At 56.2% G+C, this 57,671-nt stretch carries 46 protein-coding genes and 1 tRNA gene (2 of these 47 cut by a window edge); 30 read left to right on the plus strand and 17 right to left on the minus strand.

Annotation, left to right across the window (positions count from 1 at the left end):
* The 6 genes in view from MUN82_RS00225 to MUN82_RS00250 are tightly spaced (at most 57 nt apart) and all read left to right on the plus strand, a layout consistent with a single transcriptional unit that may run on beyond the window.
* A protein-coding gene (locus MUN82_RS00225) for an efflux RND transporter periplasmic adaptor subunit (RefSeq protein ID WP_245093807.1) crosses the window boundary here: on the plus strand, positions 1–91 show its end. It extends 1,052 nt beyond the left edge of the window; the window shows 91 of its 1,143 coding nt (coding positions 1,053–1,143); its start codon lies off the left edge, out of view; it ends in the stop codon at positions 89–91.
* 20 nt (positions 92–111) lie between these two features.
* Complete coding sequence (locus tag MUN82_RS00230; RefSeq protein ID WP_245093809.1) at positions 112–3,297, plus strand: efflux RND transporter permease subunit; 3,186 nt, start codon at positions 112–114, stop codon at positions 3,295–3,297.
* A gap of 57 nt (positions 3,298–3,354) precedes the next feature.
* Positions 3,355–4,773: an efflux transporter outer membrane subunit gene (locus MUN82_RS00235; RefSeq protein WP_245093811.1), complete on the plus strand. Its 1,419-nt coding sequence runs from the start codon at positions 3,355–3,357 to the stop codon at positions 4,771–4,773.
* A gap of 24 nt (positions 4,774–4,797) precedes the next feature.
* Complete coding sequence (locus MUN82_RS00240; RefSeq protein ID WP_245093813.1) at positions 4,798–5,130, plus strand: DMT family transporter; 333 nt, start codon at positions 4,798–4,800, stop codon at positions 5,128–5,130.
* A gap of 13 nt (positions 5,131–5,143) precedes the next feature.
* Positions 5,144–5,815 carry a response regulator transcription factor gene (locus tag MUN82_RS00245; protein ID WP_245093815.1) on the plus strand — a complete coding sequence of 224 codons (672 nt, stop codon included), beginning with the start codon at positions 5,144–5,146 and terminating at the stop codon, positions 5,813–5,815.
* A gap of 5 nt (positions 5,816–5,820) precedes the next feature.
* Positions 5,821–7,140 carry a sensor histidine kinase gene (locus MUN82_RS00250; protein WP_245093817.1) on the plus strand — a complete coding sequence of 440 codons (1,320 nt, stop codon included), beginning with the start codon at positions 5,821–5,823 and terminating at the stop codon, positions 7,138–7,140.
* A gap of 260 nt (positions 7,141–7,400) precedes the next feature.
* Here MUN82_RS00250 and MUN82_RS00255 read toward each other — a convergent pair.
* From MUN82_RS00255 to MUN82_RS00265, 3 genes are all read right to left on the minus strand, one after another.
* A tRNA-Arg gene (locus MUN82_RS00255) sits at positions 7,401–7,474 on the minus strand.
* A gap of 113 nt (positions 7,475–7,587) precedes the next feature.
* Positions 7,588–8,310, minus strand: coding sequence for a TVP38/TMEM64 family protein (locus tag MUN82_RS00260; protein ID WP_245093819.1), 723 nt, complete (start codon positions 8,308–8,310; stop codon positions 7,588–7,590).
* A 67-nt stretch (positions 8,311–8,377) separates the two neighbouring features.
* A complete protein-coding gene (locus MUN82_RS00265) occupies positions 8,378–9,352 on the minus strand; it encodes a DUF2167 domain-containing protein (RefSeq protein ID WP_245093821.1) in 975 nt (324 codons plus the stop codon).
* Positions 9,353–9,529: 177 nt separating this feature from the next.
* On the opposite strand from MUN82_RS00265, the gene MUN82_RS00270 reads away from it, so the two are divergent.
* The 5 genes from MUN82_RS00270 (at position 9,530) to MUN82_RS00290 (ending at position 17,103) form a co-directional block, all read left to right on the plus strand.
* A complete protein-coding gene (locus tag MUN82_RS00270; RefSeq protein WP_245093823.1) occupies positions 9,530–10,669 on the plus strand; it encodes a cystathionine gamma-synthase in 1,140 nt (379 codons plus the stop codon).
* Between the two features lie 211 nt (positions 10,670–10,880).
* The gene (locus tag MUN82_RS00275) at positions 10,881–11,885 is read left to right on the plus strand and encodes an MBL fold metallo-hydrolase (protein ID WP_245093824.1); all 1,005 of its coding nucleotides are present in this window, start codon (positions 10,881–10,883) and stop codon (positions 11,883–11,885) included.
* A 143-nt stretch (positions 11,886–12,028) separates the two neighbouring features.
* Positions 12,029–13,252 (plus strand): putative hexosyltransferase, encoded by a 1,224-nt coding sequence (locus tag MUN82_RS00280; RefSeq protein WP_245093825.1) that lies wholly within the window; start codon positions 12,029–12,031, stop codon positions 13,250–13,252.
* A gap of 82 nt (positions 13,253–13,334) precedes the next feature.
* A complete protein-coding gene (locus MUN82_RS00285; protein WP_245093826.1) occupies positions 13,335–14,042 on the plus strand; it encodes an SGNH/GDSL hydrolase family protein in 708 nt (235 codons plus the stop codon).
* A gap of 250 nt (positions 14,043–14,292) precedes the next feature.
* Positions 14,293–17,103: a TonB-dependent receptor gene (locus MUN82_RS00290; RefSeq protein WP_245093827.1), complete on the plus strand. Its 2,811-nt coding sequence runs from the start codon at positions 14,293–14,295 to the stop codon at positions 17,101–17,103.
* Positions 17,104–17,197: 94 nt separating this feature from the next.
* On the opposite strand, the gene MUN82_RS00295 is transcribed toward MUN82_RS00290, so the two are convergent.
* Entirely contained in the window at positions 17,198–17,707 is a 510-nt protein-coding gene (locus tag MUN82_RS00295; protein ID WP_245093828.1) for a T9SS type A sorting domain-containing protein, read from the minus strand.
* 1,071 nt (positions 17,708–18,778) lie between these two features.
* Complete coding sequence (locus MUN82_RS00300; protein ID WP_245093829.1) at positions 18,779–19,795, minus strand: OmpA family protein; 1,017 nt, start codon at positions 19,793–19,795, stop codon at positions 18,779–18,781.
* A gap of 302 nt (positions 19,796–20,097) precedes the next feature.
* On the opposite strand from MUN82_RS00300, the gene accD reads away from it, so the two are divergent.
* The 5 genes from accD to MUN82_RS00325 all read left to right on the plus strand — a co-directional run bounded on the left by accD (position 20,098) and on the right by MUN82_RS00325 (position 24,274).
* Complete coding sequence (accD, locus tag MUN82_RS00305; RefSeq protein ID WP_245093830.1) at positions 20,098–20,985, plus strand: acetyl-CoA carboxylase, carboxyltransferase subunit beta; 888 nt, start codon at positions 20,098–20,100, stop codon at positions 20,983–20,985.
* 217 nt (positions 20,986–21,202) lie between these two features.
* Positions 21,203–21,934 carry a YiaD family glycine zipper/OmpA-like lipoprotein gene (locus tag MUN82_RS00310; RefSeq protein WP_245093831.1) on the plus strand — a complete coding sequence of 244 codons (732 nt, stop codon included), beginning with the start codon at positions 21,203–21,205 and terminating at the stop codon, positions 21,932–21,934.
* Between the two features lie 169 nt (positions 21,935–22,103).
* Positions 22,104–22,340 (plus strand): YMGG-like glycine zipper-containing protein, encoded by a 237-nt coding sequence (locus tag MUN82_RS00315; RefSeq protein WP_511184981.1) that lies wholly within the window; start codon positions 22,104–22,106, stop codon positions 22,338–22,340.
* Positions 22,341–22,694: 354 nt separating this feature from the next.
* On the plus strand, positions 22,695–23,399 hold the full coding sequence (locus MUN82_RS00320; RefSeq protein ID WP_245093833.1) for a YiaD family glycine zipper/OmpA-like lipoprotein: 705 nt from the start codon (positions 22,695–22,697) through the stop codon (positions 23,397–23,399).
* 116 nt (positions 23,400–23,515) lie between these two features.
* Positions 23,516–24,274: an endonuclease III domain-containing protein gene (locus MUN82_RS00325; protein WP_245093835.1), complete on the plus strand. Its 759-nt coding sequence runs from the start codon at positions 23,516–23,518 to the stop codon at positions 24,272–24,274.
* A 35-nt stretch (positions 24,275–24,309) separates the two neighbouring features.
* On the opposite strand, the gene MUN82_RS00330 is transcribed toward MUN82_RS00325, so the two are convergent.
* Entirely contained in the window at positions 24,310–24,798 is a 489-nt protein-coding gene (locus tag MUN82_RS00330) for a hypothetical protein (protein ID WP_245093836.1), read from the minus strand.
* A 102-nt stretch (positions 24,799–24,900) separates the two neighbouring features.
* Here MUN82_RS00330 and MUN82_RS00335 point away from each other — a divergent pair, with 102 nt between their 5' ends.
* Positions 24,901–25,884, plus strand: coding sequence for a radical SAM protein (locus MUN82_RS00335; RefSeq protein WP_245093837.1), 984 nt, complete (start codon positions 24,901–24,903; stop codon positions 25,882–25,884).
* 194 nt (positions 25,885–26,078) lie between these two features.
* Entirely contained in the window at positions 26,079–26,591 is a 513-nt protein-coding gene (locus MUN82_RS00340) for a gamma carbonic anhydrase family protein (RefSeq protein ID WP_245093838.1), read from the plus strand.
* A 14-nt stretch (positions 26,592–26,605) separates the two neighbouring features.
* On the opposite strand, the gene MUN82_RS00345 is transcribed toward MUN82_RS00340, so the two are convergent.
* Positions 26,606–27,934 (minus strand): hemolysin family protein, encoded by a 1,329-nt coding sequence (locus MUN82_RS00345; RefSeq protein ID WP_262922832.1) that lies wholly within the window; start codon positions 27,932–27,934, stop codon positions 26,606–26,608.
* Between the two features lie 242 nt (positions 27,935–28,176).
* Here MUN82_RS00345 and MUN82_RS00350 point away from each other — a divergent pair, with 242 nt between their 5' ends.
* From MUN82_RS00350 to MUN82_RS00360, 3 genes are all read left to right on the plus strand, one after another.
* On the plus strand, positions 28,177–30,399 hold the full coding sequence (locus MUN82_RS00350; protein ID WP_245093840.1) for a protein-disulfide reductase DsbD family protein: 2,223 nt from the start codon (positions 28,177–28,179) through the stop codon (positions 30,397–30,399).
* 119 nt (positions 30,400–30,518) lie between these two features.
* Positions 30,519–31,628 (plus strand): isoaspartyl peptidase/L-asparaginase family protein, encoded by a 1,110-nt coding sequence (locus MUN82_RS00355; RefSeq protein ID WP_245093841.1) that lies wholly within the window; start codon positions 30,519–30,521, stop codon positions 31,626–31,628.
* A gap of 540 nt (positions 31,629–32,168) precedes the next feature.
* A complete protein-coding gene (locus MUN82_RS00360) occupies positions 32,169–32,633 on the plus strand; it encodes an Lrp/AsnC ligand binding domain-containing protein (RefSeq protein ID WP_185281168.1) in 465 nt (154 codons plus the stop codon).
* 75 nt (positions 32,634–32,708) lie between these two features.
* On the opposite strand, the gene trxA is transcribed toward MUN82_RS00360, so the two are convergent.
* From trxA to dnaE, 3 genes are all read right to left on the minus strand, one after another.
* Positions 32,709–33,041, minus strand: coding sequence for a thioredoxin (gene trxA / locus MUN82_RS00365; protein ID WP_185281167.1), 333 nt, complete (start codon positions 33,039–33,041; stop codon positions 32,709–32,711).
* A gap of 140 nt (positions 33,042–33,181) precedes the next feature.
* Positions 33,182–34,462 carry a chloride channel protein gene (locus MUN82_RS00370; RefSeq protein WP_245093842.1) on the minus strand — a complete coding sequence of 427 codons (1,281 nt, stop codon included), beginning with the start codon at positions 34,460–34,462 and terminating at the stop codon, positions 33,182–33,184.
* Positions 34,463–34,559: 97 nt separating this feature from the next.
* Complete coding sequence (gene dnaE, locus MUN82_RS00375; RefSeq protein ID WP_245093843.1) at positions 34,560–38,246, minus strand: DNA polymerase III subunit alpha; 3,687 nt, start codon at positions 38,244–38,246, stop codon at positions 34,560–34,562.
* Between the two features lie 374 nt (positions 38,247–38,620).
* Between dnaE and MUN82_RS00380 the strand changes: the two genes are divergently transcribed.
* On the plus strand, positions 38,621–39,682 hold the full coding sequence (locus MUN82_RS00380) for a fatty acid desaturase family protein (protein WP_245093844.1): 1,062 nt from the start codon (positions 38,621–38,623) through the stop codon (positions 39,680–39,682).
* 91 nt (positions 39,683–39,773) lie between these two features.
* Here MUN82_RS00380 and MUN82_RS00385 read toward each other — a convergent pair whose 3' ends face one another.
* The gene (locus MUN82_RS00385) at positions 39,774–41,885 is read right to left on the minus strand and encodes a LysM peptidoglycan-binding domain-containing protein (protein ID WP_245093846.1); all 2,112 of its coding nucleotides are present in this window, start codon (positions 41,883–41,885) and stop codon (positions 39,774–39,776) included.
* 158 nt (positions 41,886–42,043) lie between these two features.
* Positions 42,044–44,878, minus strand: a complete 2,835-nt coding sequence (locus MUN82_RS00390) for a TonB-dependent receptor (RefSeq protein WP_245093848.1) — start codon at positions 44,876–44,878, stop codon at positions 42,044–42,046.
* A 317-nt stretch (positions 44,879–45,195) separates the two neighbouring features.
* Between MUN82_RS00390 and MUN82_RS00395 the strand changes: the two genes are divergently transcribed.
* The 6 genes from MUN82_RS00395 (at position 45,196) to MUN82_RS00420 (ending at position 51,558) form a co-directional block, all read left to right on the plus strand.
* Positions 45,196–46,116, plus strand: coding sequence for a M28 family peptidase (locus MUN82_RS00395; protein ID WP_245093850.1), 921 nt, complete (start codon positions 45,196–45,198; stop codon positions 46,114–46,116).
* A gap of 411 nt (positions 46,117–46,527) precedes the next feature.
* Entirely contained in the window at positions 46,528–47,610 is a 1,083-nt protein-coding gene (locus MUN82_RS00400) for a DegT/DnrJ/EryC1/StrS family aminotransferase (protein WP_245093852.1), read from the plus strand.
* 85 nt (positions 47,611–47,695) lie between these two features.
* A complete protein-coding gene (locus MUN82_RS00405) occupies positions 47,696–49,159 on the plus strand; it encodes a lipopolysaccharide biosynthesis protein (RefSeq protein ID WP_245093854.1) in 1,464 nt (487 codons plus the stop codon).
* 65 nt (positions 49,160–49,224) lie between these two features.
* Positions 49,225–49,935, plus strand: coding sequence for a WbqC family protein (locus MUN82_RS00410; RefSeq protein WP_245093856.1), 711 nt, complete (start codon positions 49,225–49,227; stop codon positions 49,933–49,935).
* Positions 49,932–50,585, plus strand: a complete 654-nt coding sequence (locus tag MUN82_RS00415) for an LbetaH domain-containing protein (protein ID WP_245093858.1) — start codon at positions 49,932–49,934, stop codon at positions 50,583–50,585. Before MUN82_RS00410 ends, MUN82_RS00415 begins: the two co-directional genes overlap by 4 nt.
* Complete coding sequence (locus tag MUN82_RS00420) at positions 50,575–51,558, plus strand: glycosyltransferase family 2 protein (protein ID WP_245093860.1); 984 nt, start codon at positions 50,575–50,577, stop codon at positions 51,556–51,558. The genes MUN82_RS00415 and MUN82_RS00420 overlap by 11 nt, the downstream gene beginning before the upstream one ends.
* 13 nt (positions 51,559–51,571) lie before the next feature.
* On the opposite strand, the gene MUN82_RS00425 is transcribed toward MUN82_RS00420, so the two are convergent.
* Genes MUN82_RS00425 through MUN82_RS00435 form a run of 3 tightly spaced genes read right to left on the minus strand, consistent with a single transcriptional unit; the run spans position 51,572 to position 53,475 of the window.
* Positions 51,572–52,210, minus strand: coding sequence for an O-methyltransferase (locus MUN82_RS00425; protein WP_245093862.1), 639 nt, complete (start codon positions 52,208–52,210; stop codon positions 51,572–51,574).
* Positions 52,207–52,980 carry a DUF4184 family protein gene (locus MUN82_RS00430; protein WP_245093864.1) on the minus strand — a complete coding sequence of 258 codons (774 nt, stop codon included), beginning with the start codon at positions 52,978–52,980 and terminating at the stop codon, positions 52,207–52,209. The genes MUN82_RS00425 and MUN82_RS00430 overlap by 4 nt, the downstream gene beginning before the upstream one ends.
* Before the next feature lie 54 nt (positions 52,981–53,034).
* On the minus strand, positions 53,035–53,475 hold the full coding sequence (locus MUN82_RS00435; RefSeq protein WP_245093866.1) for a YDG/SRA domain-containing protein: 441 nt from the start codon (positions 53,473–53,475) through the stop codon (positions 53,035–53,037).
* 109 nt (positions 53,476–53,584) lie between these two features.
* Between MUN82_RS00435 and MUN82_RS00440 the strand changes: the two genes are divergently transcribed.
* Entirely contained in the window at positions 53,585–54,220 is a 636-nt protein-coding gene (locus MUN82_RS00440) for a hypothetical protein (RefSeq protein ID WP_245093868.1), read from the plus strand.
* A 143-nt stretch (positions 54,221–54,363) separates the two neighbouring features.
* Here MUN82_RS00440 and MUN82_RS00445 read toward each other — a convergent pair whose 3' ends face one another.
* Entirely contained in the window at positions 54,364–55,596 is a 1,233-nt protein-coding gene (locus MUN82_RS00445) for a M16 family metallopeptidase (RefSeq protein WP_245093870.1), read from the minus strand.
* A gap of 166 nt (positions 55,597–55,762) precedes the next feature.
* Positions 55,763–56,827: a glycosyltransferase family 9 protein gene (locus MUN82_RS00450; protein WP_245093872.1), complete on the minus strand. Its 1,065-nt coding sequence runs from the start codon at positions 56,825–56,827 to the stop codon at positions 55,763–55,765.
* Positions 56,828–56,936: 109 nt separating this feature from the next.
* On the opposite strand from MUN82_RS00450, the gene MUN82_RS00455 reads away from it, so the two are divergent.
* Positions 56,937–57,671: the 5' portion of a glycosyltransferase family 9 protein gene (locus MUN82_RS00455; RefSeq protein ID WP_245093874.1), read on the plus strand. The gene runs 273 nt beyond the window's last position; the window shows 735 of its 1,008 coding nt (coding positions 1–735); its start codon is at positions 56,937–56,939; the stop codon falls past the right edge of the window.

A 57,671-nucleotide genomic window follows, 5' to 3' on the forward strand; every position in this document is an offset into this window, starting at 1 on the left:
CCTAGTGCAGGGCGTCGAGCGCGGCCAGCGCATTGTCACCAACGGCCTCGACCAGTTGCAGGACGGCGTCGTCGTCGCGCCAACGAAGTAACCCCGCACAGCTTCTTTGTTATGATCAAGAAATTCATTGACCGGCCCGTATTGGCCACAGTCATTTCCATTCTACTTGTGTTGCTGGGCGGCATTTCACTCACGCGGCTGCCGCTGACGCAGTTCCCTGAAATTGCCCCACCCAGTGTAATGGTAACGGCCGTGTACCCCGGTGCCAATGCCCAGACGGTGGCCCGCACCGTAGCCTCGGCCCTGGAGGAAGCCATCAACGGGGTCGAAAACATGACCTACCAGACCTCTGCGTCTGGCAACGACGGCTCGGCCGCGGTGACGGTGTACTTCAAGCTCGGCACGGACCCTGACCAGGCCACCGTGAACGTGCAGAACCGCGTGGCCCAGGTGACCAGCAAGCTCCCGGCGGAGGTAGTGCAAATTGGTGTGACCACGACCAAGCAGCAGAACAGTACCATCATGTACGTGGACCTCTACAGCGAGAACCCGGCCTACGATGAGACCTTTCTGCAGAACTACGCCAAAATCAACCTACTACCCGACCTAAAGCGGGTAACGGGCGTGGGCAACGTGCAACTGTTCGGTGACAAAGACTACTCGATGCGCGTGTGGCTGAACCCGCGCCAACTGGCCGCCTACCAACTCACGCCCGCAGAGGCGATGACGGCCATTCAGGACCAGAGCCTCGACGCAGCCCCCGGCAAGTTTGGGGAAGGCAGCCAGGAAGCCATGGAGTTTGTAGTGAACTACAGAGGCAAATTCAATCGTCCCGAGCAATACGACGACATCATCATCCGGGCCAGCGCCGACGGCTCGGTGCTGCGCCTCAAGGACGTGGCGCGGGTAGAGCTAGGCTCCTACACCTACGCCGGCGACTCGCGCCGAAATGGGAAGCCAAACGTGTCGTTTGGCATCATCCAGACGGCAGGCTCCAATGCCAACGACATTCAGACGGAAGTCAATAAGCTGCTGGAAGTCAAAGCCAAAACATTCCCCAAGGGCGTCAAATACGGTGTGCCCTTCAGTACCAAGCGCCAGCTCGACGAGTCGATCAACCAGGTGAAAACCACGCTACTTGAAGCTTTCGTGCTGGTATTCGTAGTGGTGCTGCTATTTCTACAAGACTGGCGCTCCACGCTGGTGCCGGCCATTGCCGTACCGGTGGCTCTGACCGGTACGTTCCTGTTCATGCAGCTGTTCGGCTTCTCGATCAACCTACTCACGCTCTTTGCGCTGGTGCTGGCTATCGGCATTGTGGTTGACGACGCCATTGTAGTCGTGGAAGCGGTGCACGCCAAGATGAGCGAGTCGCATTTGCCCCCGCGCGAAGCCACCACTTCGGTGATGGGCGAGATTACGGGGGCCATTCTTAGTATCACGCTCGTGATGGCAGCCGTGTTTGTGCCGGTAGGCTTTATTGAAGGCCCCACGGGCGTATTCTACCAGCAGTTTGCCTTTACCTTGGCCATTGCCATTGTGCTGTCGGCCGTGAATGCGCTGACGTTGAGCCCGGCCTTGTGCGCGCTACTGCTCAAAGACACCCACGGTGCTACGGCCGACGGTCGGCCGCTGAACTGGCGTGAACGGTTTGCCGCCGCCTTCAACGCCGGGTTCGACTCACTAACCGCTCGCTACGTGCGCAGTTTGCGAGTACTGGTGCGCCACAAATGGCTGAGCGTATCGGGCCTGGCCGTTGTCACGGCGGTGACGGTGTGGCTGGTGCAGGTGACTCCACGCGGCTTTATTCCTGACGAGGACAACAGCTTCGCCATGTTCGCCCTGAACATGCCCGCCGGGGCCTCGTTGCCCCGCACTAACGCCGCCCTGGTGAAAGCCAACCGGATTCTAGAGAAGGACCCGGCCATAGCTAGCGTCAGCTCCATGTCGGGGTTCGACATCCTGAGCTCGTCGGCCTCGTCCAGCGCGGCGCTGGGCCTGCTGCAGCTCAAGCCCACGGCCGAGCGCGGACCTGTGCAAGCTGTAGACGAGGTACTGGCCAACCTCAACGCCCAACTCAGTACCGTGACCGACGGTACGTTCTTCGTCTTCGCCAACCCCACGGTACCGGGTTTTGGTACGGTAGGTGGGTTGGAACTGGTGCTGCAAGACCGCTCGAACGGCTCGCTGCAGCGCTTCAGTGAAGTAGCCAACGCTTTCTCGGCGACGCTGATGCAACGGCCCGAAATTGGGTACGCCTCCGTGAGCTTTCGCGCCGACTACCCGCAGCTAGAACTCTTGGTCGATGCCGTGAAAGCCAAGCAGCTAGGCGTGAGTGTGCGTGAGTTGCTGGGCACCATGCAGACCTACTACGGCAGCGCCCAGGCCTCGGACTTCAACCGCTTTGGCAAGTACTACCGCGTCATTGTGCAGGCTGACGTGCCCGACCGGGCCAATGTGGCGTCGCTCGACGGGGTATATGTGAAAAACGAAGCGGGCCGTATAGTGCCCGTGACCTCGCTGCTCCAACTCAAGCGCGTGTACGGCCCACAAACGGTGGCTCACTTCAACCTCTTCAATGCCATCACGGTCAATATTCAGCCCAAGCCTGGCATCAGCTCCGGCGATGCCATCCGGGCAGTAGAGGAAGTCACCGCGCAGCAGCTGCCCACCGGGTTCACCTATGAATGGACGGGCATGACGCGCGAGCAAATTGCCTCGGGCAACCAAGCCGTCGTCATCTTCGGCATGTGTCTGGTGTTTGTGTACCTGCTGCTGGCGGCTCAGTACGAGAGCTACATCCTGCCGCTGGCCGTACTGCTCTCCATTCCCACTGGTATTCTAGGCGTGTTCGTGGCCGTGCTCCTGGCCGGGCTGGAAAATAACATCTACGTGCAGGTGGGTATGATTATGCTGATCGGGCTGCTCGCCAAGAATGCCATCCTCATCGTAGAATTTGCCCTGCAGCGGCGGCGGGCGGGTATGCCGTTGCTTGCGGCTGCGCTGGAAGCTGCTCAGTTGCGCCTACGGCCTATCCTGATGACATCGCTGGCCTTCGTGGCGGGCCTAGTTCCGCTGATGCGGGCCACGGGGCCGTCAGCTATTGGCAACCGCTCCATCAGCGTGGGTGCGGCTGGTGGCATGGTGACCGGGGTTGTGCTGGGCGTATTCATCATCCCAGTGTTGTTCGTGCTATTCCAGGCCTTGCAGGAGAAACTCAGCGGCAAGATCAGGCCGGCTGCGCCCCGTGCAGACGAAACCTTGATGGAAGTTCCCGCGCCAGTTCTAGCCCAGTAATTTTTTGCTTTTACGCAGTGCCTGGGCTCCGGCGCGGGTGCTGCTTGTCCTTCTTGTATGACTTCCTACCGTCTTTTGATTGGGGTGCTTTTGCTGCTAGCCAGCGCTTGCCGCGTGGGGCAGAACTACACCCGGCCGGCCCTGCCTCTCTCGGCGCAGTACCGCACCGCTTCCGCCCCCGTTACCACCACTGATAGTACTACCTTAGGCGACGCGACGTGGCGTAATGTATTCCGCGACCCAGCGCTGCAACAGCTTATCGACAGTGCTCTCGTGCACAACCTTGACCTGCAAGTGGCCTTGCGCAACCTGGAAAGCGCCGACCAGCAATTGCGCCAAGCCCGCCACGCATACGTGCCCACGGTGGCGCTACAGGCAGGTGCCACATCCAACACGGCCTCGCGCAATAGCCTGAACGGCATCAGTTCCGAGCAGTTTGTGGGCACGCGCACCGTGAAAGACTTCACCGCCGGCCTTTCGGCCAGTTGGGAGCTGGATGTATGGGGACGCCTGCGTCGGCTGCAGGAAGCCGCCCGCGCCAACTACCTGCAAACCGACGAAGCCCGCAAAGCGGTGCAGACGCAGTTGGTGTCGCAAGTGGCGCAAGGCTACTACGAATTGTTGCGGCTGGATGCCCAGCTAACTATTGCCCACCGCAACGAAGCGCTGAACGACAGCACCCTGCGCCTGATTCGTCTGCAGTGGAACGCCGGCCTGGTGACCACGCTAGCCGTGCAGCAGGCCGAAGTGCAGCGCCAGACCGCTGCGCTACTGGTGCCGCAACTGGAGCAGGGCATCATGGAGCAGGAGAATGCCCTGCGCGTGCTCACGGGGCAAGAGCCGGCGGTTGTCGCCCGGGCCACCACCGATGCTCCGCTGCAACCAGACGGACCGCTGGCCGTCGGGGTTCCGGTTAACTTGCTGAGCCGCCGCCCCGATGTGCGCAGCCGAGAGCTGGCCTTGGTAGCCGCCAACGCCCGCACCGGCGCGGCCCGGGCTAACCTGTACCCGGCCTTGACCCTGACGGCCGGCACAGGACTCAACGCATTTCAGTTATCCAACTGGCTAACCCTACCCGGTGGCGTGTTCACCAACATCGGAGCCGGCGCGGTACAGCCCTTGCTGCAACAACGGCAACTGCGTACTCAACTGGAGCTAACCCGCTTGGACCAGGAGCGCGCCGCCCTAGAGTTTCGGCAAGCCGTTCTGTCGGCGGCCGGGGAGGTATCCACGGCGCTGGTACGCGTCGAGAAAACCCAGCAACAGGTCGTCATTGCGACGGCCCGCGTGGATACCCTCAATCAAGCCATCCGTGACGCCAACTTGCTATATCGCAGCAACCTGGCCAACTACCTGGAAGTCCTCACGGCGCAGAGCAATGCGCTGCAAAGCCAGTTGGCGCTGGTAGACATCCGGCGGCAACAGTCGGGGGCACTTGTGGAGCTCTACCGGTCGCTGGGCGGCGGCTGGCGCTAATGTAATTTCCGTTACTTGCTGTTTATGAAAAATTGGGTAATTCTATTGGTGGCTATCCTAGCCGAAACCGTTGCCACGTCGGCCCTCAAAGCATCCGAAGGCTTCACGCGGCTCGGACCTAGTGCGTTGACCGTTGTGGGCTACGCACTGGCTTTTTATTGCCTTAGCCTAACCTTGCGGAGCATTCCTATAGGGGTGGCCTACGCAGTTTGGTCGGCCGTCGGTATCATTCTCATCACCCTAGTGGGGGTAGTAGTCTATAAGCAGGTGCCGGATGCCATGACGCTGCTAGGCTTGGCACTCATCATTGCCGGCGTACTCGTGCTGAACCTGCTGGGTAAGACGTCTGTCCATTAAACCGCCTAGCGCCATGAAAATCCTGTTAGTGGAAGATGAACACCTGTTGTCGACCAGTATGCGGACCGCACTGGAAGACGAGGGGTTCGGCTGCGAAACGGCGTTAACGTTCCGAGAGGCCGAAAACAAACTCGTCACCAAGCTCTTCGACCTGGTTGTCTTGGATTTGAATCTGCCCGGCGGGCTAGGCTTCGATTTGTTTGAATACATCAAGGCGATGGAAACCCGGCCGGGCGTGCTCATCATTTCCGTGCGCGACAGCCTCACCGACAAGCTACGTGGCCTCAACCTGGGCGCCGATGACTACCTAGTGAAGCCCTTTCACCTTGATGAGCTGCTGGCGCGGGTACGCAGCATTTTGCGCCGACGCCACCCCGAGGAGCCCAGCGAACTGATCCTAGGTAACCTTAGCTACCAGCTGGACGCGCAGCAGGCATCCGTGGACGGGGAGCCGCTCAAACTCACCCCCAGCCAATTGCGTCTGCTCTACTACCTACTGCTCAACCGCAAGCGGGTCGTGTCGAAGGAGTCGTTGTCGGACTACGTGCTACAGGAGAACGTGGACATGGTAGACTCGCTGGACTATCTCTACACGCACATCAAAAACGTGCGACATAAGCTCAAGCAAGCCGGCTGCCAGGTAGGCATCGAAACGGTCTATGGCCTTGGCTACACCTTGCAATAGTTCTGATGGCGACCAAACACTACAGCAAGCGGTTTCTGGCGGGAATACAGCGGGTATACCTACTGGTAGTGCCACTGATGCTGCTGTGTATCATGTTTGCGAATAACTACCTCTACGACAGCTATTATGAAATCGTCATTGCCCGGCCATTTCGGCAGCGGGTGGCCCAACTGCAATACCAATGGCGCCAGCAGGGACGCGTGCCCCAAGTTCCCGACGTGCGCTACCGTGCCCTACCCCCGGGCACGGCACCCTACGCTTACTTCACCGATTGGTATGCTGATCCTGACGTGGAGCAGCGCACCACGGTGGGCATCATCAGCTATACGGCCACGATGGCCCGGGGGGCTGAACGCATCGAAGTAACGGTTAGCCGCTCGGAAGAGAATGGTGGTGCACCGGGGGCTGGAATGGTGCTGTTTTCCGTAGGTGCTTCGCTGGTCCTCTTTCTGCTACTAAGCTGGCTGCTATTTCAGTTCAGTATCAAGCGGCTGTCTTATAACCTATGGCTGCCGTTCTACCAGAATCTGCGTCGTATCAATGGCTTTAGTCTGCGCGATCGGCAGCGCCTGGCACTGATGCCCAGTGAAATTCGCGAGTTCGGGTTTTTCAACGCCGCCATCACCCACTTCACCGACAAGATTCAGCAGTCGTATAACGAGCTGCGCGAATTCACGGAGAACACAGCCCACGAGCTGCAAACGCCCCTGGCCGTGCTGCTGGCCAAGACAGAGCTGGTGCTCAAACGCAATCAATTAGCCGAAGCCGACCGGCAGGAACTGGTGGAAATCAAGAAAACCGTCCAACGCCTGTCCTCGCTGCAGAAAGCCTTGAACCTGCTTTCCCGGGTACGGACGCTGCAGTACGGCGGCCGGCTGGCCGTGGAGACCATAGACGTACTAGAGCATCTGCGGGAGCGGTTAGTAAGCTACGCCGAACTGCTGGACTACAAAGATGTGCGGGTTGACTGGCATGTGTCCCAGCCCTGGTACTTGCACACCAACCGGGAGTTGCTGGGCATCTTGCTCGACAATCTGGTCCGCAACGCCATTCAACACAACGTGCCTGGCGGCTTCATCCGAATCGAGTGTGCGGCGACCGGCGTGGTCATATGCAATGCGGGGCTGTCGCCCGCATCAGCAGAAACGGACCTGTTCCAGCGCTATCATACCCGTTCCACCGACGACGGACGGTTGGGGCTGGGCTTGGCGTTGGTCGAAGCGACTTGCGACGTGTTGCAGTTGCAATGCACCTACTACTACCAGGAGGGCACGCACGCTTTCACGCTAGGCAACAACAAACCAGCAACTTCGACCCGAGCGTAAGCCGAACCTTATCCGAACGGAGAGTCGACTCAGCCGCATCTCGTTGAAGGCAGAGGGCAAAATGGAGACGTTGAACTACTTGCAGAAGCCTCGGCCTCAGGCGTGCAGTTCAAGAGCTTCATGGAGCCAGTGATGGATGTATTTGGGCTAATGTGAGAGTTGAAAAAAGGATGATGGCCTCGACTACCAACTGTTACCCGCAATTCTGAACAAGCAGCAAAACAAAAAAGGCCCTCAGAGCTATCTGAGGGCCTTTTGAGTGGTCGCGTAGGGAGTCGAACCCCAAACCTCCTGATTCGTAGTCAGGTGCTCTATCCAGTTGAGCTACGCGACCGTTTTTCCGTTACGGTGTGCAAAGATAACGGCAGAATTTCCCGGAAAACAAGCTTCTGCGCATTTTAACGATAAAAAAAGACAAGAAAATCTGCAAGCAACTGATTTTCAGATTTAATAATTTTCTTGCTTTTCTATCTGCTTGTTGAGGGCGCGCTGCACGGCCCGGTTGAAAACGTAGTAGAGCCCCAGCGCAGCCACGGCCAGCAGTACCAGTACCAGAACTTTACCAGTGGTGCCCGTGTCGGGGCTATGCAGCAGCGACAGCGCATCCTGGGCCTGCGTGCCTATCCAGTAAAAGAACAGACTCCGCGGCAGCATCCCCAGCACGCTGGCGCCCAGGAAACGGGTGCGGTCTACGCCTAGAATAGCCAGTACAAAGGTCATAAGGGCGAAGGGTAGGATAGGAGCTAGGCGCACCAGCAAAATCAACTGCCAGCTCTGGTGGCGCAGCTCCTGCATAATGGCTTCGGCTTTTGGGAAAGAGTGCACGAAGCGGAGCAGCTTGCCTTGGTCGAGGCGGGTGGCCAGCTCGTATCCTAGCAGGGCCGCCAGCGCATAGGCGATAATGGTGCCCGGCAACCCCGCCCAGCCCAGGAAAAAACCCGTGAGCAACACCGCCACCGTGGAGTGCACCAGCGAGAAGGCCAGCACCAACACCATTATTCCAAAATACAGCAGCATTTGGGGTAGGGTAAGGTCGCGCAGCAGATTCTGGTGCTCGTACAGTAGGTAGGTAACAGTAGAGCTGCCCACAAGGGGTAGCACTACCAGCAGAAACATAGACAGGAGCGAGGACGCGTTGGTGCGAAATAAGGCTTTAAGGGTAGCAAGCATAGGCAAAGAAAAACAGGCTGGCAAAACTACCAGCCTGTTTGCTCTTACGGATTTGCGGTGCGAGCCGCTACGCTTCTGGTTCCGAAGGCGGCGTTTCGTCTGTCTCAAGGGCCAGTTGCTCGTCGTTGTTTTTGGCGCCGAAAAAGCGGCGGATAGCCGTCCAGGCGCCGGCCAGCAAGCCCAGCGCTATCTTCCAAAACTTGAGCAGGGTGATAAGGATGACCTTGCCAAACTTCAGAATCACGGCAAAGAAGCCTACCTTGGCCAGCACCTTGCCCGCCACCAGGCCGCCAATAGTGTAGGCCGCTACCTCGTCGATGCCGGGGTTGAAATCGGCGTAGCGCAGGCCTTTGGCAAAGGCTACCCCATCAATAACCGTAGGAATGGTACCCCGGATTTCGGCTAGCTGCGCAGGCGTGCCCACGGCGTTGAGCACCAGCACGCCCTTGCGGCCCAGCAGGCGTAGATTGTAGTTAAGCGTATGCTCTGGCTCGTCGCCAAACTGCAGCTCTTTGGCCCAGTGCAGGGCATTTTTGTTTTTGTCGTAAAAGGGTGTGGCGGCCCAGCCCAGCAGTTGCACGGTTTCGTAGCCGGCCTCGGTGCGCTCCTCGTTTTCTTCGGCTACGTCGTCCTGCATTTCTTCCAGCAGGTCCTTGTAATTGATTTTGTCGGCATCATCGTCCTTCACGTAGCCCATGGGCTCGTAGCGGATGATAAAGGCCCAGCTTTTCTCGTCCAGCGGGCCGTAGGCAGCGGGCACCAGCATGCCCAGCGACTCCTGCTTGGGGTTGCCCCACCAGTCGGTGAGCACGTGGCGGCTCTGGGCCGAGTCGAGGTAGCGAAAACCCTGCGGCACCGTCAGCTTGCCTACCCCACCGGGCAGCGTGATACGGCCTTGCTGGTAGTGCAGCGTGGCCTGTAGTGAGTCGATAACGAATTTGCGGCGGGCAGCCTCGGCCTCGGGCGGCGCGTCGGCCGCGGCGGCCGCGGCGGCCGTCCAGCCGGTGCATAGGGTAAGCAATACCAGTAAAAGTTTTTTCATAAATGATAAAAATGAGGGAAGAATGAAATTGAATTTTGCCAACAAGATAACTGTTTGCTAGTTCTCTACTAACGAAAAAGATGGACGTTGCCGGAAGGCCCTGGCAAGTGCCTGCGTCCTTTTACCTTTGAGCGCCCCCTTGCGGGGCATTTGCTTTTATTACTCCACCCACGCACTATGAAATTCGGAACCAAAGCCATTCATGCCGGCGTGCACCCCGACCCGGCCACTGGCGCCATCATGACGCCTATCTATCAGACTTCCACCTACGTGCAGACCTCGCCCGGCCAAAACCAGGGCTACGAGTACTCGCGCACGCACAACCCTACCCGCTCGCAACTGCAGGATGCAGTGGCAGCATTGGAAGGCGGCAAGCATGGCCTAGCCTTCGCTTCGGGTATGGCCGTGGTCGACTGCATCATCAAGCTGCTGCAGCCCGGCGACGAGGTGATTTCCACGAACGACCTCTATGGGGGCAGCTACCGCATCTTCACCAAAGTGTTTGCGCCGCTGGGCATCAAATTTCACTTTGTGCCGATGCACGACATGACGGCCGTGCGCGAAAAGGTGACGGACAAAACCAAGCTGATCTGGGTGGAAACGCCTACCAACCCGCTGCTCAACATCATCGATATTGAAGCCGCTGCGGAGGTTGCTCGCGAGGCTGGTGCTCTGCTGGTGGTGGATAACACTTTCTCGACGCCCTACCTGCAAACCCCGCTGGCCCTGGGCGCCGACATTGTGATGCACTCCCTCACCAAGTACATGGGCGGCCACTCCGACGTGGTAATGGGCGCTCTGGTGGTGAACGACGACGCGCTGCTGCAACGCTTGGCCTTTCTGCAAAACTCCTGCGGCGGCACGCCCGGCCCCCAGGACTGCTTCCTGGTGCTGCGCGGCCTCAAAACTTTACACCTGCGCATGCAGCGCCACTGCGAAAACGGCCGCGCCGTGGCCGAGTACCTGCAAGCGCACCCCAAGGTAGAGAAGGTGTTTTGGCCGGGCTTCCCCGAGCATCCCAACCACGCCGTGGCCGCCAAGCAAATGCGCGACTTCGGGGGCATGATTTCCTTTGTGCTGAAGGGCGACAAGCAGGAAGACGCCATTGCGGTGCTGGAAAAGCTGAAGCTCTTCACGCTAGCCGAAAGCTTGGGTGGTGTAGAAAGCCTCTCAGGTCATCCCGCCACCATGACGCACGCCAGCATTCCGGCCGAGGAGCGCCGCAAAGCTGGCCTTTCTGACTCGCTCATTCGCCTGAGCGTGGGCGTGGAGGATATTGAGGACCTGCTCGAAGACCTGGGACAGGCAATAGGGTAGGAGGCAGGGCGAACAGCTGCCGTTAAAGTATAACGGGTAGCAAAACGTCTGCTTAACTACTTGTGAAAACAGAACGTCATGTCGATTAGCGGGAGCAACCGCACGTGCTAACGGAAGATACGATCCTTCGTCAGCACGTGCGGTTGCTCCCGCTAATCGACATGACGTTCTGCCTTTTTCGTCTGTTTTCAACGGTCGTTTTGCAAAGCGTATGACTACGAGAATTTCTTCCCGCTTCGATGGTAAGCGCTATCACAATGCCCTACCCACATCCATGTCGACGGCTAGCAGCTACTGGCAAATGGCCCGGCGTTGGCTGCTAGGCAAAGAGGAGCGCGTACCCCGGTCGGCTCTGGCTGGTTTCTCTACCGATGTGGCTGCGCTGGCTCAGCCCGTGCCACCCAACGCATTACGGGCTACCTGGCTGGGACACTCGACGGTGTTGCTGGAAATTGACGGTCGCCGTTTTCTGACCGACCCCGTATGGCGCATGCGCAGTTCGCCGGTGCGCTTTATGGGACCGAAACGGTTCTTCCCCAACCCGCTACCCCTGGCGCAGGTGCCGCCGCTGGATGGCGTACTCATCTCCCACGACCACTACGACCACCTCGACCCGCTAGCGGTGCGGGCACTGGCACGCACGGGGGTGCGGTTCTTCTGTCCGCTAGGGGTAAGCCGGCACCTGCACCGTTGGGGGGTAGCGTCCGACAAGATTACCGAAGTGGATTGGTGGCAGGAAATAATGTTAGCGCCCGATTTTACGCTGGTGGCCACACCCGCCCGGCACTTTTCCGGCCGCCGCCTCGGCCTCGATCAGGATGCTACCCTGTGGGCCTCTTGGGTGCTGCTGGGTCCTACCCACCGCGCCTTCTTCGGCGGCGACTCTGGTCCGTTTGCGGCTGCGTTTCAGCAAATAGGCGACACCTACGGCCCCTTCGACCTGACCATGCTGGAAATAGGCGCCGCCGACCCCAACTGGGCCGATGTGCACATGGGACCCACGGTAGCCGTGGCGGCACACCAGGCCCTGCGCGGCCGGGCGCTGCTGCCCATTCACTGGGGCACCTTCAACCTGGCTTACCACGCCTGGACCGATCCAGCCGAGGAGGTGCAGCAAGCCGCTGCGGCAGCCGGGGTGGAGCTGTTACTACCCCAGCCCGGCGAACGGGTAGAGGCCACGCAGGCCCCCTATGCGTCTGGCTGGTGGCGGGGGTAGGAGAGGGGGGCGTTTGCGTGTAGCTTTGTTGCTGGATTAACAGCTAGGCGTTATATGAAAACTATATGCAAGCGGAAAGGCCGGTAAAGTATATAGCCAGTGATTGGCAGTGGAAGCGGACAGATATTGCTTTTTATGGCCTTTTGCTGGTGTTGCTATGGAGGATAGGGGGTGATGCCCGCTTACCGGAAGATGGGTATAGTTGGTGGCTGTGGTCGTCGTATGCGGCGGAGCATGGATTGGCGAACGTATATAAGGTATGGCGTAATGATTATCCGCCTCTGTATCAGTATGTATTGTATGGGTTTGGGAAGTTGTTGGGTAGCGCAGATGCAATTCTTCGCAACCTGCATTACCTCAAGCTGATAACGCTTCTTTTTGATTTTGGCGGCGCACTGCTGGTCGCTTCGCTGGCAGCTACTCGTCAGCAGGGGATAGGGGTATCGTTGTTGCTGCTGCTTAACGTAGCTTACTTGTACAATACCTTGGCTTGGCAGCAGGTAGACGCTATTTATACCTGTTTGTGCCTAGGGGCAGTGTTAGCCGCTTTACAAGGCCGTTCTGTGGTAGTAGGAGTGCTATTCGTGCTGGCACTCAACATGAAGCTGCAATCTGTCATCTTTATTCCACCCTTGGTGCTGGTGCTATTGCCGCACTGGCAGCGGACGCCGAAGGTGCTGTTACATACAATAGCAGTAAGCGCTCTACTGCAGTTAGCCATCTTAGTCCCCTTTATCTGGGGTGGCGACCGTAACTACTTGCCTCATATTTGGCTACTCACGCGCAGCGCCGGCGACCGGTACCCTTATATCTCGCTCAATGCTTTTAATCTTTGGTATCTGCTGACGTGGGCGTCTTCTTTGATGGATGTGTCTGATACGCTGCGTTTCGCAGGCCATTCCTATAAGCATTGGGGGCTGTTGCTGTTTACCGTGGCTTCGGCTATAACCCTGTGGCCAATGTGTTGGCAAACCGTGCGGCTGCTTCTACGCCGCCGCGTGATGGGCGCGGAGCACTACGCGCTGGTGTTGCTAAGCTGTGGTTTGTTGCCTATCGTATTCAGCTACTTCAACACGCAGATGCACGAGCGGTACTGGCACGCGGCACTGCTTTTTCTGGCTGGATACGGCTACCTGGCGAAAAATTACTGGCTATACGGGCTCACATCCGTTGCCTACTTTCTGAATCTGGAAGCTGTACTGGAGTTGCTGCACCACGCGCCTTTCTGGTTGTATAATCCGCAGCTAGTGGCCGTAATATTCACAATAGTACTTATAGTTGGCATCGTGCAAGCCTACAAACTGGCGTACCAGAACGCGCATTCCACTTCGGTGCCAGAGCCAGTCGCTAGTCTGCGCGGCGCTTAGTGGCAATAGATGGTAATCTACAAGCAGGAGCGAGTACGTATGTCTGGCGCCATCGGGTGAACCATCCACCCGAAGCCTTCTCATGCAGAGTATTCTTGCCTTTTTACTGTCACTGTCTTTCCTAGCCTGTACACAAGCCGACGTTGCGCCGACTCCTACGCCACCGGCGCCAGTCGCTGCCATCAGCTTTTTATCCCTCGGCGACTCTTATACCATTGGCGAAGGCGTAACAGAGCAGGCACGTTGGAGCGTGCAGCTGGCGCAGTTGCTGCGCCAGCATGGTAGTGAGGTAGCGTCGCCGGACATTATCGCCCGCACCGGCTGGACCACTCAGGACTTACAACGGGCCATTGCGGCCTCCGATAATCGGCGTACCTATGGGCTGGTATCGTTGCTGATTGGCGTCAACGACCAGTACCAGGGCAAAAGCACCGCCGAGTATCGTTTGCATCTGCGCGAGTTACTACAAACGGCCACGCAGTTTGCCAGCGGCCGCTCTACCCGGGTAGTAGTATTATCTATCCCAGACTGGGGGCAGACGCCCTACGCACAAGGGCGTAACCGGACGCAGATTGGGCAAGAAATCGACCAGTTTAACGCAGTGGCCCAACAAGAGTGTGAGCAGGCAGGCATTGCCTTCGTAGACATCACTGGCCTCACGCGCACCGCCGCTAGCGATGCCGCGCAGTTTGCGCCAGATGGTCTGCATTACTCTGGATTACAGATGGCGAAATGGGCAGAAGCAGCACTACCCGTTGTGCAGAAGCTGGTGGCTACCAGCTCAAAATAACCGCATAAGTGGGCCACGGCAGGGAGGGTAAGCGCAACCGTAATGTGTTGACAATCTACTACGTATAGGCGTGCAGTACAACTATCGTATTAGGCAAGCAGTATACTTATTTCATCGAAATCAATACATCCTGCGAAGTATTCTGTTATAGCAGAAGATTGTGGTCAGGTGCCTTGTAGGCCTTTGTTTGCATTGTGCTGAGTGGTCACTAACAAAGTTGCATTTATTCTTTTCCCCTCCCCGAACGCATATGCGCCAAACCTTACTCTATTCCATTGTGTGTGCCAGCCTGTTGCCCGCCGCCGCGTGGGCCCAGACGCAGACCGTAACCGGCCGCGTGACTGGCCCCACCGGTACCGCCCTACCCGGTGTGACGGTGCTGGAAAAAGGTACCAGCAACGGCACCTCTACCGACGCAGACGGCCGCTACCGCCTTGCCGTACCCACCTCGGCTACCCTCATCTTCTCGGCCATTGGGCAGACCTCACAGGAAATTCCCCTGAACGGCCGTTCCGTGCTGAACGCCAGTTTGCAAGATGCCAGCACCGACCTCAACGAAGTAGTCGTGACAGGCTCGCGGGCCACCGAAGGTCGCTCTAATATTCTTACCACGGCTCCTGTCGATGTGATTTCGGCCCGCGAGATTAAGGCGTATGGCCAAACGGAGGTAACGCAGATTCTGAGCTTCATTGCCCCCTCCTTCCAGAGTACCCGCCAAACCGTAACCGATGGTACGGATTTCGTAGACCCGGCCACGCTACGTGGCCTGGGGCCCGACCAAGTACTGGTGCTGGTGAATGGCAAACGACGCCATACCTCGGCCCTCGTCAACATCAACGGGACACCAGGTAGGGGCTCGGTAGGGATTGATATGAACGTGCTGCCGCCCGCCGCCATCAAGCGCATTGAGGTGCTGCGCGAAGGGGCCGCCGCTCAGTATGGCTCCGATGCTATTGCCGGCGTTATCAACATTCAGCTGAAAGATGACACTACCGGCGTGAACGTGAGTGGCACGGCGGGCCAGACCACCAAAGGCGACGGCGACGTATGGCAGGCCGATGCCAACGTTGGTATTGGCTTGAAGGGTAGGGGATACATAGATATCAGCGGCCAGGTATTACAGCGCGGGTTTCTGGACCGCTCGGGCTACGATACGGCCCCCCTTATTTACAATGGCAGCGGCGGTAATTACGCCAGCAACTTAACGGAGCAGCAGCGCCGTGACTTGAAAGCGCAGGACGATGCCCAGGTAGCTGCCCGTGGTTTCAATCGTCGCAATATCATTGTAGGCAATTCGAAGTCGCGTACCTACAGCGGTTTCGTGAATGCCGCGTACTCGCTGGTGCCCCGTTTAGGGGTAGAGGCCTACGTAGCCGCAGGCGCCACACAGCGAGAAGGCCGTAGCGGCGCTTTATACCGCCTCCCTAACCAGGCAACGCAAATTGACCTCACGCTCTACCCCGATGGATTCCTACCCTTCGTCAACAGTACCGTCAACGACGAGTCGTTGCTCGTAGGCGTGCGCGGTACGGTCCTGGGCTTTGCGACTGATTTGAGCAACACGTACGGCCGCAACAGCTTGCGTTATGACATCACCAACACACTGAATGCCTCGCTGCCTATTGGTACCAGCACGCAGGAGTTTTACGCTGGTACGCTCATCTTTCAGCAGAATACCACTAACCTGGGCTTCTCCCGCAAATTCATGAATGTGGGACCCTTGGCTACCCTAAACGTGGCCTTTGGGGGCGAGCTGCGCAGTGATTTCTTTGAAATTAAAGCAGGTGAGAAAGGGTCTTACTTCAACTATGGCCGTCTGACGGCTGCGGGTCAAAACACCTCCATTGGGTCACAGGGTTTTCCTGGGTATCGCCCTTCCGATGCCACCCATCGTTCGCGTTCCAACACTGCAGGCTACCTCGATCTGGAAAGCGACTTAACCGACCGTTTGCTAGTGAATCTGGCCGGCCGGCTAGAGCGCTACTCCGATTTTGGCTCAAACGCCAGTGGTCGGGTAGGGGCCCGCTACAGTCTGGTAACCGGTGGGCAAAGCAATTTCATCAACGATTTGGCCGTACGTGGTAATCTAGGCAACGGCTTCCGGGCGCCCTCGCTGCAACAGCGCTACTTCACCAACGTAGCGACGCAGTTCAACCAGGGGCAAATCCAGGATGTACTGACAGCGAACAATGACAACCCCATTGTGCGTGAAGGCTTCGGGATTGGCGCGCTCAAGCAGGAAAAGTCAAAGAACTATAGCGCTGGCCTCACGGCGCGCCTGGCCCGTAGTTTCACGCTGACGGTAGATGCCTACCTGATTGATATTCGGGACCGAATTGTACTCTCGTCACAGTTTTCCCGATCCAATCCAGCGGTGGCGGCTATTCTGGCCAATCGTCCGGATGTAAGCAGCGTGCAGTTCTTTGCTAATGCCGTCAACACCCGCACCAAAGGTCTGGATGTGGTTCTGAATGAGCGCCTAACCTTTGGCGAGCATCGCCTGGGCCTGACGGCAGCGGCCAACTTCAACCAAACCACAGTGCGCGGTATCAATAGCTCAGCCACTATCGATAACAATGCAAGCCTGCAAAACACGCTATTCGACCGCCAGCAGCGTACTCGCCTGGAAGCCGGGCAGCCACGCAGCAAAATCAACCTGAGCGCCAACTACGGCTACAAGATTTTTAACGTGGACTTGCGTACTGTGCGGTTCGGGGAGGTGAAGACGGCTGATGCCCGCATCGGCAGTCCAGCCGATGACCCCTCGTTCCTCTACTCTACCATTGACCAAACCTTTTCGGCGAAGTGGGTAACGGACTTGGTAGTAAGTGCGCAAGTGCTGAAATGGCTGGGCCTGCAGGTAGGGGCTAATAATATCTTCAACGTCTACCCCGATAAACTGTACCGTAATCCGCGCAATTACGAGGACAACTATAATACAGGCAGCTTAAGCTATACCTCTAGCTTAGACGGAACCAACCGGGGCCGATTCTTATACAGCTCCAACCAGTTCGCCTTCACGGGCGCATACTACTTCGGCCGCATAAACGTGACGTTCTAGCAAAACACAAGAATCTGGTTTTGCTCTTACGTAAAATGGCCAGCCTTCTGAGAAGGTTGGCCATTTTTGCATCCATTAATGGGGTAGGCGGTTGCTATGGGGCGACTCGTACTAAGCGTTTCGATTGCCCATCTGCCGTACGGGCAATGTATAAGCCTGGTGCAACAACAGCCGTTGGACGCCAGCGAACAACTCCATCAGCCTGCGTAGTGAGCTCAGCCACTGTGCGGCCCAGCGCATCTACAATCGTGACTTGTCGGCGGCCGCTATTTACTAAGCGAATGGTGACTTGCTCTGTGAACGGTATAGGGTAGGCTGCCACGTTGCTATTCTTCTGTGCATCTGAAGTAGACAGTATCGTGTTTACTACTCGCACCGTGATGATACGCGTTTCGAAGCCGCGCTGGGGCGAACTATTGTCGACAACCGTAACGGGAAAACGATAAAAGCCAAGCCGTGTTTGGGCCGTGGTTTGCCATTGCAGGGTGGCTTCGCCGGTAGTGGAGGTAGTAAACGTAGCGCCTGGCAGCGCGTGTTCTACGTCGGCATAGAGTTGGGTAGTCTGACCTGCATTGGGGTCAGTGCCGGAGAAATGCAAGGTCAATGGCCGACCAGCCAGTATGGTAATCGTATTCTCTATTGGTCGCGGTGTAGTTTCGTTGTTTACCTGTACCGCGGATAAGGTAGGATTAAGATTGTTGCCTGGGTTAACCAAAAGGTATGGTATTTCCCGCACAACGCTGCCAATCTTGACATACTCATTCCCAATTTTACGCAGCTCGTCTATGCGTACGGCTACGGCAAAATAGCTACCTCCATTCTGCACCGATGCAGGCAAGGAGGTAATAGCACCAGTAACCGTGTTCAGATCAAAAAAAGGTGCTGCTTGCACTGTAGTTCCAGAGGAGATTTGAAAAGAGGGTAGAGGGAATAGGTTGGTATATCCCCCACCAGGGTAGGGAGCAACGGTACCTGTGACGGGGTTATTGATAGTCCCAGCGGCATAGATTCCGTAAGGAACAGAAGTCCCACAGCTTGTCTGAGGCGAAACTAGGCTATATACTAGTGAGTCTCCATCTGCATCGGAGGCGCCATAAGCATACCGATTCTGCTGTTGCCAAAGTACTTGGGGTACTGGCAAATCATAGAATTGCGGAGAGCTGTTGGTAGGTGCTAATGCAGTATTTACCGTCGCCGCGATATAGAACTCATAGGTAGTATTACGACCTGCAAAATTATCGCCATACGTACGGTATTCATTCTGAGTACTTAGGGTCCAAGTCCCAGGCGATAGGCGCACGGTAGTTTCGAAAACGGCATTGTTATACACTCCATTGCTTAGAGCAAAGGGTGTATTTTTTATTACCGTAGGGGTCTGTATCTCAACTGTAAAATTCCGGCTATCTGAAGTTGTGCAGCCATCAAGCTGACATTTCAACTGAATGAACTCCTGTTTAACTAAAGAATAATCATTTGTGTAAAGCAAACATCGGACGCGGTACTGGTCACCAGTAAGGTGCTCGTACGTAATCTGGCCACCCAATAAGTGGGAAGCCTGCGTTGTTGGCAAGGCTAGTATCCATATACACAACACTAGCAAAAAGACACGGAGAAGTGAGAACATAAGAATATAAGTAGATAGTGTATTGATTTGTAGAAAGATATAAAATTACTGCTATTCACCAGCACTCGCCGCTGAATTACTATCCAGAATCTGAAATAGCTCGTTGAGCTTGGGTGTGAGGATGATTTCGGTGCGGCGGTTCAGGGCTTTGTCGGCGGCGCTGCCGTTGGGGGCCACGGGCAGGTATTGCGAGCGGCCCGAGGCCGTTACGCGCTGGGGTGCTACCCCGCTCACGGTAAGCAGGCGGGCAATTTCGGTGGCGCGTAGCACGCTCAGGTCCCAGTTGTCCTGCATACCCGCTGTGCCACGCGTGATGGGCACATTGTCGGTGTGGCCTTCCACTACCACGTTCACATCGGGTTGCTCCTGTAGCACCTGAGCCAGCTTTTTAAGCGCATCCTGGCCCTTGGGGTCTACCTTGGTAGAGCCCGATTTAAACAGCAGTTGCTCCGAAAGTGACACATACACTTTGCCGTTGCGTAGCTCTACTTTCAAATCATTAGACTTAAAACCGAGTAGCGCGTTGTTTACTTTGGCGCGCAAATCATTCACGGCTTTGTCTTTAGCGGCCAATGCTTGTTGCAGCTCCGCCAGCTTCGCTTCGCGAGTCTTCAGGTCTGTATTAAGCTGGTCGATTTGCGTGCGGCTCTTTTTCAGGTTTACATCCAGCTCACCGAGTTCAGCTTCGCGGCGCGCTAAGTCCTTGGCTACCTTGTCATAATCGGCCGATTTATTGGCAATGGCCCGGTCGCTGTTCTTGAGGAGCTTGTCGTACGAGTCGTTTAGCTCGCCGTACAGGCTCTGGGTTTTGCGCAGGATGTTGCCCGTTTGCGTGGAGTCGTTTACGAGGCGCTTCTTATCGAGGCGCAGCTGGGCCAGCTCGTCGTTGGCTTTTTGTAACTCTGCTACTGCCTGGCGCTGGCGTTTTTCTAAGTCTTCCTTCGCGCGCTGGGTAGCCGTTTGGCGAGCCTGTAATTCGTCGTATTTGCGGGAAGCTACGCAGCTGGGTAGGGTAGTAGAAGCGGCCACCACCAGAGCGGCCAAAGTCAGGGAAGAGAATTTATACACGGAATAAGCGTAGGTGAAACAGCATAAGCAGCGGGGTGGACCGATAGGGCCTACCCCGTAGCAAGGTAGCCAGTTGCCGGGGCAACTTCCAATTTCTATAGCCGGCACAAACCATTTTTCGGACTATATTTGTTGCTATCCGACGTTAAATACTGTGCTTGTTTCCAATGGTTTAGCTGGTATTCTTGCTCGAAATGCGGGAATGACCAGGCAATTCTTCTGCTCCGAAAGCCGGCCCGTAGCCACCCTGCATAGTATCTTTGTCGCCACACGCTTAGTATCCGCCCCTCAATTCTTACCTGATGTCTTGGTTTAAACGCGTAGAAAAAGGCATTGTCACGCCCACGGAGGAAAAAAAGGAAACCCCCGATGGCTTGTGGTACAAATGCCCGGAATGTAAAACCGTGGCTACCATGGCCGAGCACAAGCGCCTGCTCTATACCTGCGCCAACTGCAACCACCACGACCGCATCAACTCAGCCGAGTATTTCGAGGTGCTGTTTGATGACAACCAGTTCACCGAGCTGGACGCTGACCTCACTTCCGGTGACCCGCTGCACTTTGTTGATACCAAGCCCTACCCCCAACGCGTGGCGGCTACCGAGCGTGCCACCGGCCTGCACGACGCCGTGCGCACGGCCTACGGGCGCAGCCAGGGTGCCGAGTTGGTCATTGCCTGCATGGATTTCAAATTCATCGGGGGCTCCATGGGCTCGGTGGTAGGCGAGAAGATTGCCCGCGCCATCGACTATGCCCGCCAGCACCGCATTCCATTCCTGATGATCAGCAAATCAGGGGGAGCGCGCATGATGGAGGCCGGCTATTCGCTGATGCAGATGGCCAAAACGTCGGCCAAGCTGGCGTTGCTTTCCGAAGCTGGTGTGCCCTACGTATCACTACTCACCGACCCCACTACGGGCGGCGTAACGGCTTCGTTTGCCATGCTAGGCGATTTTAATATTGCTGAGCCGGGTGCACTCATCGGTTTTGCTGGGCCGCGCGTGATTAAAGAAACCATCGGCAAAGATTTGCCGAAAGATTTTCAAAGCTCCGAATTCGTGCTGGAACACGGCTTCCTCGATTTCATTGTAGATCGTAAAGACCTAAAGCAGAAGCTGGCAGATTTGCTGCACCTGCTGCGTCCGGCTGCAGTGGCCGAAGTGGTACCCGTGGCGGCAGCACGACGCTAGCTACGATGCCGGCAAAAGCGGCAAGCTTTTTGAAAAAGCCTCTTCAACTGTACTATTCAGATGTTGAAGAGGCTTTTTTCGTGTTGGAACTCTTGCTATACACATCCTTGGAGACTGAAAGTGATTTTGGATAAACATTTTTAGCCTAAGTACAGTACCCAACACCGAACAAGTATCGTTTCTCTTTCCCTACATTTTTTCACCAAAGTTCCTTCTGATGAAATCTCCGAACGCAATTATTTCGCTGTGCTTGGCGCTGATGCTGTTCCTGGGCTCGTGCGCTACTACGCGCAACCCTAACATTCCGGACGCTAACGGCACTGGTCCGCGCAAAACCGGCATGAACAAAACCACCAAGGGTGGCCTGCTGGGTGCTGGCGGTGGAGCCGTGGTAGGCGGCGTGCTAGGCCGCGTGATTGGTGGCTCGGGCGGCACGGCTGCTGGTGCTATCATTGGTGCTGCTGTGGGTGGCGGCGCGGGTGCCCTCATCGGCCGTAAAATGGACAAGCAAGCCGAAGAGTTGCAGCGCGATATGCAAAACGCCAAAGTAGAGCGCGTGGGCGAAGGTATCAAAGTGACCTTTGACTCGGGTATTCTGTTTGATACCAACAAGTCGGATCTGCGTCAAGCTTCAATGACGGAAATCCAGAAAATGGCTACTACCCTGAAGAAGTATCCCGACACCAACATCCTGGTAGAAGGCCACACCGACAACACTGGCACCGACGCTATCAACGACCCGCTGTCGTTGCGCCGCGCCCAGGCCGTGGCCAACTACACGCAGTCGCAAGGGGTAGATGCTTCGCGCATCACCACCAATGGCTACGGCTCCAAACAGCCTATTGCTGATAACTCGACGGAAGCTGGTCGTCAGGCCAACCGCCGCGTAGAAATCGCCATCTTCGCCAACGAGAAGATGAAAAAGGCTGCTGAAAACGGCACACTGTAAGCTCAACCATAGTTTGAGGCAAAGGGCTACTTCATACCGAAGTAGCCCTTTGCGTGTAAGAGTTGGGCAAAACCGAATCTACTTAAACTTGCGGTGGAGGCATTACGTTATAAAGCCTGAAATTTTTCTCATACAGGCCGTTTCTTGGCCTTCTACGATAGCAAAGACCATGAAAAAGTTACGTTTGCTTGCCCTTGCTGGCGCTTGTTTTTTTATGACTGAGTGCCGCACCAGCACGGCAGTGGGAGCCGGTGCCGGTGCTGTAGGCGGTGGCCTGATAGGCGGTGGTAAAGGCGCGGCCATTGGGGCCGGGGTAGGAGCTATTGGTGGCTCGCTCTATGGTAAAAGCCGTGATAAGAAAAAACGAGAAGAGCGCCGTGCCGAACGCCGGAATCGTCGCAACTAGTCGACGTAGCAAGCTAATCTGCTGTCAATACTGAAAAGGACCATCTATAGAGGTGGTCCTTTTTGTTGGGCTGGAGCAACTCTGCACCCAATGAGCACCAAGGGTAGGGATATCAATGGAAGTGCTGTTAGGCAAACGGCTCAGCACTTGCCCACGTTGGCACGACTCATTTTAGGTATTCGGCAAGGTAGGGCTGCCGAAACAGGTTTTACGGGCAATTATTTGATAATCAAATTAGAGAAATAGTTTGTGCTAAACTCATATCAAATAGGGGGATTTTGGCAAGGTGGTTGCCAAGAGGCAACAGACAGCCCGACGTTACGGGTATTCTCCCCATTTATTCGTTTGATTATCATGAAAACTTCCCGGTCTATCCTCTCTTTGCTGCTGGTCCTGCTTCTGCTGGGAAGCCATTTCGCAGAAGCGCAAACCACTACCACTAAAAAGCCCATGAGCAAAACCGCGAAGGGTGGTTTGCTGGGTGCTGGTGGCGGTGCTCTGGTGGGTGGCGTGCTGGGCCGCGTAATTGGCGGTAAAAACAGCACCGCTGGTGGCGCTATCATTGGTGCTGCCGTGGGTGGCGGCGCTGGTGCCCTCATTGGCCGTCGTATGGACAAGCAGGCTGCTGAGCTGAAGCGTGAAATGGCCGGCGCCACCGTAGAGCGTGTGGGCGAAGGCATCAAAATCACCTTCGACTCGGGTATTCTGTTTGCAAAGAATTCGTCTACGCTGACTTCTACTGCCCAGGACAACATTGCTACCCTAGCTGCTACCCTCAAAAAATACGGCGACACCAATGTGCTGGTAGAAGGCCATACCGACAACACCGGTACCGATGCCATAAACAACCCACTCTCGCAGCGCCGGGCGCAGGCCGTGGCTAATTACACGCAAAGCCAAGGTGTAGATGCCTCGCGTTTTCAGGTGACGGGCTACGGCTCGAAGCAGCCTATTGCCGACAACTCGACGGAAGCCGGCCGTAGCGCCAACCGCCGCGTGGAAGTAGCCATCTATGCCAATGAAAAACTGAAGAAGGCGGCCGAGAAAGGCACCATCTAACAGTAAACGCGTTGCCAGGTAAACTATATAGCCAGCGGCTTCCCTACCCAAGGAAGCCGCTGCTTTTTTAGGGGGTGGCAAGGCAACTCCGCGGGGCGCTTAGGGGTAGAAAGCTCATGACCAATGCCACCCCGCTTTCGCCCGCCCAAAAAACCTGGCAAGACCACCTAATCCTGAACGATTTTTACGGCGAACTGTCGTCTACCCCGCGGCGCACGCCCATGCGCGAGCTAATCAGCACCGTGTTGTCGCACCGCACCACGCACGCCGACGAGGAACTGGCCTATTCCCGCATGCTGGAAACCTTTGGCGACTGGGAAGGCGTACTAGCCGCGCCTACCTCCGAGTTGGCCCACGCCATCCGAACCACGCGCTGGCCCGATACGCAGGCACCGCGCATCCAGGATATTTTGCGCCGTATAAAGGCTGAACGGGGCGAGTTTACGTTGGATTTCCTAGCCGATTGGCCTACCGAGCGGGGCTTGCAGTGGCTGACGGATATGCCCGGTATCGGCCTAAAAACGGCTTCATTGGTGTTGCTGTTCAACTTTCAGAAACCGGTCTTGCCGGTCGATACGCATGTGCACCGCATTGCCCAGCGAGTAGGGATGATTGGACCAAAAGTGTCGGCAGAGCGGGCGCACAAGCTGCTGCTGGAGCAGCTGCCACAGGATGCGCGGGTGCTGCTCAATTTCCACAAGCACAACTATTGGCACGGCCAGCGCGTGTGCCTCTACACCAAGCCCGACTGTGCCCGCTGCCCCCTCAAAGCCTTCTGCGACTATTACATTGAGCATTATGGCCCTGCCACGCCTGAGGCGCTGGCCGCTACCCCCAAACGCTGGGATACGGCTTGGGGGGAACTGCCTCACTAAGGTTGGTTAAGCAGCACGACGTATCAAGCTCTATACTATCTCAACAGATTAATTCTCTCTTTCACTTCAATGTGGAAAGCATGCAAGGAACTGGGTACATTCTCTTTATAGGAGTCCATGTACCAGTACCTTTTCTGGCCATCCTGTTGTATTTCCACATAATATGTGTAAGCATCAGCCACTGCATTAATGTTGACATCTCCGTCTGGCATAGCCAGCAAACTTGCGGGAATCTTATCCGACAAACCTTGCACTTGATCATACGAGGCTTGGCTTCTTAGTACGTACTTTCCTTGTTCGTGGAGAAATGGGGGTGTGCGAGTAGTATCTTCATACAACTGGTGTTGCACGTTGTCAAGTTTGTAAGTCTTGAAACGGTGCTCATCAAATTTTCCAAAGTCTCCAAATCCGTAGGAAAACGCTCCAAATACTATATAGTCCGATTTGGGAGAAGCATCTTCTTTTGAGCAAGCTGAGAATAGGGACAAACTTAAGAGGATAGCAGTGAGTTTTAGTAGTCTCATATGACATTAGGTATAGATGGTGTAAGTGGTAGAGTCTTCCGCAGCCAATAAGGTTGCAAGGTTTGCCCTGTAGTAGCAGGTAATATTTACCTTCGTGTTCTTATGCGTCTTGTTCGTCATCCGGTTCTGTGCAATTACTACGTCACCTACCGGTGCAATGCGAAGTGCTCGTTCTGTGACATTTGGGAGAAGCCTTCGCCCTATATCAAACTAGAGGACGTAGAACAAAACTTGCGCGATTTGAAGCGCCTGGGCGTGTCGGTGGTGGATTTCACGGGCGGAGAGCCGCTGCTGCACCGGCAGATTCATGAGTTTGTGGGGCTGGCGCACGATATGGGCTTCATCACAACGCTCACCACCAACTGCCTGCTCTACCCCAAGTACGCCGAGCGACTGCGCGGCAAAGTGGACATGCTGCATTTCTCCCTCGATGCCTCCGAAAAAGAAGTGCACGACCGGGGTAGGGGCGTGGCCTGCTACGATTTCGTGCTGGAAAGTATTCGGGTGGCGCGGGAAATGGGTGAGCGGCCTGACATTCTGTTCACCGTCTTCCGCGAAAACCTGAAAGACCTGGAAGCCGTGTACCGCGACATTGCGCAGCCCAACAAGCTGATGCTGATTCTGAATCCGGCCTTTGATTACAACAGTGTAAATACCGGCGAACAACTAACAACAGAAGAGCTGGATTATCTATCGGCCTTTGGCCGCCGCAAGGGCGTCTACCTCAACGAAGCTTTCATCCAGCTCCGCCGCGATGGGGGCAACCATGTGGCTGCGCCCGTGTGTCGGGCAGCCAGTACTACCTTGGTCATCTCGCCTAGCAACGAGTTAGTGCTACCCTGCTACCATCTGGGCCAGCAGAAATTCCCGGTAGACGGCCGCTTGTTCGACCTGTATAATTCTGCCGAAGTGCAGCGCCTGGCTGCGCTGGAAGGCCGCCTACCCCAGTGCGAAGGCTGCACCATCAATTGCTACATGCAGCCCAGCTTCGCCGTCGAAACCAGCAAGTACTTCTGGCAAGCCCTACCTAGCACCGTGAAATACAACGCGGCTAAAGGCACCTGGAAACGGATGCTGACGCGGTGAAAGGGTGAAGTGGCGAATGAAAAGTATCTGTCATCCTTCATCTGGCGTCCGCTTGCGAAGGACCTCAGGCCTACAAAACGAGTAGTTGGTACGCCTGCCGTGCAGACGTGAGAAGGTCCTTCACTGCGCTCAAGATGACAACTGTATTTTTACTCTTGACTTCATAATCTCACCATCTCATCACTTCACTGTCTATGCTTCTTCTACCTGTTCGCGGCAAACTCCCTGAAATTGGATCTGACTGCTATGTAGCTGACAACGCTACCATTGTGGGCGATGTAGTGCTGGGTGCTCGTTGCACCGTGTGGTTCAACGCCATTATTCGCGGCGATGTGAACAGCATCCGCATTGGCGAGCAAACGAATATTCAGGACGGGGTAGTAATTCACTGCACCTACCAACGGGCTGCTACCGTTATTGGCAGCCGCGTGAGCATTGGGCACCGAGCCATTGTGCACGGCTGCACCGTGGAAGACGACGTGCTCATTGGTATGGGTGCCATCGTGATGGACCACGCCGTGGTAGGCTCGGGCTGCATTATTGCGGCTGGGGCGGTGGTGCTGGAAAACATGCAGTGCGAGCCCGGCTACCTCTATGCCGGCATCCCAGCCCGCAAAATCAAGCCCGTGACCGATGAGCAGCGGGCTACCATCCAGCGCACGGCCGATAACTATGTGCAGTACGCCAGTTGGTTTAAACAGGCGTAACCGACGGTCTGGTATTACAAATCCAGTTCCTCAGTCAGATTTGCTACTTCCTGCGGGCGCGTCACGCGGAGCTGTACCAACTCTACGGCGCGGCGGGAGCGTTGCAGCACCCGAAACTCGTAGTTATCGAGTACTGCCACGTCGCCCACGTCGGGAATGTTGCCGTAGATCATGTTCAGCAAGCCGCCTACCGTCTCGTAGTCGTCTCCCTCGGGGAGGGGGTAGGGCAGGTACTCGTTGGCATCAGGAATAGGCGTGGCGGTATTTACGCGGTATTCATTTTCCGACACCTTCTCTACCACCGGTACTTCGTTGTCGTACTCGTCCTGAATTTCGCCTACCAGCTCTTCGATGATGTCCTCAATCGTAACGATGCCCGACACACCGCCAAACTCATCTGATACGATGGCCATGTGCATGTGCTTGCGCTGAAACTGTCGCAGCAAGCGGTTGATTTTCTTGGTTTCGGGCACAAAATAGGCTGGGCGCATAATGCGCGACACCACAATTGGCTCGCCGCGTCGCACAAGTTGCAGTAGGTCTTTCACGTAGAGCACGCCCACAATGTTGTCGATGCTACCCTCGTACACCGGGATGCGTGAGTAGCCTTCACTGTAGGCAATTTCCAGCACCTGATCTTGAGGCGCGTTGATATCGATGGCTGCTATTTTGGTGCGGGGCACCATGATCTGCTTCACCATGCGGTCGTTGAACTCAAATACGTTCTCAAGTAGCTCGTGCTCTGAGTTTTGTAGTTCTCCACTTTGCATGCTCTGGTCGAGCAGCAGGCGCAGTTCTTCGGTGGTATGCACCTCATGTTCCGAAGCGGGGGCAACCCCCATCAGGCGCAATACCGCATTGGAAATCGTATTCATCACCCAGATAATAGGAAAGGTGATGAAATAGAAACCACGCAACGGCGCGGCGATGATTAAGCTAGTGGCCTCTGCCCGCTGAATGGCCAACGACTTAGGAATCAGCTCCCCAAAGACGATGTGCAGCAGCGTGATCAGTCCAAAAGAAATGGGAATGGCAATGCTGTGGGCGGCGGCCAACGGCATATCATAGCCTAGGCTGTGCATCACGACCAGCACAATGTCTACTACTACATCCTCGCCTACCCAGCCCAGCAGCAGCGAAGCCAACGTGATGCCCAACTGTGTAGCCGAGAGGTAGGCGTCCAGTTTATGCAGCAAGCTGAGCGTTAGCTTCGCAAACCGGTTGCCTTCTTGCGCTCGTATTTCCATTTGCGAAAGACGAACTTTCACCAGCGCAAACTCAGCCGCCACAAAAAAGCCGTTCGCCAACACAAGCAGAACGGTAAATAAGATTTTTAAGCCCATAGGTACGGATGCTGTAGCTCACGCGGCTCAGCACCCTTTGTATCGCAAAAATACGAGATTATTGCCAAGCGGTTGGGGCTACTTGCTGATAAGAAAGTAAGCCACTGGCTGAAACCTCAACCGAACGAAGCTGTTACGTCCGCAGGATATCGTGCCAGCATGCAACCCTGACACACTAATTTTGTGTTACTTCCTACCGTTCTTTGCGCTGCACGCACTCCAACGTGTCGAAAAAAAAGTTTATGTCTACTCTCAAAAAGCTAGTACCGCTGCTGGTGCTTCTGTTGTTGCCGCTATGGCCCGTTGCGGCGCAGGTGCTCACGCCTACCAAGCTCACGGCCGCCGTTAGCAAGACGACGGCAAAGGTGGGCGACGAAATTGACCTGATCATCAATGCGCGCATGGAGCCCAACTGGCACCTCTATGCCACCAATTTCGACCCCGACCTGGGGCCGACCGTCTTCACGCTTGCCGTTCCGAAAAACGCCGCCTATACGCTGGTAGGCTCACCGAAGTCGGTAGGAGAGAAGAAGAAGTTTGACGACGTGTTCAAGGGCGACGTCACGTATTTTGAAGGCACCGGCCAAATTAAGCAGCGCATCAAGATTCTGCAGCCCGGTACCCTCACCATCAAAGTCGAAGCCGATTACCAGACGTGCACCGATGTGGACGGTCGCTGCGTACCTGGCAACGAGACGCTCAGCTTCGGCCCTGTTACAGTAAGCGGCACGGGCGCTGTAGCACCGCCTGCCGCTACGCCTACCCCCGCCACGGCTGCCCCAACCGTAGCACCGGCTACACCTACTGCAGCGGCTGCAGTGGCCACCGCACCAATCGCTGTTCCCGATGCGTCCATCGCTGCCCAAGACACTGCCACGCTGGGTACCGCTGTTGCAACGAAATTAGCCGGTCCGGCAGCCGTCACGGCCGTGCCTACCCCTGGTGCTTCTGTGGCAGCCACGGCGCCCGCTGTCGATCCGGCGGCAGGCGGGTTGTGGGCGTTTGCCTTTGGAGCGTTTGTGTTCGGGCTGGGCGCGTTGATTACGCCCTGCGTGTTCCCACTGATTCCGATGACGGTTTCATTTTTTACCAGTGGTGGCGACAGCCGGCAGCGGGGCATCACCAAGGCCGTGGTCTATGGCTTGTCCATCATCTTTATTTACGTAGTGATTGGCTTGCTGGTGACCATTCTGCTGGGTGCCGATGGCCTCAACCTCATCAGTACACACTGGCTACCCAACCTGATTTTCTTTGCCGTTTTCGTCACGTTTGGCCTGTCGTTTCTGGGGTTGTTCGAAATCACCCTACCCCACGGCATGGTCAATAAGATTGACGCGCAGGCGGACAAGGGCGGCTGGGGCGGTGTGTTTTTCATGGCGCTCACGCTGGTAGTAGTGTCATTTTCGTGCACCGGGCCTATTGTGGCCACCATTCTGAGCCTGGCGGCGCAGGGTGAGCGCCTCACACCGGTAATCGGGATGTTGGGCTTTTCGCTGGCGTTTGCGCTGCCGTTCACGCTGTTTGCCATCTTTCCGGCTTGGTTGAAAGGCCTACCCCGCTCGGGCGGCTGGCTGAACACGGTGAAAGTAGTGTTGGGCTTTGTGGAGCTGATGCTGGCGCTGAAGTTCCTGAGCATGGCCGACCTGGCCTATCACTGGAACCTGCTCTCCCGCGATCTATACATCACCCTCTGGATTACGCTCTCGGGTCTGCTGGGCCTCTACCTGCTGGGCCGCTTCAAGCTCTCCCACGACTCTGACCTACCCCACCTGAGCGTAGGTCGGTTGCTGATGGCTGTGTTAGCCTTTGGTTTTATGGTGTATCTGGTGCCAGGTTTATTTGGAGCACCGTTGCCCCTGCTGGCGGGCTACCTGCCGCCCCAAACCAGCCGAGACTTCTCGCTGGCCTCTACGGCGCCTTCTGTTGTGCCAAGTGCCGCTGCCACCAACACACTCTGCGAAGAGCCCCGCTACGCCGACTTCTTGGAACTGCCTCATGGCCTGCATGGGTACTTCGATCTGGCACAAGCTCAGCGCTGTGCCAGAGCTCTAAAAAAGCCCATCTTTATTGATTTCACAGGTCACGCCTGCGTAAACTGCCGCAAGATGGAAGCTACCGTGTGGAGCGACCCACAAGTGCTCAAGCGCCTGCGCGACGACTACGTAGTGGTAGCACTGTACGTAGACGATAAGGCAGCGCTGCCCGCCAACGAGCAGTACACCTCCACCCACGATGGCAAGGAGAAAACCACGCTTGGTAAGAAAAACGCTGATTTGCAACTCACCGGCTTCAACGTAAACGCCCAGCCCTACTACGTGCTGCTCGATCCTGAGGCCCCCGCCGACCTGGCACATACGCTAGCCCCACCTATTGCCTACGAGCCCGACGTGGCCGCTTTCGTGCGCTTCTTAGACGCTGGTCTGGCGCAATATCAGCGGCAAAATCAGCCGGTGGCAGTTCGCTAACGGCAGCTTTTCCCGCATCACGTCGTCTATCATCAGCAAACGAGAAAACAGCAGAAATTGCTGTTTTCTCGTTTGCGCTGTTTTGGCCCTATTGCTAATCTGCTCTTTTGCGTTGCCTTATGAAAAAGTGCCTGTTGATTTTACTGCTTGTGTGGGGTGCCGTAGCTAGCAAGGCGCAAACTGTCGTGCCTGACCCGAACCGCATCACCTTAGTTATACATGGAGGAGCAGGTACTATTACGCGGGCCAACATGTCGCCGGAAAAGGAGCAGGCCTACCGTACTGTGCTCAATCAGGCATTGCAAACGGGATACGCTGTGCTGAAAAAGGGTGGCACTTCACTGGATGCGGTGCAGGCTACAGTACAGGTGATGGAAGACTCGCCGTTATTCAATGCTGGCAAGGGCGCGGTATTTACCCATGAAGGCCGCAACGAAATGGACGCCGCTATCATGGATGGCCGCACGCTGAAGGCTGGCGCCGTGGCGGGCATTACGGTAGTACGCAACCCCATCACAGCTGCCCGCGCCGTGATGGATCAATCTGAACATGTGATGCTGGCTGGTCGGGGCGCTGAGCAGTTTGCCATGGAAAAGGGCCTGACTATTGTCGAGCCCAGCTACTTCTACACTGAAGCTCGTCACCAACAGCTCGAAAAAGCGCTGGCCGCTGAGAAAAGCGCCGGCACCCCCGACCAGTTGAATACGCCTACCAAAACAGAAACAACGCCCGTTAAAAAAGCCAAAACCAAGCTGAAGCCCGGCAAGCCACAAAGCGCTGTACCCTACGAAGATCAAATCTTTACGGAGGGTAGGAAATACGGTACCGTGGGGGCCGTGGCCGTAGACCAATACGGCAACCTGGCCGCCGCCACTAGCACCGGTGGCATGACCAACAAACGCTACGGCCGCATCGGCGACGCACCCCTCATTGGCGCCGGTACTTATGCTGATAATAACGCCTGCGCCGTGTCGTGCACTGGTTGGGGTGAGTTCTTCATCCGTGTCACTGTGGCCCGCGACGTGGCTGCTCGCATGGAATATCAACAAGTGCCCCTAACACAGGCCGCACAAGCAACGATAGACAAGGTAGGAAAGCTAGGGGGCGACGGTGGCCTGATTGCTGTAGACCGCCAAGGCAATATCACGATGCCGTTCAACTCGGAGGGGATGTATCGGGGCTATATCAAAGCGAATGGTGAAGCACAAGTACTGATTTACAAAGAGTAACGAACAGCTAGTGGCTGAGCTCTTTGCAGAGTTGCGTAGCAGGGGGTAGGAATGAATGCAATAATTGTAACAAAACAGCTGCTTTCCTGCGAAAAATGTCTGAACTTTGCGCCGCCTTACGCCTCATTAGGGTAGGGAACAGACCCTCGCGTTCACAAAAAGGCAAAAAGAAAGGCTGCACCCACCCAGATGCAGCCTCCTAATAAAGAACGTACCCACCCAGATACGTCCTGGTACTCGTCCACTTCCCAAAATCCACCTAAAAAAGCTGTAGAAGAAGGATTCGAACCTCCACGGTGTAGTTAGCCGGCCGCCGGACCAGTTTATCCCGAATCACCACCCGCGAGAGAGGCGGGCATGTCTGCCAGTTTCATCATTCTACAATGTTTGCAGTAATCATCCGCCGTTTGCGTTTGATTATGACAAATGTACTAGATGAATCCTTATTATAAAATTTTATCAGACATTTGCTTAAAAATTTACATTAAATTTAATAATTGGCGATTTGTATTGCCAAATGCTCAAACACCCTACCGAAAAATGGCCCGCAATTACGAACTTGATGACACCGACCGCAAAATATTAGCGCTGCTGATAGCCGACGCGAAAATGCCCTACACTGAAATTGCCCGTAAAGTGCACGTATCTGGTGGTACGGTGCACGTGCGCATGGCTCGGTTAGAGGAGTTAGGGATTGTGCAAGGTGCTACACTACGCATTGATTATGAGAAGCTTGGATACGGCGTGACGGCTTTTATAGGTATCTATCTGCTCAAAAGCTCCATGTATAACGGTGTAGCGGAAGAGATGAAAAAGATTCCGGAAATCGTGAGCATGAACTACACAACTGGCAACTACGGCATCTTTGCTCGCCTGGTGTGTCGCGATACGCAGCACCTGCGCGAGGTACTACACGACCAGATCCAACTGATTGAAGGTATCGAACGAACGGAAACGTTAATTTCTCTGGAAGAATCGCTCAACCGTCCTATTCAATTGCTATAATAGTCTAGTACCAAAGCAAAAAGCCCCGTTCCTCCATAGGAACGGGGCTTTTTGCCTGAGTGAAGGTGAAGTGCCTTAGGCAACCGTCACCTGGGCGTCCAGCTTCTGAGCCAGTACGTGCTTTGGTACAGCGCCTACTTGCTTGTCTACGATCTGACCATTTTTGAAAACGAGCAGGGTAGGGATACTGCGGATGCCAAATTTGGCGGAAGTCTGAGGGTTGGAGTCTACGTCGACTTTGCCTACCACTACTTTGCCTTCATATTCGCCGGCTAGCTCCTCTACAACGGGGCCTACCATGCGGCACGGGCCGCACCACTCAGCCCAAAAGTCGACCAGTACCGGCTTATCGGAGTTGATGATTTCGTCGAAGTTAGAATCGGTAATCTCGATTGCTTTGTGTCCCATGACAGTAGGGGGGTTGATGGTACAAGGTAAAATGCTTCTTACGAGCCTTGGGCCTGCAAGGTAGCAGATTGGGAGTTTAACAAGCGAACTGTAAGAAAGTTCACAGTGCTGCTTGGCGGATGCTGCACGGTTTGCTTTGGTTACTCCTCGTGCTCCTCTACGCCTAATTGCGCATTAATCAATGGGGTTTTCGGGGCTAGGAAGAAGCCAGTAAGGCTGGCAAACATGATTGGGACAATGCTATGAAAACCGGTGAGGGTAGCCAGCAAAATAGTGGTGCTGATGGGCGTGCGCGTAACACAAGCGTTGATGGCCGCCATGCAGCTGATCATAATGAGAGGTAAGTTTTGATCAGGGAACAGCGAATTAATCAGTAGCCCTACCACTGCACCTACAAAAAACAATGGGATGATGAAGCCCCCACGCCAGCCCGACGTAACGGTGAAAGCAATAGCTAATACTTTAGCCACAAGTAGGACCAATAGAAACTGTACCGAGAAGGAATCATGAAGAAGCTCATTCAGCTGATCGTGCCCGAAGTAACGGGATAAGGGAACGAGGTAGGCCACAATACCAATTAGCAGGCCGCCCACGGCTAGTTGCCAGTAGATGGGTAGGCGCACCTTGCGGAAGCCTCTCCGGCACTGCCGGACTGTGAAAATGAACAGCCAACCAGCCGCCGTGCCCGCCAGCGCATAGAGGATAGCAAAGAAAAAGTCGTTGATACTGGAAGGTGTGTAGAGCGGGAACACCCAGGTAGGCCCGAGGCCCGTGTGCGTAATCAACACGAAGATGACGTAGCTGGAGCAGCTGGCTACGAAGGCCGGAATCAGGGCCTGGTAGTATTCTACCACGTGCCGGTGGTGCAGAATTTCAAGAGCGAACAGACTCCCGCCCAGCGGGGCGCCAAATAACGCCGTGAAAGCTGCAGCCATGCCCGCAATAGTAAGTGAGCGGAGGTCTTCGCCCCGCAGCCGAAACTTCTGAGCTAGCCACGTGCCAGTAGAGCCTACTACCTGCACCAAGGGTGCCTCTGGGCCCGCGCTACCGCCGCTGGCAATGCACAGCAACGAGGAGAGGATCATGGATGGGTTGTTGTGCGGGTCGAGCTGGCCGCCTTTGAAGCGAATGTTGTTGACTATCAGATCCATCTCGCCGGGGTCGCCCAGCTTATGAATGATGAGGCCCGCCAGCAGCCCCGCGCCCATCATCAACGGTACGACGAGCAGGCCCTGCACGCCCTCTAGCCACTCCAGCAGGTGCTCCAGCACTATCCAATAGCCCCCCGCCAGAATGCCGCCAGCTACACCAATCAGCACCCACAAAAAGAAAAGGCGGCTGAAAACAAACGGGTTGAAACGCAATGAATCATTGACCTGCTTCTGGAGAACCAGCGCACGCCGGCGGGTAGTAAATCTCATATTGACGAAGAATGGAGGGAATACAATATAACAGCCCAACCCACCTGAGGTTACCAGATGCGTTGGGCCGCCACTACAAAGCGCTGAAAGCGGAGAACTAGATTAGCTGGCAGACTTCCAGCTCTAGCTCTCGCATTTTGGTGATAAAGGCTTTGGGCTCAATCTGAAAGCGGCGCGAGAACATATCTACGGCCAAATGCTCGTGGGGCTCGGCAAACTGAATTTCCAAACGCTTGCGGCCAGGGGCAGCCTCAATGGCAGCCTCCAGCTTGTCGATCATGGGGCCGGATACGGTGCGAAGGTCCAGACGCACGCGCACGCCTTTGCTGAGCTTTTCGGCTACTTCGCTCAGCGGCTCCATGTTCATGATCTTCAGTTCCCACTGATCCTCCGAGCCGTAGCGTAGGGAAACTTTGGCCCGGATATACATGGGCGGCACCTGTTCGTTGGGGTAGTTGCGCGGGTTGATGACGTGCGTAAAGCGCGTGTATTCATCCCGGAACAAGGCCAATTGCAACGACGAATCGTAGTCTTCCAGCGTGAAGGCCGCAAACGGCTGCCCGTTGCGGGTAGTACGGTAGGCCACGTTCGTAATCAGCCCCGCCACGTTGATATCCTTGTTCTTGTGGTTCTCGATTTTGTCGAGCGAGGTGGTGCAATACGAGTCGATTTCCATCTTGTAGTTGTCGAGTGGGTGACCCGACAGGTAGAAACCTACTACATCCTTCTCGCGGCGAAGCTGCTCAGTGGCAGGCCACTTCTCCATGTCGGCTACCTTGGGTAGGGGCATGGCAACCGCGCCGAAAGCAGAGCCCCCAAAGAGGCTCTGCTGGGCTGAATCCTGATCGGCTTGGTGCTGCTGGCCCAGCTTCACGGCCTTGTCAATAAGGTTCTGGTCGCCTGATGGAGCCTCCACGAACTGGCGGCGGTGGTAGCGCTCAAACGAATCGAACGCGCCCGACAAGGCCAGGCTTTCAAATGTTTTCTTGTTCACGGCGCGCAGGTTTACGCGCTTCGCAAAGTCGAAAATGTCGGTGTACTTGCCTTTACGCTTACGTTCCTGCACGATTTCCTCCACGGCCGCTTCACCCGCGCCCTTCACCGCGGCCATCCCGAAGCGAATCTGGCCTTTCTCGTTCACGTTGAACTTCATGATGGATTCGTTCACGTCGGGGCCGAGCACGGCTACGCCCTGCTTGCGGGCTTCCTCAATGAAGAACGTCACCTTCTTGATGTCGCCCATGTTGTTGGTGAGCACGGCAGCCATGTACTCGGCAGGGTAGTGGGCCTTGAGGTAGCCGGTCTGGTAGGCCACCACCGAGTAGGCGGCGGAGTGGGAGCGGTTGAAGCCATAGGCCGCAAACTTCTCCATCACGTCGAACACCTCGTTGGCTTTTTTCGCCACAATGCCATGCAGCTTCTTGGCGCCTTCGCAGAACTTCTCGCGCTCCAGGGCCATCTTCTTCATGTCCTTCTTACCCATAGCGCGGCGCAGCAAGTCGGCGCCGCCTAGCGAGTAACCGGCCAGAATCTGGGCCGTCTGCATGATCTGCTCCTGGTACACCATAATGCCCTGGGAGTAGTTCAGGATGGGCTCCAGCAGCTCGTGGGGGTACTCTACCGGCTCCTTGCCGTGCTTGCGGTTGATGAAGTTCGGGATGAACTGCATGGGTCCGGGCCGGTACAGGGCGTTCATCGCAATCAAGTCCTCGATATTGGTCGGGCGCAAGTCCTTGAGGTACATACGCATGCCTTCCGATTCAAACTGGAACGTACCAATAGTGTCGCCGCGCTGGTACAGCTCGTAGGTCTTGGGGTCGTCAATCGGGATGTTGTCGATATCGATTTTGACGCCGTGGTTCTGCTCAATCAGGCGCATGGCATCTTCGATGATGGTAAGGGTCTTGAGGCCCAAAAAGTCCATCTTCAGCATGCCGGCCGATTCAATCACCTTGCCGTCGAACTGCGTCACCAGCAGGTCCGAATCCTTCGAAGTAGACACCGGAATGTACTTCGTGATGTCATCGGGAGCGATGATGACGCCGGCGGCGTGAATGCCGGTGTTGCGCACCGAGCCTTCCAGACGCTCCGCCAAGCGTAGAATCTGACCCTTGAGGTTGTCCGGCGCTTCATCGCGGCGGATCATGTCCAGCTCCTGCACCTCAGCAAAGGCCTTCGCGAGAGTAGTGCCTACCTGCTCAGGCACCATCTTGGTCAGGTCATTGGTCTGGGGTAGGGGCAGCTCCATGGCCCGCGCCACGTCCTTGATAGAGGACTTAGCAGCCATGGTACCGAAGGTGATAATCTGGGCCACCTGTGTTTTGCCGTATTTGTCTACCACGTAGTCAATCACGCGCTGGCGGTTCACGTCGTCGAAGTCGATGTCAATATCGGGCATCGACACGCGCTCGGGATTCAGGAAACGCTCGAACAGCAGCGAGTACTTAATAGGGTCGATGTTGGTGATACCGATGCAGTAGGCCACCGCCGAGCCCGCCGCCGAGCCCCGGCCCGGCCCCACGGCCACGCCAATGCTACGACCGTGATTGATGAAATCCTGCGTAATGAGGAAGTAGCCCGCAAAGCCCATCGTTTCGATGATGCGCAGCTCGTAGTCCAGGCGCTCCTCAATCTCGGGCGTGCGTTCCGAGTAGCGGGGCCGGTCGCCTTCAAATGCACCTTTGTAGGTAAGGTGGCGCAGGAAGGCATCGGCCGTGGGGTGCTCGGGGGGTAGGGGGAAGTTGGGTAGGAGAATATCGCGCTGCAACTTGGGCGGCGTGATTTTGTCCACGATTTCGTTGGTGTTATCCACGCTCTCTGGCACGTCGGCAAACAGCGTGTTCATCTCCTCCTGGTTCTTGAAGTAGAACTGGTCGTTGGGGAAACCGAAGCGCGCACGCGGCCGTGGCATCTGCCGCTCCTCATCAATGCGCATGAGCTGACGGCGCACTGAGTCGTCGCTGGCCGCCATCGGACGAATAGCGTCGAGGTGGTCATAAATCACCTTGTTGTCGCCGCTGATGAGGCGGAAGTAGTTCGTCTCGAAGTCGCCTACCGGGATACTGTGTTCCTCACCGGTGTTCACGCACAGCAGGAGGTCGTGGGGGGCAAAGTCGTTCTGCTCCACGTAGTGCGAGTCGTTGGTGCAGATCACTTTGACGTTGTACTTGTGCGCGAACTTCAGCAGTACCTGGTTTACATCTTCCTGGCTTTTGCCGGTGTTGTCGATGTTCATCAGGCCGTGGCGCTGGATTTCGATGTAGTAGTCCTCGCCGAACACATCCAGCCACCACTTCAGCAGCTCCTCCGCCTCCGCCTCCGATTTCCACAAAATGGCTTGGGGTAGCTCCGCGCCAATGCAGCAGGAGGTAGCAATCAGCCCCTCGTGGTATTGCAGCAGCAATTCCTTATCGATGCGCGGGAACTTGGAGTACACGCCTTCGATGTAGCTCATGGAGCACAGCTTGGCCAGGTTGTGGTAGCCGGCCTGGTCCTTGGCCAGCAGCAGCTGGTGGCGGCGCACGTCCCGCTCGCCCTTCTCCCGGCTAAATGCCTTTTTGTGGCGGTCTTCTACCAAGTAAAACTCGCAGCCCACAATGGGCTTCACGTTGTATTTATTCGCCTCGGCTACAAAGTTGAACGCCCCGAACATGTTGCCGTGGTCGGTGAGGGCTACGGCAGGCATACCGTCGGCCTGGGCCTTTTTCATCAGGGCCGAAATGCTGGCCTGGCCGTCGAGGAGGGAATATTGGGTGTGGCAGTGAAGGTGCGAGAATACAGGCATGGGCAACAGGTTTCGCGCCATTAGGGCGCGAAGCGGATAGTAAAGTTACCCACGAATCAGCGGAAGCAAAAGGTTGCGCGGTAAGAGGTTTTGTGTAAGATGCCCCACGCAAAATACCTTATAGGGCCAGGGCTATAGTGCAGGACTTATGGGCGAAATGCGGAATACTTCACTGAAAAAGGTAAGGCACAAACCACTTACCTATCCCTCTCGACGATGGCAAGAGAAGCAATTCGGAACCCCTTCAGCGTAAAAGCGTTTATCTTAGCACACGTAGTGTTTTGTTTTTTCGGGTCCCGCCGGACTTTTCTCGACATGCAACGCATTCTTCCGTTCGCCCTCTAACGGCTGCCATCTGCGGGCGGCCTACCTTCATGAAAAGCCTTGCCGCCCTCACCGACCCGGTGTATACCGAGCCTGCTGCGCCTACCCGGCTGGATACGTTTCTGCTACGTTTCTGCCAAGATAAGCGCGATCTGCCCTTCCTCTACCTGCTTTTAGAAATTTCGGTAACGCTGCTACCGATGGCCGTGGCGCTGTTCCTGCCCCTGCCGGGGTGGGCGTGGTGGTCGGTGCTGGTGGTGTATCTGGGGCTGACTACGTTTTACTTCAAAGGTCCGTTTGGGCTGATGCTGCACTGCACCAGTCACCGGATCTTATTCAAGAAGAAATACGGTTGGTTGAACAAATACATTCCGTGGGTGATTGGGCCGCTGTTTGGGCAAACGCCCGATACGTACTACACGCACCACATGGGCATGCACCATCCCGAAAACAACCTGCCCGACGACGAAAGCTCCACCATGTACTACCAGCGCGACTCGTGGAGGAGCTTCGGGCGCTACCTGGCCGATTTTCTGCTGCTGGGTTTTCCAAAGCTGTTTGCCTACCTGGGGCGCACTGGTAAAACCACCTTTAAGTGGCGGGCTTTCAAGGGGGAACTGTCGTACATCCTGGCTTGCGTGCTACTCTCCTTCGTCAACCTACCCGCTACCTTCGTCGTGCTGATTCTGCCGCTGCTGGTTGCGCGCATTGTCATGATGCTGGGCAATTGGAGTCAACACGCATTTATTGACAGCAACGACCCTGGCAACTGCTATACGAATAGCGTCACGTGTATCAACACTAAGTACAATCATAAGTGCTGGAACGATGGCTACCACATCAGCCACCACCTCAAGCCCGCCCTACACTGGACCGAGCACCCCAATCACTTCCGTAAAAACGTAGCTGAATATGCCCGCCAAGAGTCGGTAGTATTCGATGGTATCCACTTCCTGCACATTTTCGCCTACCTCATGACGCGCCGCTACGATCTGCTGGCCCGCCATTTTGTGGACCTAGACAACCGCTACGCGTCTGATGCTGAAATTATTTCGTTGCTGAAAGCGCGTACCCAGCGTATTGCGCGGGTGCCCGAGCCGGTGATGGGGTAGGAGTATAGTTAGTAGTTGTTAGCAGCAAAAAACCGTTATCGTCCCGAGCAGCGCTCGGGACGATAACGGTTTTTTGCTGCTAATCAATAGCTTATTTAGCCGGCGTGATGGTCAGCACTTCACCGGGGCGCACATTGAAGTCGGGCTTGTTGTTCCACTCCAGTATCTGCTTGATGGTGACGCCGTACTTGCGCGAGATGCCGTACATCGACTCGCCGGCCTGCACCGTGTGCTGCACCGTGGTGGGGGTGGCGGGCTGAGGCTTGGTGGTAGGCGCAGCCGCGGGAGCTATTGGCGTTTTGGCAGCTGGAGGGGTAGGGGCCGTCTGGGTAGGCGCTGTTTTGGGTTGAAGGTCCGAGGCTTCCTCTGGAGGCGTCACGCGGAGCTGCTGCCCGATTTTTAAAGAGGGGTTCAACGGGAGGCCGTTCCAAGCTTCCAAGTCGCGGGGGCTGATGTGGTAGAGGCGGGCGATACCGTAGAGGGTTTCTTTGGTGCGCACGGTATGTAGGCCATTTGGTGGCAGGGGGGCGGGCGTAGCCGGAGCCTGCATCATGGGGTAGGGCGCAGCAGCCGGAGCAGCACTAGAAGCTTCCGTGGCGGCCGTTGCTGGCGCAGGGGCATTATTCGCTGCCGAAGCCGGCGCAGTAGGACGGGCAGGTGCTGGTTGGTATACACTGCGCGGTGCAGAGGCCGGTGCGGGTGCTGGCGTAGCAGATACAGCAGGCATCGCCGCCGTATCCGCTACGCCGGTGGTAGCAACTTCGTCATTCAGCATAGCCGCCGTATCGGCGGGGGCAGCGGCAACTACGTGCGCTGGTGCTGGTGCGGTGGGTTGAGTGGTAGGTGGAAACGTCTTGGTAGACGGCACCGGAGCCGGGCCGGGTGCAGCCTGCGTAGCGCGCGTTGGCCGAGCAAAGGCCGCTAGCGCCGCTTCGTTCTGCACGGTTTTGTACTCCACCGGCACATCACGGGGGCGGGTGTGCTGGAGCCACAGTACGCGGCCGGGGCGCAACTCCTCGTTGCGGGCCATGCGGTTTTTGCTCAGGATGGAGCGCACCCGTATGCCGTACTGCTGCGAAATGGTGGTGATGCTTTCGTTAGGTTGGGCCACGTGGTATTCCACGGCCGCTTTATCGCGCTTTTTCTGCACAAAATAGGGCTGGCCGGCCACCACGTTGTCGAAGGCGTAGAGGTCGTTGTAGCGCATAAAGCGGCGCAGCTTCAAATCGGTGCGCTGGGCCAGCGTTTCCTTGGTTTCGCCGGGTAGCGCCACCACCGCCCGCAAGCCGTTGATGAGCACAAAGCCGGGGTGGCGCGGGTCGGGGGTAGGCTGCGCTAGGGTAGGGGCCGTGGAGGCTACCGGCTGCTGCGCGGCTAGGGCCGCCACCTGCGCAGGATCAGTAACGGGCACCAGCACCGTGTAGGCCTTATCCGAGGGCACAGCCTCAGCTAGCAGCCAGCGGTTGTGCTTGGCTAGCTCCTCGGGCGTGGTCTGGAAGCTGGCAGCCATAGCCGCCAGCGGCTGACCGGCAGCAGCCGGAAACTCCTGTAGCGCCAGCGCGGGGTTGCCGTTCAGCCCCACGGCCTGCTCGAAGGCTATCTTGTGCGCCAGAAACGTGATGATGTAGGGGTGCGAGCGTTCAGTTACCTCCATCTCCGTAGCCGCGGCGTCGGTGGGTAGGGTGTAGGGCTTGGTACCCCCAATGCCCAGGTTGTAGCTCAAAAGCACGTCCAGCCAGTTATGAAAGGCATTGTGGCTGCGTTTAAAGTACTTAGCTGCCGCGTGCGAAGCCGTTACAATGTGCTTGCGCTCATCTACCTGGTCGTTCATCAGCAGGTTGAAATCCGTAGCGGCCTCGCGCTTAAACTGCCAGTAGCCCACCGCATCGTGAATGCTCTGGGCATCGCCCTGCAAGCCGCTTTCCTGCAAGGCCAGATAGCGGAAATCCAGCGGTACAGCTTCTTCCTGAAATACTCGGTCGATGATGGGGAAATACGCATCAGCCAGCAGCACGCGGGCCTGAAAGGAGGCCGGATGGCTGCGCAACGCGTCTACTTTCTGCTGCACGGCGCGCTGACCGCCACTGCTGAAGCGTATGGTAAGGTTGGCAAAGGGTAGGGTAGCGGGCACCGAAGGGCTACCCGACTGCGCCGCTACCCACAGCGGCAGCAGGCACAGCACTAAAGCAAAAAGTCGTTTCATGGGCTACTACAAGGGTACGCCGGACTGGTGGCGGTCCATCTAACCCCAAAATAGGCGAAAAAATCCGGGTTAGGGTAGGTGCTAGTGGTGCTGATGCCAAGGCAGGGTAGGACTGAAATGAAAAACGACGGCTCTGCCAGCCGCCGTTTTTCATAAAACTAGTTGCCGGGTGGCCGGCCACCCCCGGGCGGACGACCACCGCCGCCGCCCTGACCGCCCCCGCGCCAGTTGCCCCTACCCTCGCGGCCGCCCTCCTCTGTAGGCATGTTCACGTTGCCGCGGCGCAGGTTGTAGGTAAACATCAACATGAAGTATTGTTGCAGGTTGTTGGTCACTACCCGCTCGTTGTAAGCCACCGTGATGTTGTTTTGAATGCTCTGGTTTTGCTTCAGAATATCAAAGGCATACAGCTTTATTTCGCCGCGCTGGCCGGGCAGAATGCGCTTGCCCAGGCTGGCATTCCAGAGCAAATACTGCTGGCTGGCCGCCGACAAGCCCTGGTTGTACTGGTGCACCACATTGGTTTGGAAATTGATGCCCGGCCCAAACGTCCAGCTCAGGCGCACCGAGCTGTTTTGCACGTAGTAGTTGGTATTGAGACGCACGTTGGCCGAATTGCGCGCGTACGTCAGCCGCCCATCTGTCGACACCGTGAAATCGAGCGTGGTGCTGATGTTGCTGCTCAGCGTAATGCCCAGCCCCACGTTCGGCGACTTCGAGTAGTTCAGCACCCCGTTGTTGATGCCCGGCGTGCGCGAGTAGCCCACCGAGCCGTTGAGGTTCAGGTTGGTTTTGATGAAGTTCAGCGGCATGCCGTAGTTGCTGAACGCCCGCACCGAATATTGCTGGCCTAGGTTCACGGGGCGCGTGAGCTGCCCGCCCAGGGGGAGGGCGACCTCGCCCCCGTTGATGCTCAACACCGTGTCGCGGGGCGTCACGAAGGTGCTGTTGGTAATGTAGTCGTCGGTGATGGTGCCGAACACGCCGGCAAAAAACGACGTCGATTTTTCGGGCTGCGAGGCCGAGTAGCGCAACGCCAGCACGTGCTGGTATTGCTGGCGCAGGTTGGGGTTGCCGGTAGTTAGCTGGAGCGGGTTGGCATTGTTTACCACCTCCTGCAGCTGGCCGATGCTGGGCGCCGAGGTGCGGCCGTTGTAGTTCAGGCGCAGATTTTTCTCCCGTGAGAAGCGGTAGCGCAGCTGGGCATTGGGCAGAATGTTGTAGAACGTGCGGTTGATGCCCGGCCCGGCCGGAAACTTCTGGTCGCTGTTGAGGTCGGCCTTCTGGGCTGTCACGCCCGCCGAGGCTTGCAGGGTTTCGGTCTGGTAGCGGTAGCTGGCGCCTACCCCCTGTGTGAGGTAGGTATTGGTGAACACGTTGCTCAGGCCCGCGTTGATGTCGGAGTAGGCGTTGTCAGTTTCTGCGAAATCGTAGGTTTTCTTATCCGAGTCGTTGGGCGTGTACACCACGTTGTAGTTGAATTGTAGCAAGTCGCGCTTGCTCAGCGGCTCCGTGTACGACACCCCCGAACTCAGTTGCCACCCCCGCTGGTTGAGGGTAGCATACTGGTCCAGCACAATCGTATCCGACAACGAGTAGAGGTTGCTATTGCCGTCCTTGCTGCTGTAGTTGGCATTCAGGTCCAGCGAAACCGTGCGGCCGGCTTTGGCAAAGCGGTGGCGGTACAGCAGCTGATTATCGGAGTTGATGCCCGTAAGGCGCGAACGGTAGTCCGTCGAAACCACGCCCCGTGGCGCGTCGCCTACCAGCGTCTGGCCATCCAGCGTGCTATTGCCATTGTTCTGCTGAAACGACAGGCGCGGAATAAACAGGATAGAATTAGCCGAGTCAATCTTATGCTCCAGCCGCAGGTTTGCGCGGTGGTTGATGTTGCGGCTGTTCACGAAAGAATTCTCGATGTAGCGCTGGTTCTGGGTGGCGTACTGGCGGTCGGTGCTGCTGGTGATGCGGTTGTTGGTCTGGTTGAAGAAGTAGCTACCCGTCACCTGCGTTTTCTTGCCCCACTGGTCAGAGTAGTTGATACCCACCGCATTGGTGGTCGAAATGCCTCCGCCCTGCGGCACCAGGAAATTACCACCGCCACCACCGCCACCCCGGCCGCCGCGCCCGCCCCCGCTGGCCCCTACCAGGTCAGCCGAGGCAAAGTTTTGCATGTTGATGTTGTTGGACTGCGCCACCAGCGAAATGCGCTGGTCACCGTTGAAGCTGTTTACGCTCACGCTGGCCTGGTAGCGCTCCGGCCCTGCCCCCAACGACAAGCGCCCAAATTGCCCCTTGCGGTATTGCGGCTTGGTTACGATGTTGATGGTTTTCTGGGTATTGCCGTCGTTGAAGCCCGAAAACTGCGACTGTTCGCTCTGGCGGTCAAACACCTCAATCTTGTCGATAATTTCGGCTGGAATGTTCTTCATGGCCGCATCAGGGTCGGTACCGAAGAACTCTTTGCCGTCTACCAATATGCGCTGCACCTGCTCGCCCTGCGCGTTCACCTTGCCATCCTGCACCGTAATGCCAGGCATCTTGGTCACTAGGTCGCGGGCATCGGCGTCGGGGTTGGTCTTGAAGGCGTTGGCGTTGTACTGCGCCGTGTCTCCCTTCTGCACAGCAGCGGGCGTTTTGCCTACCACTTCCACGCCTTTTAGCGTGATGCCGCCGGCCTGCAAGGGGAGCGTACCCAGCGCCCGGTTGGCCTGCGTGAGCTGCACCTGACGGCGGGTAGACTGGTACCCTAAAAACGATACCGCCAGCACGTAGCGCCCGGCGGGCACGTCGGCTATGCTGAAGTTGCCCTCAGTATCCACGGCCGCCCCGCGCCGCACCGAGTCGGGCACCTGAATCAGCACCACGTTGGCCCCAATCAGCGGCGATTTATCGGTGGCGTCTTCCACCCGGCCAGTTACCGAAAAAGTGGTCTGTGCCAGCGCGGAGCCACTGAGCAATAGTAAGATAACGAAGAGGAGAAGTCGTTGCATATCGAATAATTAGCGGCTTATTGGACGAAGGTAGAGGGAGGGGGTTTAAGCCGTAGGCCTGTACTCTCCTGGAACTCGGCGGTTCGCCCGGAAATATCTATCAACTGGCAAAAGAGGCCGACGAAAAATCAGTGCAGTATCTGTGGCCGTGCAAGCAGACTCCAAAGCGTGCTATAGGTTGCAGGGTAGCGTCTCTGATATATGGTTTTCTACCGTATTCTACCCCAGGTTCCGTTCGGACGCGTCGTCAGAAAATAGCGTGGATGTTATGTGTAGGCGTATCTTGCCCCTTTCGCTATAGGTAGGATTTCTATCAGATGAGCTGCTTCTCTATTCTCTTAGCTGCTTGCTTGGCGAGCGGCGCTCCGCCAGCGGCCGCTGCCGATACTGCCCATCTGCGCCGCGACCTAGTGGCCCTTACCACCACGGCCCAGCCGCGTAACTATCTGCACGAAGCCAGCCTAAACCAAGCCGCCGACTACATCAAAGCAGAGCTGGCCGCCGCTGGTGCCCAGCCCACCGAGCAAACGTATCAGGTGCAGGGCCGCACGTACCGCAACATTGTGGGTGGCTTTGGGCCGGCTAATGGGCCGCGCATTGTCATCGGGGCGCACTATGATGTGTGCGGCGAGCAGCCCGGCGCCGATGACAACGGGACCGGCGTGGCCGCCTTGCTGGAAATGGCCCGCCTGCTGCCCCGTCAGCCTTTGGCATGCCGTATAGAGTTGGTGGCCTACACGCTGGAAGAGCCGCCATTTTTCCGCACGCCGCAGATGGGCAGCTATGTGCACGCGCGTAGCCTGCACGAAACCAGCGTACCAGTGCGCGGTATGATAGCACTGGAAATGCTAGGGTATTATGATGACCGCAAGAACTCGCAGGACTACCCCATTAAGCCTCTGCGCTGGATCTATGGCAGCCGTGGCAACTACGTAACGGTGGCGCAGAAATTCGGCAACGGCCGCTTCGGGCGGCGGTTTGCCCGCGTGTATAAGGAAACTGCGGCCCTACCCGTCAAGCGGTTCAAAGCCCCCGCTTGGCTGCCAGGTATCGATTTTTCCGATCACCTCAACTATTGGCATTTCAACTACCCTGCCGTGCTGCTAACGGATACGGCTTTTTACCGCAACAAGCAGTACCACGAGGCCGCCGATACCCTCGACCGGCTGGATATGCGCCGGTTGGCCTTGGCCGTAGATGCCGTGTTGGCTACGGTTGTGCAACTGGCTGCGGGGTAGTATACTGCCTGATAATAAACGTACTACACAGCATGCGCTTGAGCTGTGCCAACACGCTCACATAAAAATAGCACGACTGCGTCCGGCAACTGTTTTCTCCTGCAAACTTCCTTTTCTAGCATATCAGCAGGTCTCACCTTTTGCCTGACTCGGGTTTGATAGTCCGAAGCACAATACTACCCTCTCAGCCCAACCCTTTCACACAGAAGGAAGTCAATCTGTGTGCGATACAGTCGTTATAAGTCCCTAATGTACTATATTTGTATAATAATGATTATAAAAAATATAACTATTTATATAATACTGATTTTGGTATTTGAACGAATCCAATGTTGTTACAGCTCATAACAAGCGTATGCAACTGCGGATAGAAGAATTTTTGATTCGGCCTCCAGTCGAAAAAACGACTACATGATAAATGTCACAAAGCCTTTTCTGCCGCCTCAAGAGGAATACGACCACTACCTACGCGGAATTTGGTCGAGGAAATGGCTGACGAACAATGGTCCTTTAGTCAATGAGCTGGAACTCACGCTAAAAAACTATTTCGACGTACCACACTTATTCTACGTGACCAATGGTACCACTGCTTTGCAGTTGGCTATCAAAGCATTAGATCTGCAAGGCGAAATTATCACTACCCCATTTTCTTTCGTTGCCACCACCAGCAGCATCGTGTGGGAAGGGTGCACGCCGGTTTTTGTCGACATTGATCCTGCTACGTATAACATTGATCCTGCGCTGATTGAGGCTGCTATTACCCCCCAAACCACGGCTATTCTGGCCACGCATGTGTTCGGGAATCCGTGCGCTGTGAGGGAAATAGGCGCGGTAGCCATTAAGCACGGGCTACGCGTCATCTACGATGCAGCCCATGCGTTTGGCACCCAATATCAGGGCCGTTCGGTGCTGCATCAGGGTGATATCAGCACGCTGAGTTTCCACTCCACTAAGCTCTTCCACACTATTGAGGGCGGCGCGCTCATCACCCATGATGCAAACCTAGCCAACAAGATTGCGCACATGCGCAACTTCGGCTTTCACGGTCCCGAGACATTTCAGGGGGTAGGCATCAACGGCAAGAACAGCGAGTTTCACGCTGCTATGGGGTTGTGTAACCTCAAGTACGTGCAGCAAATTCTGGCCCGGCGTCAGGAGCTTACGGAGGTGTATCACCAGATGCTGAGGCCTTTGCAAGTAGGAAAACCTTTTCTGCGCCCGAACGCAGGTTTCAACTACGCCTACTACCCCGTACTGTTTAATAACGAAGCTGTTTTGTTGAAGATGATTGATGCGTTGCACGGCGTGTACGTCTACCCTCGGCGATACTTCTACCCCTCGCTGGAAAAGCTAAGCTACGTACGGCCGGGGCAGCACATGTGCGCTTCTTCCAATATCGCGTCTCGCGTGCTGTGCCTACCCTTGTACCACGAGTTATCGGTGGAGGAAGTGAAAATGATTTGTCGGGCTATTCTTCGCGCAGATCGGTATTGAGGTCGGCCTACCCAAAACGGAGCTGGTTAGCTAGGCTGACTACCCCGGTGCCCTACCTGGTTTGTTGCGTACTTGCTGTGGATCTATGAAGGAAAAAACCTTAAAAGGCCGCGCGGCCGTCAGCATGGTATGGCTCACGGGGGAGCGATTTGGGAGCCTAATCAGTGACTTTCTGATTTCCGTTTTCCTTGCCCGGATTCTGGGCCCCAGCGAGTTTGGCCTGATAGCCATGGTAGCGGTTTTTATCGCCCTATTGCAGCCGTTTACGGATGCAGGATTGGGTAGCGCGCTCCTGCGGAAAAAGGATGCCACTCCCGAAGACTACGACACCGTGTTCTGGAGTAATCTGGGCTTGTCTGTTGCCGCCTATGCCATTGTGTTTGCCTGTGCGCCACTGGTGGCGCAATTTTACAAGCAGCCCCTGCTCACGGATATTATCCGGGTGCTGGGCATCAGCTTGGTGCTGAACTCGTTGAACATCGTGCAGAACATCCGGCTGACGAAGCTGCTGGATTTTCGCACCATCAGTCTCCGCTCGCTGGTCAGCAACGTTCTGTCCGGTGGCATTGGGTTGTACCTAGCCTACCGTGGCTGGAGCTATTGGGCGCTGGTGATACGGCAGCTGCTCAATGCGCTCATTACCAATGTGCTGTATTGGGCGGCGCGGGCGTGGTTTCCGTCGTTCAACTTTTCCACGGCCTCGTTTAAGGATTTCTTCGGGTTCGGCTCCAAGATGCTGCTTTCCAGCCTGCTCGATACAGGCTTTCGCAACATCTACCCCTTGCTGATCGGTAAGTTCTACTCGGCGTCTGCGCTAGGGTTCTACAACCGCGCCGTAAACCTGAAAGACATTCCGCAGACCTTAGTTTCGCAGGTGACTGGCCGGGTTTCCTACCCCGTTCTGATTGAGTTGCAGGACGACCCGCCGCGGTTGACGCAGGCCTACAAGCGTCTTATGCAATTGGTGTCGTTTGCCTATTTTCCAATTCTGATGGGCCTGATGGGCTTGAGCAAGAGCGTGATACTCGTGCTGTTTACAGACAAGTGGGCCAGCGCTATTCCCCTGCTGCAAGGCCTTGCGTTCGTAGGCCTGCTCTACCCCATTCATGCCCTAAACCTGAATATTCTGACTCTCAAAAAGCGGTCTGACTTGTTTCTCGTTCTCGAGATAATCAAGAAAGCATTGACGGTGGTGTTCCTGCTACTTACCTATCGGTGGGGCGTAATGGGTCTGATCTACGGGCAAATTGCTTTGTCATTCGTGGCCCTGATAATCAATACGTACTACTCCAAGCAGCTGATTGCCTATGGCTTTGCGCACCAGCTGCGCGATTTGCTGCCTAGCTTCTGCACATCGCTTACCATGGGTGTAGCCTTATTGTGGGGTAGCGAGCAGCTACAGGTTTTCACCTGGTGGACCTTGTTGCTATGGGTCGTGGCGGGTGGGGCCATCTACCTCACGCTGTCGGCCATCTTCAACCGAAAAAACCTACGCTACCTGTACGATTTCTTTAGGGAGAAGTACCTCACCATGCGGATGGCCGGTTGACCCCTGCTTCGCTCCACCGCCAGAAATCGCCCGCCTACCTACCCAGCCCAAACCCAGTCTAGCCTATGAAAGTCGCCATTATGCAGCCATACTTATTCCCCTACATCGGGTACTTCCAGCTGCTGGCGGCGGCCGACTTATTCGTGGTGTATGATGATGTGCATTACATCAAAAAAGGCTGGATCAACCGTAACCGCATTCTACTGCACGGGGCCGAGCACTTATTTACGCTACCCTGCCTGAATGCCAGCCAGAACAAGCTCATCAACGAGGTAAAGGTGGACTGGGCGAGCAAAGAGGTGCGCAAAGTGCGCCTGACCATGGAAACGGCCTACCGGAAAGCGCCGTTTTTTAAGCGGGTCTACCCGCTGGTGCAACGCGTGTTGGAGGGTAGCGGCCCCACTACCATTGCTGAGGTAGCCACCCAAAGTATCCAGGACGTGTGCGCCTACCTCGGCATTGATACGCCGATTGTCACCAGCTCGCAGCGGCCTTACGAAAACACCCACCTTAGCAAAGGCACCCGCTTAGTAGACATTGTGCAGCAGGAGGGCGGCGACCAGTACCTGAACCCCATTGGCGGCGAAGCGCTCTACACCAAAGAGTTTTTTGCTGAGCACGGCATCGCGCTGCACTTCGTGAAGTCCCTACCCATCCGGTACGTGCAACCTGTGCCAGACAACGGGTTTGTGCCCTGGCTTTCCATCCTGGATGTGCTAATGTACAATGAGAAAGAGACAGTTACAGCCTTTTTACAAGACTACGAACTCCTATGAAAAACGTACTAATACTAGGTGGGCAGGGCAATGCCTCCGTTATCGGCAATGCCATACTGGATGCGGCACAGCGGGGTAGCCAGGAATACCAGTTTTGCGGCTACGTAAATGACCGGGACGGTTGCGAAGCAATAGAAGGCTACCCCGTGAAGGGTGGGCTACAGGATATTCCGCGGCTGCTGGAGGAGGGCTATTACTTCCTGAACACGATTTACAAGATAGATGGGCAGCGGGAGCGGATTGCGCTGTTCGAGTCTCTGAACATACCGGACGACCGGCTGGCTACCTTCGTGCACCCAACGGCCTACATCGCCGCTAACGTGGAGCTGGGGCCGGGGTGCGTGGTGATGCCCCACGCCATCATTTCGACCAGCGTGAAGCTGGGCAAGTGCACCCGTGTGATGATTGGAGCCATTGTTAGCCACAACTGCACCATTGGTGCCCACACGTTTGTGGCGGCGGGCTCCTGCTCGGGCTCCAACTTACAGGTAGGTGAGGGCGTGCACATCAGCATGAACGCCACGGTGCGGGAGTTCTTGACCATCGGCAACTACTCTACCCTGGCCATGGGCAGTGTGCTGCTGAAGGATGTAGGCGAGCTGGAAATCTGGGCGGGCAACCCAGCTAAAATGCTACGCAATGCACAGTGAGGTGCCGCTGGTAAGCGTGCGGGTCATCACCTACAATCACGGTCCCTTCCTGCGGGAGTGTTTGGATGGGATTATGGCCCAGAAGACGTCCTTCCCCTTTGAAGTGGTAATTGGGGAGGATTGCAGCCCCGACAACACCCGCCAGATTTGCCAGGAGTACCAAGCGCGCTACCCTGATACTATTAAGCTGCTGTTGCACGCGCAAAACGTGGGCGCGCAGGCCAACGCCCGCTTGGCCCGCGAAGCCTGCACCGGCAAATACATTGCGTTCTGCGAGGGCGACGACTACTGGACCGACCCCACCAAGCTCCAGCAGCAGGTAGACTTTCTGGATGCGCACCCGGACTACGTGCTGTGCTTCCACAATTGCTGGATGAAGTTTGAGCAGCAACCAGACCGGGAAATGGAGCTGTTTCATGACTACACCAAAACCGACTACGCCATTCCGGACCTGATTGGCAAGTGGATTATCCCGACGGCGTCTGTGGTGTTCCGCAACCACCTCTTCACTGAGTACCCGGAGTGGCTGCGCAACGCAGTAGTAGGCGATACGCCGTTCTTTATTCTGCTAGGGTCGTTTGGGCAGCTGAAGCGGCTGCCGGGCGTGATGGCCGTGTACCGCCGCCACGATGGCGGCGCCACCAACCTGCTGCACGGCTACCGCTACTGGGAGCGAATGATTGAACTGTATACGGGCATCAACGGGCACTTTCAGTACCAATACAGCAAGGAAATAAACCCGATTCTGAAGTGGTTTCGCTACCAGCTCACGCAACTGGCCCTACAGGATGGCGACTACCCGAAGTATCGCCACTACGCGCAATGCTGCTTTCAATTCAATAAAGAACTATTGGTTCGTTTTCGTCACCCTGGCCTGTTCCACTACCGATACACGCAGATGTATCTGACGGCCACAAGTCCGCGGCTGTTTAAAGCGCGCGCCCGGCGACAACCTTGGGCAGAAGGTAAATAACCTACGTTGGTTTCTACCGCTTGCGCACTAACAAAAGCCCGTCGCGCAGGGGTAGGAACACGTTTTCCACCCGCTCATCCTGCTGCACTTTGTCGTTGAAGGCGCGCACGGCCCAGGCGTCCTTATCGCCGGCCTTGATGGGGTAGGAGGGTAGGACCTTGCCGCTCCAGAATACGTTGTCGATTAGGATAAAACCGCCCGGCCGCACCTGCGGCAGCACCAGCTCGTAGTAGGCATCGTTGTTGATTTTATCGGCGTCAATGAATACCATATCCCACGCACCGGGTAGGGTAGGGATTATTTCCAGCGCCTTCCCGATGTGCAGGTACACCCGGTCGGCAAGGCCCGCTTCAACTACATAGCGGCGGATGCGGGTTTCCAGCTCTGGGTTTTGCTCCACGGTGTGCAGCTCACCGTTGGTGGGCAGGCCTTCGGCTAGGCACAGGGCCGAGTAGCCCGTAAACGTGCCCAACTCCAGCACCCGCCGCGGCTGGATCATGTGGCTGAGCATGCTCAATAGCCGCCCCTGCAGATGGCCCGACAGCATCCGGGGAGCCAGCACCTGCACGTGCGTTTCGCGGTTGAGACGGGCCAGTAGTGGCGTTTCGGGGGAGGTATGTGCTTCGGCGTAGAAGTCGGTTTCGTCGGTCATGAAGGAGAAGAAGCGGCTTGCTCAGTGGGCCAGTCGTGGCGGAGCAGCCGCACAAAGGCTGAGGTAAGCACCACCGCCAGCACGCTTGCGCTGATGCTGCTCACAGCGGTGGCAGTCAGATACCCATAGCCTACCGGGTAACGATACTGGATATACTGAACAAAAAGTAGCAGAAACACGCTAAACAGCGCGGCAGTGAGTAGCCAGAAGATAGCTTGCTGGCGGGTAGAAACGCGGGGTGGCCGCTGCATGACGGGCAACTGCCACACAAACCACAGCATAATTAAAAGCCCCACCAACGACGAGCCGTATTGCAACCATACGAATAGCGGCCGGTTGTGCACGGTGTCAACCAAAAAAGGCAGCTGGTGGGCGATGCGGCCCCGCGTGTGCGTCACACCATCCCAAACTAGGTGCGAACCGGCACCAATGATGATGGCCAGCAGCAAGCGCGGGCTCCATAGGTTGCTCAGCGGCCAGCGTTGAGTCGCAAAGCGTCCAAACCGTCGCCGCAAAAATACCGGCATGCTGCGAACTAACGGCCGTTTCACCAACCCGTGAAATAGGCCAGTAAGTATTAGGGCCAGGGGCAAGTCAAGCTGAAATATACCAGCCACAGAATGGCCAAAGCCGCCACCGGGTCGTAGCCGCAGAAAATACTCGAAATCGGGCGACATGCTGCCCAAAATCAGGCCTGTAGCCGACAGCCAGCGGCGGCCTTTATACAGCAGCGGTACGATAATGGCCGGGTGAGCAAGGGTGAACGGCATACGCGCGAAGGGTAGGGCAGCTAGACTGCAGTAAGCCCGCAAAGTAACACGCAATCAGGTAGAGAGCGGTACCAAATGAAAGAGCAGCACCTGAAAACCAGCCTTGCCCTGCGCAAAATAATGCTTTGTGACCCGGAACAATCCCTCGTAGCGAAACAGCTCCCTACCCTCGTGCCTCACCTTCTGCAGCACGCGCACGGGCTGGCCGGTTTCCTGGCTGCGGCGCAATGCCAAATTGCGCCCTATCATTTCCTGGTTAGTCACCTGCCGACCCGTACGTAGGTCGCGCCCACCACTGCCAGAATAGATGATTTCATCCTCACCAAACTCATCATCCTCGTACGCGCCAGCTAGTACAATCGAGTCGGCACCCTCGGCCTGCGTGCCGCTCACACCGGCTCGCCTCGGCCGGTGCATTCCAGATAACGCCAACGCTAAGCGGTTCTCAAATAAGTCGCCCGGCCGGTAAGAAGCGATGTGGCCGAAGATGGGCATAAAGAGTGGTTGAGCGAGTTTTGAATTAGATTGCTATGTTGCGAATATTGCACTATTATAATCTTTGTCAATTGCTTATTGGTGTTGTCTGTGATATTGCACGGTAGATATGAAACGTAGATTTAGTTTACGAAAAGTACTTAGTACCGGCGTTCTGACTGGCTGCATAATTCTATCTTCTATTCTGGTAGTTGTATTCATAACTGGTGACGCTGGAGTCACACAGTATCTTCTTAATAGTGTTGAAGCTCGTGCCCTTACAAAACGTACGACGACATTTGACCGATTAGCCCTAAAAACGCTCTATCGACTGCTTCTTTTGGGAGGACAACTACAGTACCCGCGTGCTACACAGTTTTTAGCGCATTATTGCAGAGGGCAAGGTGACACACTATATTTTGATGCTCAACAATTGTTACAAAATGCAGATGTACAAAAAGCAGTACAGCAACGCAAAAAGGCTATAACGTTTCGGCGGCAACCTCAGCGTAACCCAAGTCACTACGTCGTGAGCCGTACAAATTGGGATTTATATTACACATTTGATTTACTATTTATCAAACGCCAGCACGACAGGATTATCTTTTTTGATCAATATTATTTTCAGCCTATAACCCGCCGATCCAGAACGCCCTTCCAGGTAGGAAAAATACATTGTCACCTAAACGACGGGTTGATCCACGTAGCATATCCAGAAGCGAGGATGTTTGTCGCTTACGGCGAAGCTACTTTAGCGAAGAAATAGATGTAGGAAGAACGCCCTACGGTGCACTCACTTAGCAAGGCTGAATGAGTGCACCGTAGGGCGTTCTTCCTAGTGTTGTCCTAGTGTGAGAAGGTCCTTCGCTCTGCTCAGGATAACAGCCGTAGGATTACCCACTACTCACCTTATTCCGGCACGTACTGCAAGACGCTCAAATTATCTTCCCGCAGCACGTCGTTGGCCATATCCAGCAGCTCGGTAGCGGTGATGGTGCGTACCCGATCAAAGATTTCGGTGATGGGCTCTACGCGGTTCAGGTCCAGGGTGCTTTTGGCGAGGAGCTGCATCAGGCCGCCGTTGCTTTCTTCGGCCATGGCCAGCTGGCCCATTAGCTGCTCCTTGGCCGTGTGTAGCTGCAAGCCACCAAGTGGCTTCTCGCGCAGCTTCTTCAATTCCTTCTGCACCAAGCCAATGGTGCGATTGACCTGCTTTTTCTCGGTGCCGAAATAGATACCAAACATGCCAGTATCGGTGTAGGGCGAGTAGGTGGAGTCGATAGCGTAGACCAGACCAAACTTTTCGCGCACACCTAGGTTCAGGCGTGAGTTCATGCCGGGGCCGCCCAGCACGTTGTTGAGCAGGAAAAACGGAATCCGGCGGGCGTCGTCAATGGCATAGGCGGGGCCGCCGATGAGGCAGTGTGCCTGCGTGATGGGCTTGCGCTCCAGCAATTCGCGGCGCTGGTAGCCGGCAAAGGCAGTGCGGGGCCGGTCGCCCAGGCGGGCGGGTAGGGGCGCGAGGTATTTTTCGGCCAGGCGCTTTACCTCCTTAAACGGCAGGTTGCTCACCGAGCTGAATACCAACCGGTCGGTGCGTACGTTTTCAGTCAGGAACTGCCGAAAATCGGCCTGCTGAAAGCCACTTACGCTTTGGCGCGTGCCCAGAATGTTGTGCCCCAGGGCGTGCTGGCCGAAAATTACCTCATCAAAATCATCGATGATGGCGTCGTCGGGCGCGTCGAGATACATCGACATTTCTTCTAGAATCACGCCTCGCTCCTTCTCGATTTCCTTTTCTGGAAAAACGGAATGAAAGGTTAGGTCAGTCAGCAGTTCAAAGGCCCGCTCGAAGTGCGTGCTGAGCAGCGACGCGTAGAAGCAGATTTTTTCCTTGGTTGTGTAGGCATTCAGCTCACCGCCCACCGTCTCCAAACGGTTGAGAATGTGGAAGCTTTTGCGGCGCTCGGTGCCTTTGAACGCCATGTGTTCCCAGAAGTGCGCCAGGCCCTGCTGTTCGGGACGCTCGTCGCGCGAGCCAATGTCCAGCAGAAAGCCGCAGTGCGCAATTTTAGTGTGGGGTACCTGTTTATGCAGTACTCGAATGCCGTTGGGCAGTTCAAGCAAATCGTAGTCGAGCATTCGTCGGGAAAAGCAGAGAAGTAGAAAAGCAGAACCCCGGCGGACCGGGGTAGAGGCCGGCCGGGCTACTATAACAGCCAAGCCCGGTGCGTAGTTGCAAAGGTACGTGCTGCGCGAGGGCAACGTACGAAAAGAGCAACAAAAGCCCGCGAAAGAAGCCGTAGTGCTACGCCCGCATCAGCTCGCGATACACCTCTTTCGGCGGTGCGGCTAGGCGCTGGAGTTGTTCTGCTTCGGCTAGAGGTGCCAGCAACTGGGCCGTGCCGATGCCCCGGCCGCATAGAAAATGCGTGAGTGGACATTGGGCATATCCCGTCACATCGCAGGAGCGGCACTCGAGTGATGCTGCGGTTTCCACTATCCAGGCCTGGGGGCTAAGCGGCCCAAAGCCGAAAGTGGGCGACGTGGAGCAGTACACGGCGCAGGTAGGCGCTGCCACTGCCGAGCACAGGTGCAGCATTGCCGAATCGAGTACGTAGTTGAGCACGGCCCCACGCAGCAGCGCCGCCGTAGCCAGTACCGATAATTGCCCAGCCAGATTAACGACTCCTGACCGGTGGCTACGCGTTGCTAGCTCTGCGCACACAGCAGCATCGGCAGAAGTGCCTACTAGGTATACTGTGTAACGGGCGGGTAGGACGGCCAGCAGCTTCAGCCACTGCTCCGTAGGCAACTGCCGGGTACGCTGGTCGGCGCCGGGCGCCAGGCATAGGTAGTCGCCTACCAACTTATAGGGCATAACCGCCTCCATGTCAGCAAAAGTGGGGTAGAGGCGCGGCAACGTGAGGGGCGTATAATCGGGTAAAGCAAGCAGTTGCATGTTACGCGCTACCTCGTGCGTATCAGAAGCAATGAAATATGTGGCAGACCGGGTAAAGCCTGTTGATAGCGGATTTTTAGTAAATCCTATTCTCTCTTCAGCGCCCGAAAAAGCCGTTAGCAAGCCCGTAGCAGTAGAGGACTGTAAGTTGATGACCCGATGATAGTTAGCTGCCCGAATCTGCCGCAGCAACTGATGGGCAACGGGAAGTTTGATTTGTGGTTTTTCTACTGTAATTATTTGATTTATAGAAGGATGATTTTGTAGTATGCTGCTGTGTTCCTGCTGTATGAGTACGTCTAAAACACTGGTTGGATCAACAATACGCAGCTGCTCTATAAGTGCTGTGAGTAGAATGACATCGGTTAGCGAACCAGTTTGAATAAGTAGGGTAGGGCGGGTGGTCAGCATCGCTATATTGGAAAAAGCCAACTGATAAGAAAAACGTATTTATTGGTATAATGCAAAATGCTGGCCGAATTTTATTCCTCTCCCTATAATCCCGTAACATTGCCAGGCTATGCGTGTTCTTGTTCGGCTTCCAAACTGGTTGGGTGATGTGGTGATGAGCGCTGGTTTTGTGCGCGCCCTGCATCAGCGCTATCCCTCGGCTCACCTGCACTTCGTCACGAAGGCTGAGTTGGCGCCACTGGTGCCGTTGCTGTTGCCTGCTGGTATGGTGGCTACGGTGCACCCGTTCAGCAAGACGGAGTGGCGGGGACCAGTGGGAGCGTGGTGTTTTGGCCACTGGCTGCGGCGGCAGCACGGCCCATTTGCTGCCTACTATACCCTGCCCAACTCTTTCTCTGCAGCGCTGTTAGGCCTGGGCAGTGGCGCCCGGCAGCGGGTGGGGTACGCCACCGATGGTCGGGGCTTGTTGCTCACGCACATGCATCAGCTACAACCCAGTCAGCACCGCGCCGACCAGTACTTGGCGTTGCTACCCCACCCACCAGCCCCCCGCACCGGCGACGTGCGCCTGCAAGCTTTGCCGCTGCCTACTGACGCGCCCGCACCGCCCTTACTGCTCAATTTCAATTCCGAAGCGCAGGCCCGCCGTATGCCCGAAGCCAAAGCCGCCGAGCTGATTCGGGCCATGCGGCAGGTAGCGCCAGGTAAGCGGGTAGGGCTGCTTGGGAGCCGTCGCGAGCAAGCCCGTAATGAGGATATCGTGGCGATGCTGCCAGTCACCGAGCGAGAGGGCGTGCTCAACCTGGCCGGCACCACCGACCTGCCGGGCCTAGTGGCGCTGTTA

It is taken from the genome of Hymenobacter aerilatus (genome assembly GCF_022921095.1).
GTDB lineage: Bacteria > Bacteroidota > Bacteroidia > Cytophagales > Hymenobacteraceae > Hymenobacter > Hymenobacter aerilatus.

Bases quoted from the DNA above. Each gene is read 5' to 3' on its own strand.
- MUN82_RS00240 (WP_245093813.1), top strand. From the start codon at position 4,798: ATGAAAAATTGGGTAATTCTATTGGTGGCTATCCTAGCCGAAACCGTT.
- MUN82_RS00265 (WP_245093821.1), bottom strand. From the start codon at position 9,352: ATGAAAAAACTTTTACTGGTATTGCTTACCCTATGCACCGGCTGGACG.
- MUN82_RS00355 (WP_245093841.1), top strand. From the start codon at position 30,519: ATGAAAAAGTGCCTGTTGATTTTACTGCTTGTGTGGGGTGCCGTAGCT.
- MUN82_RS00435 (WP_245093866.1), bottom strand. From the start codon at position 53,475: ATGCCCATCTTCGGCCACATCGCTTCTTACCGGCCGGGCGACTTATTT.
- MUN82_RS00385 (WP_245093846.1), bottom strand. From the start codon at position 41,885: ATGAAACGACTTTTTGCTTTAGTGCTGTGCCTGCTGCCGCTGTGGGTA.
- MUN82_RS00335 (WP_245093837.1), top strand. From the start codon at position 24,901: ATGCGTCTTGTTCGTCATCCGGTTCTGTGCAATTACTACGTCACCTAC.
- MUN82_RS00230 (WP_245093809.1), top strand. From the start codon at position 112: ATGATCAAGAAATTCATTGACCGGCCCGTATTGGCCACAGTCATTTCC.
- MUN82_RS00445 (WP_245093870.1), bottom strand. From the start codon at position 55,596: ATGCTCGACTACGATTTGCTTGAACTGCCCAACGGCATTCGAGTACTG.
- MUN82_RS00410 (WP_245093856.1), top strand. From the start codon at position 49,225: ATGAAAGTCGCCATTATGCAGCCATACTTATTCCCCTACATCGGGTAC.
- MUN82_RS00285 (WP_245093826.1), top strand. From the start codon at position 13,335: ATGCAGAGTATTCTTGCCTTTTTACTGTCACTGTCTTTCCTAGCCTGT.
- MUN82_RS00430 (WP_245093864.1), bottom strand. From the start codon at position 52,980: ATGCCGTTCACCCTTGCTCACCCGGCCATTATCGTACCGCTGCTGTAT.
- MUN82_RS00400 (WP_245093852.1), top strand. From the start codon at position 46,528: ATGATAAATGTCACAAAGCCTTTTCTGCCGCCTCAAGAGGAATACGAC.
- accD (WP_245093830.1), top strand. From the start codon at position 20,098: ATGTCTTGGTTTAAACGCGTAGAAAAAGGCATTGTCACGCCCACGGAG.
- MUN82_RS00250 (WP_245093817.1), top strand. From the start codon at position 5,821: ATGGCGACCAAACACTACAGCAAGCGGTTTCTGGCGGGAATACAGCGG.
- MUN82_RS00310 (WP_245093831.1), top strand. From the start codon at position 21,203: ATGAAATCTCCGAACGCAATTATTTCGCTGTGCTTGGCGCTGATGCTG.
- MUN82_RS00390 (WP_245093848.1), bottom strand. From the start codon at position 44,878: ATGCAACGACTTCTCCTCTTCGTTATCTTACTATTGCTCAGTGGCTCC.
- MUN82_RS00235 (WP_245093811.1), top strand. From the start codon at position 3,355: ATGACTTCCTACCGTCTTTTGATTGGGGTGCTTTTGCTGCTAGCCAGC.
- MUN82_RS00290 (WP_245093827.1), top strand. From the start codon at position 14,293: ATGCGCCAAACCTTACTCTATTCCATTGTGTGTGCCAGCCTGTTGCCC.
- MUN82_RS00350 (WP_245093840.1), top strand. From the start codon at position 28,177: ATGTCTACTCTCAAAAAGCTAGTACCGCTGCTGGTGCTTCTGTTGTTG.
- MUN82_RS00415 (WP_245093858.1), top strand. From the start codon at position 49,932: ATGAAAAACGTACTAATACTAGGTGGGCAGGGCAATGCCTCCGTTATC.
- MUN82_RS00260 (WP_245093819.1), bottom strand. From the start codon at position 8,310: ATGCTTGCTACCCTTAAAGCCTTATTTCGCACCAACGCGTCCTCGCTC.
- MUN82_RS00345 (WP_262922832.1), bottom strand. From the start codon at position 27,934: ATGGGCTTAAAAATCTTATTTACCGTTCTGCTTGTGTTGGCGAACGGC.
- trxA (WP_185281167.1), bottom strand. From the start codon at position 33,041: ATGGGACACAAAGCAATCGAGATTACCGATTCTAACTTCGACGAAATC.
- MUN82_RS00325 (WP_245093835.1), top strand. From the start codon at position 23,516: ATGACCAATGCCACCCCGCTTTCGCCCGCCCAAAAAACCTGGCAAGAC.
- dnaE (WP_245093843.1), bottom strand. From the start codon at position 38,246: ATGCCTGTATTCTCGCACCTTCACTGCCACACCCAATATTCCCTCCTC.
- MUN82_RS00320 (WP_245093833.1), top strand. From the start codon at position 22,695: ATGAAAACTTCCCGGTCTATCCTCTCTTTGCTGCTGGTCCTGCTTCTG.
- MUN82_RS00275 (WP_245093824.1), top strand. From the start codon at position 10,881: ATGACTACGAGAATTTCTTCCCGCTTCGATGGTAAGCGCTATCACAAT.
- MUN82_RS00360 (WP_185281168.1), top strand. From the start codon at position 32,169: ATGGCCCGCAATTACGAACTTGATGACACCGACCGCAAAATATTAGCG.
- MUN82_RS00270 (WP_245093823.1), top strand. From the start codon at position 9,530: ATGAAATTCGGAACCAAAGCCATTCATGCCGGCGTGCACCCCGACCCG.
- MUN82_RS00315 (WP_511184981.1), top strand. From the start codon at position 22,104: ATGAAAAAGTTACGTTTGCTTGCCCTTGCTGGCGCTTGTTTTTTTATG.
- MUN82_RS00370 (WP_245093842.1), bottom strand. From the start codon at position 34,462: ATGAGATTTACTACCCGCCGGCGTGCGCTGGTTCTCCAGAAGCAGGTC.
- MUN82_RS00245 (WP_245093815.1), top strand. From the start codon at position 5,144: ATGAAAATCCTGTTAGTGGAAGATGAACACCTGTTGTCGACCAGTATG.
- MUN82_RS00440 (WP_245093868.1), top strand. From the start codon at position 53,585: ATGAAACGTAGATTTAGTTTACGAAAAGTACTTAGTACCGGCGTTCTG.
- MUN82_RS00450 (WP_245093872.1), bottom strand. From the start codon at position 56,827: ATGCTGACCACCCGCCCTACCCTACTTATTCAAACTGGTTCGCTAACC.
- MUN82_RS00395 (WP_245093850.1), top strand. From the start codon at position 45,196: ATGAGCTGCTTCTCTATTCTCTTAGCTGCTTGCTTGGCGAGCGGCGCT.
- MUN82_RS00340 (WP_245093838.1), top strand. From the start codon at position 26,079: ATGCTTCTTCTACCTGTTCGCGGCAAACTCCCTGAAATTGGATCTGAC.
- MUN82_RS00420 (WP_245093860.1), top strand. From the start codon at position 50,575: ATGCACAGTGAGGTGCCGCTGGTAAGCGTGCGGGTCATCACCTACAAT.
- MUN82_RS00425 (WP_245093862.1), bottom strand. From the start codon at position 52,210: ATGACCGACGAAACCGACTTCTACGCCGAAGCACATACCTCCCCCGAA.
- MUN82_RS00405 (WP_245093854.1), top strand. From the start codon at position 47,696: ATGAAGGAAAAAACCTTAAAAGGCCGCGCGGCCGTCAGCATGGTATGG.
- MUN82_RS00330 (WP_245093836.1), bottom strand. From the start codon at position 24,798: ATGAGACTACTAAAACTCACTGCTATCCTCTTAAGTTTGTCCCTATTC.
- MUN82_RS00380 (WP_245093844.1), top strand. From the start codon at position 38,621: ATGAAAAGCCTTGCCGCCCTCACCGACCCGGTGTATACCGAGCCTGCT.